Here is a 57,671-nt window from a genome sequence, read left to right on the forward strand (position 1 = left end):
GGCTGCGTTCGGTTCGGGCCGCGTTCGGACGCAGCAGTCGTAAATACACGCGCGGTTGAACTGACGCACCACAAATTTCGAACTGGCGACTGCTTCGTCCGAACGCGGCCCGAACCGAACGCAGGCTTCGCCAGCTGCTACAAAGTTCGTGCTCTGCAGCTAAGCCAACGCCGTATCCATCACCATCATCAAGCAAAACCCGATCAGCAACCCAAGACTTGCAAGCTTGTCGTGANNCCATTGCGGCGCGACTCAGGGATGACTTCATGAGTGACCACCAGCAACATTGCCCCGGCCGCCAGTGCCAACCCCAAGGGCAACAACAATTCGGCCAGGCTCACCAGCCAGGCACACAGCAACGCGAAGACCGGCTCGACCACCCCTGACGCAGCACCAATCAGGAACGCCTTGACCCGCGACATCCCTGCCCCGGCCAATACCAGCGCGATCACCAGACCTTCCGGCACATCCTGCAAGGCGATGCCCATGGCCAGGCTATCGGCGTCGGGCATGCCACCCCCCGCCGACACACCGACCGCCATGCCCTCGGGGATGTTGTGGGCAATGATCGCAAACACAAATAGCCAGATTCGCGGTGGAATCACCGGCCGTTCAAGAGTGCCAACCAACATTTCCGGGCTGGCTCCGGAGACCTTTCGATCCACCAGAAACAGCCCGAACGCCCCCAACATGATGCCGAAACTGATCAGCCCGCTGGCCGCCCAAGGCGTCAGCCCCAGGTTTTCAGCGGCAGAGATCCCCGGAACGATCAACGAAAACGCTGTCGCCGCGAGCATTACCCCGGCCCCGAAGCCAAGCAGCGTATCGCTGACCGCCTGGGGCATCCGTCGAATCACCAGCACGGGCACCGCGCCCAAGGCAGTGCCCAAAGCGCAGATCGCCCCACCTTGCAGCGCGCGCAGCAGTTTCGGCTCGAGGTCCAGCCACGCCAAGCCTTGGGCAACCAATAACGTCATGCCTGCCAGCAGTAACAGCGATCCGAATGCGTAACGAAACATTCGTCCACTTCCGATCGCCAGTGTTTCAGTGCCCATAGCCAGCCTTGGATTGTTTTTGCAGAAGTCTTAAACCAGTGCAGCCTGATAGCGCGCAGCGACTTCAAGCCAATTGATCACGTTGTAGAACGCGTTGATGTATTCCGGGCGACGGTTCTGGTACTGCAGGTAATAAGCGTGCTCCCAGACATCCAGGCCGAGGATTGGCGTATTGCCGTTCATCAATGGACTGTCCTGATTGCCGCTGCTTTCAACGACCAGTGTCTTTTGCGGCGTCACACTGAGCCACGCCCAGCCACTGCCGAAACGAGTCAGCGCGGCTTTGGTGAAGGCTTCCTTGAAACTGCTCAGGCCGCCCAGTTGCTCATCGATCGCCTCAGCCAACGAGCCTTCAGGATTGCCGCCGCCGTTGGGCGCCATCACTTCCCAGAACAGCGAATGGTTGGCATGCCCGCCGCCCTGATTAATCACCGCCGCGCGCAGCTTCTCCGGTAGTTGCTGGACAGCAGACACCAGTTTCTCCACCGGCCACTCGGCAAACTCGGTGCCTTCCACCGCAGCGTTGAGGTTGTTGATGTAGGTCTGGTGATGCTTGGTGTAGTGGATTTCCATGGTCTGCGCATCGATGTGCGGTTCCAGGGCATCGTAGGCGTAGGGCAAGGCAGGCAAGGTAAAAGCCATTTCAATGAACTCCATGATGTAGGGGCGCAGGCGAGGCGGCATCGATGTGCAGCAATCGATGCGTACGCGGGTATTCGCCGTGTTCGCTGATGAAATTCAGCAGCTCGACGTAGGTTTTACTGCTCTGGCGCAACGCTGCTTCACGCAGGGCCGGCGCCAGTCGTGGGTCCTGCATGGTCTGCAACAATCGCTGATGGATGGCGCACAGGTACTCGGCGCTCTCCTCCGGCTGGTTCAGACGCAAATGCAGGTCCGCCAGGTTGTGGTGGGAAATCACGCAGGCCGCGACCGCCTCGTCGGCATCTGCCCAGCGCTCGAACAACACCTGGGCCAGGGCCAATGCCTGCAAGTAAGCCTCGCGGGCATCGACGTATTCGCCCAGCATGAAACAACGATTTGCCCGTTCGATCGTGCGTTTCCAGTGTTCCATAGTGAGCCTCCAAAGCGGTTGCGGTGGTTACACCCCACCTGCGGTGAGTTTTTCCGGGCCCAGCAAAACCTCAAGCTGGCTGCGCGTCAGATCGGTGTGTTCCAGAGCGACATCGATCACCGGCCGGCCCTGTTGATAGGCCTTCTTGGCGAGCTCCGCGGCTTTTTGGTAACCAATGATCGGGTTGAGTGCGGTAACCAGGATCGGGTTACGCGACAGCGCTTCCTTCAGCCTGGCTTCGTTGACCTTGAAGCTGGCGATGGCCTTTTCACCCAGCAGATGGCTGGAGTTGGTCAGCAACTCGATGCTGCTCAGCAGGTTCTGGGCGATGATCGGCAGCATCACATTCAGCTCGAAATTGCCCGACTGACCGGCGATGGTAATGACCGTGTCATTGCCGATGACCTGAGCGGCGACCATGGCGGTCGCTTCCGGGATCACCGGGTTGACCTTGCCAGGCATGATCGAAGAACCCGGCTGCAAGGCTTCGAGCTCGATTTCACCAAGACCGGCCAGCGGGCCGGAGTTCATCCAGCGCAGGTCGTTGGCGATTTTCATCAGCGAAACGGCCGTGACTTTGAGCTGACCGGAAACACTGACCGCCGTGTCCTGAGAACCAATCAGCGCAAACAGATCCTCGCCCGGTTTGAATTGCACTCGGGTCAGCTTGCTCAGTTGCTCACTGAAACGCGCCGCGAATTGCGGATGAGCGTTGATTCCGGTGCCCACTGCCGTGCCGCCCTGAGCCAAGGATTGCAGACTCGGCAGCAGATCCTGCAGATGACCGATGTTGGCCTTGAGCTGCTGCGCCCAACCGTTGAGCACCTGGCTCATGCGCACTGGCATCGCGTCCATCAAGTGAGTGCGGCCGGTTTTGACGTGGTGATGAACCTCTTCGGCCTTGCGCTCGATCACCTGAACCAGACGCACCAGCGCCGGCAACAATTGCTCGTGCAACGCCAACGCAGCACTGACGTGGATGGTGGTCGGGATGATGTCGTTGCTGCTTTGGCCGCAATTGACGTGATCGTTGGGGTTCACCGGCTCGCCGAGCAGGCGGCTGGCCAGGGTGGCGATCACTTCGTTGGCGTTCATGTTCGAACTGGTGCCGGAACCGGTCTGGAAGATATCCACCGGAAAATGCTGCATGAAGTCGCTTTGGAGCAGACCCAGCGCCGCATCGACGATGGCTGTGCCCTGGGATTCGCTGATTTGTTCGAGCTCGACGTTGGCTCGGGCAGCGGCGGCCTTGGCCAGGATCAGCGCGCGAATGAACTGCACGGGCATTGGTTTGCCGCTGATGGGAAAGTTATCCACCGCGCGCTGGGTCTGCGCGCCATAGAGCGCATCCACTGGGACCTGAAGTTCGCCCATGCTGTCGCGTTCAATGCGTGTCTGAGGGTCTGTCATCAGTTATTTCCTATGCCGCGTTGTGTATGAAAGCGGGCCAGGCAAGGCGCAGTCCGCTGGTAATGTTTTTCCCTTGCCAAGGACTGCAACGCAGTCTGGCCCGCTTTCAGACACAACCCGGAGGGCCGGGCCTGCTGTGGCGCAGGGCTGCGTTGCTCGGAGCTTATTTGGAATGACCAAACCACGCTCCTCGCGCCTTGCCCTGCACCACAGCAGGCCCGGCGCGGCATAGGAAATAACTGATGACAGACCCTACTCATCAGAAAATCCTTGCACCTGTTCTATGAGAGGAATCGAGGGCTGCAACTCGCAGGTCGCCAGTTGCCAGGTGTAGCTCTGCCAGCGCTTGAGGCGGCACTTGCACAGAGAGAGGCGTTCCAGATCGCGCAACGGCCGCCAGGCCTGGTCCAGACAAAAGGTGCGCCAGTGCCAGGGCAGCGCGACATCGGCGGCGGTGTCGAGTAACAGGCGCAAAGAAGTTTCGGCGATGGTCCAGGGAGAGGTTGCCGTGCAACAGGCGAGATAACGACCTTCGGCCAGGTAATGTTCGATCAGGCGGGGCTCGTCAGGGTCCATCGCGCAACGGATCTGGCGACTCATCCAGCGCCAGCTTTCGAGGTAAGGCTGCTCGTGCAAGGCAGAACTCATGATCCGGGCCCATTCGGTAATGAGATTTATTATTAGATGATAATGAGAACCAAAACAACCCCGGCGAAATACATGCTGTTCAATGTGGGAGCAAGCTCGCTCCCACAGGGGACTGCGCAAGGCGCATAAAAAAAGGCGCGCCACCCAATGGGTGGCGCGCCTCTTTTGTATCGGTTGGGTTTAGCTACCCGCCACCGTCATGCGTTCTATCAGCACAGAACCTGTACGGATGTTGCTGCGCAGTTCCAGGTCATTACCCACCGCAACGATCTGTTTGAACATGTCACGCATGTTGCCGGCGATGGTCACTTCCTGGACCGCAAACTGGATTTCGCCGTTCTCGACCCAGTAACCCGCCGCGCCACGGGAGTAATCGCCAGTGACCATGTTCAGACCCTGACCCATCAATTCAGTCACCAGCAGGCCGCGACCCATACGGCGCAGCAAGGCTGCCTGGTCTTCGTCGCCATGGGTGACGAACAGGTTGTGCACGCCGCCGGCGTTGGCGGTGCTCGGCATGCCGAGTTTGCGGCCGGAGTACGTGCCAAGGATGTACGACACCAACTCGCCTTTTTCGACGAACGGTTTGGCGTAAGTTGCCAGACCATCACCATCGAACGCCGAACTGCCCATGGCCCGCATCAAGTGCGGACGCTCATCGATGGTCAGCCATTCCGGGAACAGTTTCTGCCCCAGCGTGCCTTCAAGGAACGAGGATTTGCGATACAGGCTGCCGCCGGAGATCGCCGAGAGGAAACTGCCGAACAAACCACCGGCCAGCTCCGCGGAAAACAGCACCGGCACTTCGCAGGTCGGCACCGGGCGCGCGCCCAGACGGCTCGCCGCTCGTTGCGCGGCACGCTGGCCGATGCTCACCGGGTCGGCCAGCAAGTTGCCCTGACGGTTCACGTCGTACCAGTAATCGCGCTGCATCTGGCCGTCGGCCTCGGCGATCATCACGCAGCTCAGGCTGTGCCGGGTCGACGCGTAACCGCCGATAAAACCATGGCTGTTGCCATAAACACGGCAGCCCTGATGGGTGCTGAGAGTGGTGCCGTCGGCGTTCTTGATCCGGCTGTCGGTGGCAAACGCCGCCGCTTCACAGGCCAGGGCTTGCTCGATGGCTTGCTCCGGGGTGATGTCCCATTCGTGGAACAGATCGAAATCCTGCAGATCCTTGGCCATCAGCGCGGCGTCTGCCAGGCCCGAAGCTTCGTCTTCCGACGTGTGCTTGGCGATGGCCAGCGCGGCGGCGACGGTTTCGCGAATCGCCTCCGGGCCGCTGGCGGATGTGCTGGCCGAGCCCTTGCGCTGGCCAACGTACAAGGTGATGCCGAAACCCTGATCGCGGTTGAATTCGACGGTTTCGACTTCACGCTGACGCACCGAGGTCGACAGGCCCTGCTCCAGGGACACCGCCACTTCACAGGCACTGGCACCCTGGCGCTTGGCTTCAGCGATGATCTGCTCGACTTGTTCTTGCAGTGCCGGCAACGCTTGTGGGCCGACGCTTTCAACTGCACTCATGCTGTTCTCCACTCAAATTCTGCTTTCGGCTGGGGCCTTCGAGCGACCGGGCCGGACAAGCGGCCCCCGACTGGTTATCATGGCGGCGTTTCTTTGCGGACGGCCACCATGGTTGATTCTTACGACGACTCCCTCGATACGGGAGAAAAAAGCAAATCCCAGGTTAAACGCGAGCTTCATGCTCTGGTTGACCTCGGCGAGCGCCTTACAACGCTCAAGCCTGACTTGCTGGCAAAACTGCCGTTGACCGACGCTATGCGCCGGGCACTGGCCGATGCGCCCAAGCACACCGCGAATATCGCGCGTAAACGGCACCTTATGTTCATCGGTAAACTGATGCGCGATCAGGACACTGACGCCATTCTGACTCTGCTCGATCAACTCGATGCCTCCACTCGGCAGTACAACGAACGTTTCCATGGCCTGGAACGCTGGCGTGATCGCTTGATCGCTGGCGACGATGCGGTCCTGGAGAAGTTCGTGGTCGACTACCCGGAGGCTGATCGTCAGCAATTGCGCTCCCTGATCCGTCAGGCCCAGCACGAACTGGCGACCAACAAGCCACCGGCATCGAGCCGTAAAATCTTCAAGTACATCCGTGAGCTGGACGAGACTCAACGCGGTCTGCGTTAAGTCCCTTCTCGGGTGAGCCGCTACGCGGTTCACCCAAAGCTTCACTTTTTCAAGAGCCCCTCAAGATCCTGTGCCACCCACAGTGATCGCATCGATTTTCAGCGTTGGCTGGCCGACACCCACCGGCACCGACTGCCCATCCTTGCCACAAGTCCCCACACCGCTGTCCAGCGCCAGATCGTTACCGACCATCGACACCTTGCTCATGGCTTCCGGGCCGTTGCCGATCAACGTCGCGCCTTTGACCGGGGCCGTAATCTTGCCGTCTTCGATCAGGTACGCCTCGCTGGTGGAGAACACGAACTTGCCGCTGGTGATGTCCACCTGACCGCCGCCGAGGTTGGCGCAGTAGATGCCGCGCTTCACCGAGGCGATGATTTCTGCAGGGTCGCTTTCGCCAGCCAGCATGTAGGTGTTGGTCATGCGCGGCATCGGCAGGTGCGCGTATGATTCACGGCGACCGTTACCGGTACGGGCCACACCCATCAGACGGGCGTTGAGCTTGTCCTGCATATAGCCTTTGAGTACGCCGTTTTCGATCAGTGTCGTGCACTCGGTCGGGGTGCCTTCATCATCGACGCTCAGGGAACCGCGACGCCCGGCCAGCGTGCCGTCATCGACGATGGTGCAAAGCTTGGACGCAACCATCTCGCCCATGCGCCCGCTGTAGGCGGAACTGCCCTTGCGGTTGAAGTCGCCTTCCAGACCGTGGCCGACTGCTTCGTGCAGCAACACGCCGGACCAACCCGAACCCAGCACCACCGGTAACGTACCGGCCGGCGCAGGGATGGCTTCCAGATTCACCAACGCCTGACGCAACGCTTCACGGGCGTAGCTCATGGCGCGGTCATCGCTGAGGAAATAACGGTAATCGGTACGACCGCCACCGCCATGACCGCCGCGCTCACGGCGACCGTTCTGCTCGACGATCACGCTGACGTTAAAGCGCACCAACGGCCGTACATCGGCAGCCAGGCCGCCATCGGTGGAAGCCACGAGGATTCGTTCCCAGACACCGGCCATGCTCACGGTGACTTGCTGGATACGCGGGTCGAGGGCGCGAGTCGCGACGTCGATACGCTTGAGCAGTTCGACCTTCTCGGCACGGGTCATCACTTCCAACGGGTTGTCCGGCCCGTACAACTGGGCGACATCCTGGGTCGTGAACGCTTGCACCGTGCCGTTCTGACCGGCGCGGGAGATCGAACGCGCCGCACGGGCCGCGGCGCCGAGGGCTTCGAGAGTAATGGCATTGCTGTAGGCAAAACCGGTTTTCTCACCCGATTGCGCGCGCACGCCGACACCTTGGTCGAGATTGAAGCTGCCTTCCTTGACGATCCCGTCTTCCAGCGCCCAGGACTCGGAAATCTGCCCCTGGAAATACAGGTCGGCAGCATCGATGCCCGGGCCGGCCAGATCGCCGAGCACCCCTTGCAGGCTCTCGATTGTTACGCCGCCGGGCGCCAGGAGGTGTTCACTGACTGAGGACAACAACTCGCTCATATGCTTTACGCCTTAAATTCATCGTTCTGAGGCAGGTCGCCGGGCGCCCTGCGAGAAAAAGCGCCGGTGACTGGACACCGGCATCCGCGCCCTAATGGACGCCTGTTCGCTGCTATCGCGTTCGGCCAGCAGCACGGCCTCGCCTTGATCCTGTTGCGCCAGCACACGTCCCCACGGGTCGACAATCGCGGCATGGCCAAAGGTTTCTCGCGGCCCCGGATGCGTCCCACCCTGGGCAGCCGCGAGCACATAACATTGAGTTTCGATGGCCCGCGCGCGAATCAACACCTCCCAATGCGCCGCGCCGGTCACCGCGGTAAAGGCCGACGGCGCGGTAATCAACTCCGCACCGGCCGCGCGTAACTCACTGTACAGCTCCGGGAAGCGCAGGTCGTAACACACTGTCAGCCCGACTCGACCGACAGGCGTGTCCGCCACGACAACCCCACTGCCATAAGCATAGTCATCGGATTCGCGATAACGCCCGCGATTGTCCGCCACATCGACGTCGAAAAGGTGCAACTTGTCATACCGTGCAACGGTTTCGCCGTGGTCATCCACCAGCAGCGAGCAGGCATGCACTTTGGCCGTCGGTTGATCCACCGGCGGCAACGGCAATGTGCCGGCCACTATCCATAACTTGAGGTCGCGGGCGGTCTGTTTCAACCATGGCAGGATCGGGCCTTCGCCCAATGCCTCGGCGCGGCCAATGTCGGCGATGTCGCGACGGCCCATGGCGGCGAAGTTTTCCGGCAGTACGGCAAGCTGCGCACCACTGGTCGCCGCTTGCTCGAGCAGCCGACGGGCCTGGGCCAGATTGGCCAGCACATCGCTCTGGCTGACCATTTGAATCACCGCTACAGACATGGCCTTTTCCTGATCTGGAATCAACACATACCTGTAGGAGCTGACGAGTGAAACGAGGCTGCGATTTTTTGATCTTGATCTTAAAAGGAAAAATCAAAAGATCGCAGCCTCGTTTCACTCGTCAGCTCCTACAGGGACTTACGGCCATGCTACTCCATCGGCCTTAGGCGTGGCGTTGTCAAAAAGGCTTGTCGAAGGTGATTTTCGGCTCTTTCCACGGCCCCTTGACGGTGTATTGGACGCTGGCGAAACGCGCCACACGGTCACCGATCAGCTTATCGATCAGGAACAGCGCGCCGCCGATAGCCGGTGCACCGACGATCAGCGCGGCAATCGGCAGGTTGTTGGTCACAGGTAACGTCACCAGCAACTTGGCATCGACCTTATCGCCCACCAGGTCCAGCGTCCCGTTGAGTTCGATGTTGCTCGACGGACCGGTCAACAGGATCGGCTCACGCGTCACGTATACGCCGTTGTTCGCGACCAGCAGACCTTTGACCCGGTCGTAACTCAAGCCTTTGCCGAACAAGTCGGAGAAGTCCAGGCGCAGCCGGCGGCCGATGGAGTTGAAGTTCAGCAAGCCAAACACGCGCAATGCCTGGGCGCTGCCCTCAACTTCAACGAACTGGCCTTTATTCAGCGAAGCATCGAGGGTTCCAGAGAAGCGCTTGGTGGCCAGCCAGGCCGGCGAACCGGGCCAGCGACCATCGACATTCATATGAAAATCTTCACTGGTGACACTCGGCGCAAATCCCCAGCCCTTCAGCACATCGGCGAGATTCTTGCCGCTGATCCGGCCTTTGTACCAGCTGCTGCTGGAACCGTGCATACCTTCCCAACCGCCGCTGCCCTGCAGGAGAATGCCCTTGAGGCCCAGATCCAGCGTGGTAAACGCAATGCCCTTGGCGCTCGGACGAACTTTCAGATACCAGGCCCCGACGAGGTCGTTGCCCTGGAACAGCTGATTGATGGTGATATCCAGTGCCGGGATCTTCGTCGGATCCACCGAGGCCAGCGGATCTGGCGAGTTTTCGTCGGCCAGGACCGTCGGGTCTGGCGCCGGCAAACGCACGTATTGCAGATTGATCGCAATCGGCGTGGCTTTCGCATCGGGGATGCTGGCGCTGCCCTTGACCTGCTGACTGTCGAGTTGCAAGGCCCATGTGGCAGGTTTGCGGTTCAACTGCACCGACGCCTGATCGAGCGTAGTGCCGACACCGCTGAGCTTGCCAATCTTGAAATCCGCGCTGCTGAGCAACTGTTTGGCGTTGCCGCCCGGATTCTGGCCTGCGTACTTGTCTACCAGGTCCTTCCAGGGGCCGACGTCCAGTTCCGACAGCACACCGCGCACCCGCAGGCCTTTGGCGCCGGGTAGCACGGCATTGCCGCCCCCCAGGAACAACTCACCGCGACCGTCGGCAAAGTTGCCGGCCGGCGCCGCAAACGTGAAGTTCGCCAGCTCACCGTAGTTGACCCAGTAGCGTCGCTCCGGCCCCTGCAGCGTCATGCGGAACGTGGTGTCGCGACCGACGTTGGCTGCCATGCCGAACGGCGCCGGCAAATCGATTGCTACGCCCTTGAGGTTGGAGCTGACCATCAATTGACTGTCGGCCCCATCAAGGTTCAGTTGCAGCTGATAAGGGATCACACCGGACACTGGCAACGGCTGAGTAACACTCAGCCAGTCCGTCAGTTTCTTGACCTCGACCTGGCCCGAGGCAGCGACGCGAGTCTTGAGGTTGCCGGGGCCGCCATCGGCGAAAATCTGTGCGGTGACAGGTTTATCAAAAGCGCGCGCGGTGATGTTTTGCCCACTCAAACCCTTGGTGCTGTCGAAACGGAAATCGCCCTTGAGCTGAGTCAGCTCCAGGGTTGGCTCGGCCAGTTTCAGACGGGCCTTGGCGGTCTTGAAGTCGACGAGGATCTTCGGCTGCTCGCCTTTGACCAGCGGAATATCCAGTTTCAGTTTGCCTTGCAGATCGCCTTCACCTTCCCAACCGGCAAAGGTGGCTGCGGTGCCGATCGGCGCTTCCTGGAGAATCTTCAGGCCATCGCCCAACCCGCCCGCGAATCCGCCGTCGAGGAACAGATGGACGTTTTGCCCTGCTGGCACATGGGGAATATTGACGTAAATGTCGCTGACCTCGGTATTGAGCAATTGACCCTTGCTGGCCAGTATCCGCACACCGCTGTCTTCAACAAACACGTCACCCGTGACCTTGCTGACATGTGGCCAGCCTGGCTGGAAGGCCAGTTCCGCATCGTGAACCTTGAAGAACAGACTGATGCTGCGGGCAGTCTCGGCGGCCCCGTGGTTCAGCGAACCCTGGTACTGGAAGAAGCCTTCGTCCACCGCACCTTTGAGAATCGCCGTACGCAGCCATTCGTCCAGCCCCGGGCTGAGCATTGTCGGCAAGTACTTGGCGGTGTAACGACCGTCGCCGTCCACCAGACCGACCCGCAGGTCCATGTAGTCTTCCTGGGAGTGGTCGAAATGCAGGCGGATCAGAAAGTCGCCAGCAATCTTGCCTTCTTCGCCCAGCACCTTCAGGTAGGGCGCGATCAAAGTGAAGGCTTCTTTATCGAGTTTCCAGGTCAGTCGGGCATTGGCCTGAATGTACTGCCATGGCTTGGCGAAGATCGGGTCCAGGTGCAGGGAAAAATCCTTGCTGTCCATGCGCAGCTCGCCACCACCCAGATCACCGCTGATGCTGCCACTGACATTTCGCGCCGCCGGAGCGCCGTGATAGGCATCGAAGCCGACCCGATCCAGGTTGGCGGCAAAGCTGAATTTGCTGTCGTCGGTGGCATTGGGCCGGAAGTCGATCAGCACGTTGCGCAGGCCACCCGTCACTTTGAGTCGCTCGACGGCGGTGGCGATGCCTTCGGGCAGCGGCCCCAAAGCATTCAGTATCGGGGTGATCGGGGTGAGGTCGAGGCGGTCGGCTTGCAGATGCCAAAGCTCTTCAGTCTTGTCGGTCGCCGCATTTTGTTTGAGTTGCAGATGCGATTCCCAACGGGTCTCGCCAAGGTTCATAGCTAGCGAATCCAGGGTAACCAGCACGCCTTCGGAGCTGCGCTGAAAATAGCCATTGAGCGCTAGATTGTTGATCTGGATCGGCTTGCGCTCGCCGTACGCGCCCTTGAGTTGCGGCGCGTTCAAGCGAATCGCAGCACTTTGCAGGGCGCCCCTGTTCCAGTTCACCCAAAGCTCGCCGCCGGCCTTGAACTCGGAAAAATTCCATTGTTGGGTCAGGCGCTCAGGCAACCATTTCGACCAGTCGCTTTGCGGCAGGCTCAAATAAGCTTCGGCCTCGCCGTCTTTCCATTCGCTGGCGCGCAGACGGGTACGCAGATTGATGGCCACCGGTTGTCCGTCGGGCAGGGTCAAACGGGCGTCGAGTCGCTGGCGGGAGACGCCAGTTTTCAGATTCAACCCGACGTAAGTCAGGGTCAGCGGCTGCTCTTGCAGTGGCTGCAAAGTGACCTGGCTATCGAGTACCGACAGTTGCTGAACCCTCTGCATGCGATTGAGCATTTGTTCAGGATCCAGCGGCTGATCCTGCTGTACCGGCAAACCTTCCAGCGCCCAAGTCCCGTCCTCGCTTTCCTTGAGGCTGATCTTCAGGCCGCTGAGTTCCAGGTGAGCGATGCGCACTTCACGAGCCAGCAGACTGGCCCACAGATCCGGCACCGCGCGCACCTGATCCAGCCGCAGGGCATTGGCGCCCTCGCCGACCATCACATCGTGAGCCAGCATGATCGGCGCAAAGCCGCTCCAGTTGCCTTCCAATTCGCCGATAGTCAGCGGCATGCCCAAGGCAGCGCTGGCTTTGGCTTCGACTTCGGCACGGTACTCGGCCACCAGCGGCGTCAGCTCTCGGCCGAGGCTGACGTATAACGCCATCAACACCAATGCCAACGCACACAGCCCCAGCCCCCAGCGGGTCAGTGCGGCCAAAATGCGTGTCAGACGTTCCATGTCAGTTGGCTCCCATGGCAAAAATACTGCAAAAAGCTGAGGCCAGCCGTTCTAGCAGGGTTGAAATACAGCGATTCAGAGCAGCACCACGTCGTATTGTTCCTGGGAATACATGGTTTCCACCTGGAACCTGATGGTGCGCCCGATAAAACCTTCGAGCTCGGCGACATTGCCCGATTCTTCATCGAGCAAACGGTCGACCACTTTCTGGTTTGCCAATACACGATAGCCTTCCGCCTGATAGGCGCGAGCCTCACGGAGGATTTCGCGGAAAATCTCGTAGCAAACGGTTTCCGGCGTCTTGAGCTTGCCGCGACCCTGACAGCTGCTGCACGGCTCGCACAGCACTTGTTCAAGACTTTCGCGGGTACGCTTGCGGGTCATCTGCACCAGGCCCAACTCGGTGATGCCGATGATGTTGGTCTTGGCGTGATCGCGCTCCAGTTGCTTCTCGAGGGTGCGCAGCACCTGACGCTGGTGCTCTTCATCTTCCATGTCGATGAAGTCGATGATGATGATCCCGCCCAGGTTGCGCAGGCGCAGCTGGCGAGCAATGGCGGTCGCGGCTTCGAGGTTGGTCTTGAAAATGGTTTCTTCGAGGTTGCGATGACCGACGAACGCCCCGGTGTTGACGTCGATGGTGCTCATGGCTTCCGCCGGATCGACCACCAGGTAACCGCCGGACTTCAGCGGGACTTTGCGCTCCAGGGCCTTCTGGATTTCGTCTTCGACGCCATACAGGTCGAAGATCGGCCGCTCACCCGGGTAATGCTCAAGACGATCGGCGATTTCCGGCATAAGCTCGGCGACGAACTGTGTGGTTTTCTGGAAGGTTTCCCGGGAGTCGATCCGGATCTTCTCGATCTTCGGGCTCACCAGATCACGCAAGGTGCGCAGCGCCAGGCCGAGGTCTTCGTAGATCACACTCGGTGCGCTGATGGTTTTGATCTGCTCGTTGATCTGATCCCAGAGCCGACGCAGGTAGCGGATGTCCATGAGGATTTCATCGGCACCGGCACCTTCGGCAGCGGTACGCAGGATGAAGCCACCGGCCTCTTGGATGCCTTCTTTGGCCACGCAATCAGTGACCACTTGTTTGAGACGTTCACGCTCGGCTTCGTCTTCAATCTTCAACGAAATGCCAACGTGTGCAGTGCGCGGCATGTACACCAGATAACGCGATGGAATCGACAACTGAGTCGTCAGGCGTGCGCCTTTGGAGCCGATCGGGTCCTTGGTCACTTGCACCACCAGGCTCTGACCCTCATGAACCAGAGCGCTGATGCTCTCGACCGCCGGGCCTTCGCGCAGGGAGATTTCCGAGGCGTGAATGAACGCGGCGCGGTCCAGTCCGATGTCGACGAATGCCGCCTGCATGCCGGGTAATACCCGCACGACCTTGCCTTTATAGATGTTGCCGACGATCCCGCGCTTTTGCGTGCGCTCGACGTGGACCTCTTGCAGAACACCGTTTTCAACCACCGCCACGCGCGATTCCATCGGCGTGATGTTGATCAGGATCTCTTCACTCATGGCAGGGTCTCGTTCAGGCATGTTCACGATAATGGCCGCATCTTGTCAGTACGACGCTCAACGCGCGTTAAGGGTTTGCCAACAGGGTATGCCGAAATGGCCAAGCAGCTCAGCGGTTTCGCACAGAGGTAGTCCGACCACCGCCGAGTAACTGCCATTGAGCCCGGCGACAAACACCGCGCCGAGCCCTTGAATGCCGTAGCCGCCGGCCTTGTCCTGCGGCTCGCCGCTGGCCCAGTAGGTCACCGCTTCATCACGACTGATGTTGCGAAAACGCACCAGACTGCTCACCACCCGAGACTCGCAACGCTCACCATCGAGCACCGCAATCGCCGTCAGGACTTCATGCTCACACCCGGACAACATCATAAGCATGGCGCACGCCTCGGCTTCATCAACCGGCTTGCCGAGAATTTTTCCGTCCAGCACCACGGCGGTGTCGGCGCCCAGCACGCAAAAATCTGTGGCGGACACGACGGTCCTGCGCCCAGCCTCGGCTTTGCCGCACGCCAGGCGCTCGACATAGGCCGACGGGGATTCATTTTCTAAAGGAGTTTCATCGATGTCCGCACTAACGGCGGTGAACGGCACGCCGATCTGCGTGAGCAGTTCACGCCGACGCGGCGAGCCTGAGGCGAGGTACAACAACTTCATCAAGACATCTCCCTTGTCGAGGTGCGGGCAAATGCCTGACCGAATTAATTGATTTTGTAGCGTCGACGCAAACCGCGCAAACCGTAGCTGATCCACGGCCAGAGCAATGCGCTGACCAGTGCCGGCAAGACCAGCGCCAGCGTCGGCTGACGATTGCCGGTCAGGGCGCTGAGCCATAGTTGAACAAGCTGCGCGAGGCCGAAGATCACCAGGATCACCAGGCTCTGTTGCCACATCGGGAACATGCGCAGACGCTGTTGCAGCGCCAGCACCAGGTACGTGATCAGCGTCAGGATCAATGCGTTCTGGCCCAGCAGCGTGCCATAAAGCACGTCTTCGGCCAGGCCCAGGCACCACGCGGTGACCATCCCGACTTTCTGCGGCATGGCTAACGCCCAGAATGCCAGCAGCAAGGCCAGCCACAGTGGACGGAGGATTTCCATGAATTGTGGCAGCGGCGAAACGCTGAGCAGCATACCTATGGCGAATGTCAGCCAGACCATCCAGCCGTTTCGGGAGGCAGTAGCACCAACCATTATTCTCGTCCCCCAGTGGTAGCCGGCGCAGAGACAGGCGGTTTGGCTGCAGGCTTCACGGCAGCGGGTGGCGTGGCCGGCGGTTTAGCAGCCGCAGGCTGCGTCGCGGGAGGCTTGCTGGCGGCAGGTTTCGCAGGAGCAGGATGAGTTGCCGCAGGTTTGGGCGGGGTTGTAGCCGCTGGGGTAGCCGTCGGCGCAACCGGAGTCACGGGTGCAGCGACAGCAGCCGGGACGATGGCAGGTTTCGGCACTGTCGCTGGAATGATTGGTCCACCACCGTGCTGGTCCAAGGCTTCTTGAGCCTGGGCAGCTTCGTTGGCGCGCTCTTCGGCCGTGCGGCCGTCGGTGAACACCAGCAACAGGTAACGGCTGCGGTTCAAGGCGGCGGTCGGCACGGCACGCACAATAGCGAACGGCTGACCGGAATCGTGAATCACTTCCTTGACCGTCGCTACCGGATAACCCGCCGGGAACCGCTGACCCAGACCAGAGCTGACCAGCAGATCGCCTTCTTTAATGTCGGCGGTATCGGCCACGTGACGCAGCTCCAGGCGTTCCGGGTTACCGGTGCCGCTGGCAATCGCCCGCAGACCGTTGCGGTTCACCTGCACCGGAATGCTGTGAGTGGTGTCGGTCAGCAACAGCACACGAGAGGTGTATGGCATCAACTCGACCACCTGGCCCATCAAGCCACGGGCATCGAGCACCGGCTGACCGAGGACCACACCGTCACGCTCACCTTTATTGATGATGATGCGATGGGTGAAGGGATTGGGGTCCATGCCGATCAGCTCGGCCACTTCGACCTTCTCGTTGACCAGCGCGGAGGAGTTGAGCAACTCGCGCAGCCGAACGTTCTGCTCGGTGAGGGCGGCAAGCTTTTGCATGCGGCCTTGCAACAGCAGGTTTTCGGTTTTGAGTTTTTCGTTTTCGGCGACGAGTTCGGTACGGCTGCCAAACTGGCTGGCCACACCCTGCCATAACCGCTGTGGCAGGTCGGTGATCCAGTAAGACTGCATCAGCACCAGCGACATTTGGCTACGCACTGGCTTGAGCAGTGTGAAGCGGGCATCGACCACCATCAGCGCGACCGATAGCACGACCAGCACCAACAAGCGCACGCCCAGTGAAGGCCCTTTGGTGAAAAGCGGTTTAATAAGCCGCTCCTCCCAGGCAAATGTTCTCTTTATTCATACGGCATCAAACCGGCCTGGATGCAGACTGACAGAAGATAAACGCCAACAGGCAGCACTGCAAAGTGCTGCCTGCGCGCCAACAGCATAGATGCGTCGGGCGAGATCACTCGCTCGACAGCAGGTCCATGGTGTGTTTATCCATCATTTCCAATGCACGGCCACCGCCGCGAGCAACGCAGGTCAGCGGATCTTCCGCGACGATTACCGGCAGACCGGTTTCCTGGGCCAGCAACTTGTCGAGGTCACGCAGCAAGGCGCCACCACCGGTCAGTACCAGACCACGCTCGGCGATATCGGAAGCCAGTTCCGGAGGCGATTGCTCCAGTGCACTTTTCACAGCCTGAACGATGGTGGCCAGGGACTCTTGCAGAGCTTCCAGCACTTCATTGGAGTTCAGGGTGAATGCGCGTGGAACGCCTTCGGCCAGGTTACGGCCACGAACGTCGACTTCGCGAACTTCGCCGCCCGGGTAGGCAGTACCGATTTCCTGCTTGATGCGCTCGGCAGTGGATTCGCCGATCAGGCTACCGTAGTTGCGACGCACGTAAGTGATGATCGCTTCGTCGAAGCGGTCGCCGCCAACCCGTACGGACTCGGCGTAAACCACACCGTTCAGGGAGATCAGCGCGATTTCAGTGGTACCGCCACCGATATCGACAACCATCGAGCCGCGAGCTTCTTCAACCGGCAGGCCGGCACCGATCGCAGCAGCCATTGGCTCTTCGATCAGGAACACTTCACGGGCACCGGCACCGAGGGCCGATTCACGGATGGCACGACGCTCAACCTGGGTGGATTTGCACGGAACGCAGATCAACACACGAGGGCTAGGCTGCAGGAAGCTGTTTTCGTGAACCTTGTTGATAAAGTATTGCAGCATCTTTTCGCAGACGCTGAAGTCGGCAATCACGCCGTCCTTCATCGGACGAATGGCAGCAATGTTGCCCGGCGTACGGCCGAGCATGCGCTTGGCCTCGGTGCCGACAGCAACGACACTTTTCTGGTTACCGTGTGTCCGAATAGCCACAACCGAGGGCTCATTCAGGACGATACCGCGCTCGCGCACGTAAATAAGGGTGTTGGCAGTGCCCAGGTCAATGGAAAGATCGCTGGAAAACATGCCACGCAGTTTCTTGAACATGGGAAAGGGACCCTAGGCAACGCGTGGGTAAAAAAGTGCGGCAAACTCTAACAACGACAGGGATTTTGGGCAAGGCGCCAATATGTTAAATTGGCCGCTTTTCTGTGCACCAACCCCCACAATCGCGGCCTTATGACCGTAGAAATGCGGTAGTGTTCCGACAATCTAACACACGGATAGCATCCGTTCTGTTTTCCTTCCACTGGAGAATCCCATGACGCTTGAACGCTCCGACGTGGAAAAAATCGCTCATCTGGCCTGTCTTGGCCTTAATGATGCCGATCTTCCACACATCACTTCGGCCCTGAACAGCATTCTGGGACTGGTCGACGAAATGCAGGCGGTCAATACCGACGGTATCGAGCCGCTCGCCCACCCACTGGAAGCCAGCCAGCGCCTGCGTGCAGACGTCGTGACCGAGACCAATCATCGCGAGGCCTATCAGTCCATCGCACCAGCGGTCGAAAACGGCCTGTACCTGGTTCCGAAAGTCATCGACTAAAGGGAAAGAGCCTGCAATGCATCAATTGACTCTGGCCGAGATCGCCCGCGGACTCGCCGATAAAAAGTTTTCTTCCGAAGAGCTGACCAAAACCCTGCTGGCGCGTATCGCCCAGCTCGACCCTCAGCTCAACAGTTTCATCAGCCTCACCGAAGACCTGGCGCTCCAGCAGGCGAAAGCCGCTGACGCACGCCGGGCCAATGGTGAGAGCGGCGCCCTGCTCGGTGCGCCGATCGCCCATAAAGACCTGTTCTGCACCCAGGGCATCCGCACCAGCTGCGGATCGAAGATGCTCGACAACTTTAAAGCACCGTACGACGCCACCGTGGTCGCCAAGCTGGCCGCCGCGGGTGCCGTGACCCTGGGCAAGACCAACATGGACGAATTCGCCATGGGTTCGGCCAACGAGTCGAGCTACTACGGCGCAGTGAAAAACCCGTGGAACCTGGAACACGTGCCCGGCGGTTCGTCCGGTGGTTCGGCCGCAGCCGTTGCCGCTCGTCTGTTACCGGCCGCCACTGCCACCGACACCGGCGGTTCGATCCGCCAGCCGGCCGCGTTTACCAACCTGACCGGCCTGAAACCGACGTACGGTCGCGTTTCGCGCTGGGGCATGATCGCTTACGCCTCCAGTCTCGATCAGGGCGGCCCATTGGCGCGCACTGCCGAAGACTGCGCCATCCTGCTGCAAGGCATGGCCGGTTTCGACCCGCAAGACTCCACCAGCATCGACGAGCCCGTGCCTGATTACAGCGCCGGCCTCAACGGTTCGCTGCAAGGCCTGCGCATTGGCGTTCCTAAAGAGTATTTCAGCGCCGGTCTCGACCCGCGCATTGCCGAGCTGATCCACAACAGCGTCAAGGAGCTGGAAAAGCTCGGTGCCGTGGTCAAGGAAATCAGCCTGCCGAACATGCAACACGCGATCCCTGCGTATTACGTGATCGCCCCGGCAGAAGCCTCTTCCAACCTGTCGCGTTTCGACGGCGTACGTTTCGGCTACCGCTGCGAAGACCCGAAAAACCTGGAAGACCTGTACAAGCGTTCCCGTGGCGAAGGTTTTGGCCCGGAAGTGCAGCGCCGGATCATGGTCGGCGCCTACGCGTTGTCCGCCGGTTACTACGACGCTTACTACCTGAAGGCGCAGAAGATTCGCCGTTTGGTGAAGAACGACTTCATGGCTGCCTTCAATGAGGTCGACATCATCCTCGGCCCAACCACGCCAAACCCGGCCTGGAAGCTTGGCGCCAAGAGCAGCGACCCGGTTGCTGCGTACCTGGAAGACGTCTACACCATCACCGCCAACCTCGCCGGTCTGCCGGGCTTGTCCATGCCAGCCGGTTTTGTCGACGGCCTGCCGGTCGGCGTGCAATTGCTCGCCCCGTATTTCCAGGAAGGTCGCCTGTTGAACGTTGCCCACCAGTATCAGCTCAACACTGACTGGCACACCCGCACCCCAACCGGCTTCTGAGGAGAAACACATGCAATGGGAAGTCGTGATCGGGCTGGAGATTCACACCCAGCTCACCACCCGGTCGAAAATCTTTTCCGGTAGCTCCACCACTTTCGGTTCCGAGCCGAACACCCAGGCCAGCCTGGTTGACCTCGGTATGCCCGGCGTATTGCCGGTACTGAACCAGGAAGCGGTGCGCATGGCGGTGATGTTCGGTCTGGCCATCGATGCCGAGATCGGCCAGCACAACGTGTTCGCCCGTAAAAACTATTTCTACCCGGACCTGCCCAAGGGCTACCAGATCAGCCAGATGGAATTGCCGATCGTTGGCAAAGGCCACCTGGACATCGCACTGGAAGACGGCACGGTCAAACGCGTCGGCATCACCCGCGCGCACCTGGAAGAAGACGCCGGTAAAAGCCTGCACGAAGAATTCAGCGGTGCCACCGGTATCGACCTGAACCGTGCCGGCACGCCGCTGCTGGAAATCGTTTCCGAGCCGGACATGCGCAGCGCCAAGGAAGCCGTGGCTTACGTCAAGGCTGTCCACGCGATGGTCCGTTACCTGGGCATTTGCGACGGCAACATGGCCGAAGGCTCGCTGCGTTGCGACTGCAACGTGTCGATCCGTCCAAAAGGCCAGGTTGAATTCGGCACGCGCTGCGAGATCAAGAACGTCAACTCGTTCCGTTTCATCGAGAAGGCAATCAACACCGAAGTGCAGCGTCAGATCGAACTGATCGAAGACGGCGGCAGGGTGATCCAGCAGACCCGCCTGTACGATCCGAACAAGGACGAAACCCGTCCGATGCGCAGCAAAGAGGAAGCCAACGACTACCGTTACTTCCCCGATCCGGACCTGCTGCCGGTGGTCATCGAAGACTCGTTCCTCGACGACGTGCGCGCCACCCTGCCGGAATTGCCACCGCAGAAACGCGAGCGCTTCCAGGCGCAGTTCGGTCTGTCGGTCTATGACGCCAGCGTCCTGGCCACCAGCCGCGAGCAAGCCGATTACTTCGAGAAAGTCGTGAGCATCGGCGGCGACGCCAAGCTGGCGGCCAACTGGGTGATGGTTGAACTGGGCAGCCTGTTGAACAAACAGGGCCTGGACATCGACCAGTCGCCGGTCTCGGCCGAGCAACTGGGCGGCATGCTGCTGCGCATCACCGACAACACCATCTCCGGCAAGATCGCCAAGGTTGTGTTTGAAGCCATGGCCAACGGCGAAGGCAGCGCGGGCGAGATCATCGACAAGCGCGGCTTGAAGCAAGTGACCGACACGGGCGCGATCTCGGCAGTATTGGACGAGATGCTCGCGGCCAACGCCGAACAGGTTGAACAATACCGCGCGGCAGACGAAGCCAAACGCGGCAAAATGTTCGGCTTCTTCGTCGGCCAGGCCATGAAAGCCTCCAAAGGCAAGGCCAACCCGCAACAGGTCAACGAACTGCTGAAAAGCAAGCTCGAAGGCTGATGAGAATGGAGCCAGATTTAACGCCTGGCTCAAATCCCTGTGGGAGCGGGCTTGCTCGCGAAAGCGGTGTATCAGTCAACATTGATGTTGGATGTGATGCCCCCTTCGCGAGCAAGCCCGCTCCCACATTTGTATGTGGAAACCTTCGAATGAAACGCTTCCTCAGTACCTGTGCCCTGCTCTCTCTGCTGGCCGGTTGCGCCAGTACCGACACCATCGATCCACACGGCTATGACAAGACCGGCGTTGCCTCGTATTACGGCGCCAAACACCAAGGTAAACGCACCGCCAGTGGCGAGCGTTTCAACAAGAATTCCCTGACCGCCGCCCATCGCCAGTTGCCCTTTGGCACGCGAGTGAAGGTCACCAATCTGAACAACGACAAGTCCTGCGTGGTTCGCATCAACGATCGCGGGCCGCACACCCGTGGGCGTCTGATCGATGTTTCACATGAAGCGGCCGAACAACTGGGTATGCTCAGTAGCGGCACCGCGAAGGTTCGCGTGCAAGCCCTCGACGACTGATAGACGGAGCGCTGACCATTTTCGGACTTGCCGATTTACCCCTGATCAGCGTGATTGAATTGCTCAGCGGCTTGCTGTTGCTGATCGCCGGCGCCGAGTTGATGGTGCGCGCCGCCGTGCGCCTCGCCGCGCGCCTGCATGTACGGCCGCTGATTATCGGCCTGACCATCGTCGCCCTCGGCAGCAGCGCACCGCAGATGGCAGTCAGCCTGCAAGCCACCCTGGCGCAGAACGCCGACATCGCCGTCGGCAGCGTGATCGGCAGTAGCATCTTTAACATTCTCGTCACCCTCGGACTCTCGGCGCTGATCATCCCGCTACGGGTTTCACGGCAACTGGTGCGCCTGGATATTCCGCTGATGATCGGCGCCAGCCTGCTGGTGTTCGTATTGGCGTGGAACGAAGAACTGACCCGCGTCGATGGCGTGATGCTGCTCTCGGCACTGGTGCTGTATCTGGGCCTGCTGCTGCGCCAGTCGCGACACTCGACCCGTCCGCAATCGACGACCCACGAAGTCCCGCAAGCGCCATGGCTCAGCAGTCTGCTGATGATCTTCGTGGGTTTGGCGATGCTGGTCTACGCCGGGCACTTGCTGTTGGGCGCGGCGGTTTCGGTCGCGACCGATCTGGGATTGTCGGAGCGGATCATCGGCCTGACCATCGTCGCCGTCAGCACCTCCCTGCCGGAACTGGCCACCTCGTTGATCGCCGCGTTGCGCGGTCAGCGCGACATCGCCGTGGGCAACGTGATCGGCAGCAACCTGTTCAACCTCTTGGGCGTGCTGGGCTTCACCGCGTTGATCGCGCCATCGCCGCTGTCGGTGTCGCCCAACGCCCTGGATTTTGACTTGCCGGTGATGCTCGGCGTCGCGGTGGTGTGCCTGCCGGTGTTCTATTCCGGTTACCGGGTGACCCGCGCCGAAGGTCTGATGTTTTTGGGTTTGTATCTGGCTTACGGTCTGCACGTGGTGTCGTTCACCACCGGCATGCCGCTGGCCGGCAAGCTTGAACACCTGATGCTGTTTTTTGCACTGCCGGCGCTGGTGGCGTTCTTACTGTTCACGTCGCTGCGCGCCTGGCGTCGCCAACACCACAATAAGGAATTGCCATGACCGATGATAAAAAGCCTGGGGTTGAAGTCCGCCGCCAAGTGATGGGCGACGCCTTCGTCGACCGCGCGCTGGGCAATGCCACCGAGTTTACTCAACCGCTGCAGGATTTCGTCAACGAGCACGCCTGGGGCAGCGTCTGGAACCGCGAAGGTTTGCCATTGAAAACCCGCAGCCTGATCACCCTCGCCGCGCTAACCGCCTTGAAGTGCCCGCACGAATTGAAAGGCCACGTGCGCGGCGCGCTGAACAATGGCTGCACCGTGGAAGAGATTCGTGAAGCACTGCTGCATTGCGCGGTGTATGCCGGTGTACCGGCGGCCATCGATGCGTTTCGCGCGGCGCAGGAAGTGATTGATACCTACCAAAAACCTGAATAATTTGTAGGAGCTGCCGAAGGCTGCGATCTTTTGATCTTCAACACTTTCGAACACCCCGAAAAATAAGATCAAAAGATCGCAGCCTTCGGCAGCTCCTACATCCATCCGCCCAATTGCAATACGAAGATCCCGAGGTTGGTGGTAACCGCCGCCATCAACGTGGTGATCACGATGATCGCTGCCGCCAGTTCATGATTGCCATTGGCCTGACGGGCCATGACAAAACTGGCCGCGGCGGTCGGGCTGCCGAAGTACAGAAACAGAATCCCCAACTCCGCACCACGAAAGCCCCAGAGCCACGCCCCCAGTGTCGCCAGCACCGGCAGGCCGATCATCTTCACCAGGCTTGAACTCAGCGCCATGTTGCCGCTTTTGCGCAGGGCCGCCAGCGACAGCGTGCCGCCAATGCAGATCAGCGCCAATGGCAGGGTGGTTTGCGCCAGGTATTGACCGGACGTCTCCAGCCATCCCGGCAAGCTGATCTTGAAGTAGGCAAACGGCGCCGCCGCAAACACGCTGATGATCAGCGGATTGACCATCACACTTTTGCAGATACTCCAGGGGTCGGACTTGATCACCGGGCTGTACACCGCCAGCACAATGGTCGAGAACGTGTTGTAAAACAGGATGACCAACGCCGCGAGAATCGCACCGAGGGAAATCCCGTAGTCGCCGTACATGCTCGCCGCCAATGCGAGGCCGATCACCCCGTTGTTGCCGCGAAAGGCGCCTTGGGTATAAATCCCCCGATCTTCCCGCGGGCACTTCCAGATCGCCCAGCCCCAGGCGATGGCAAAACACACCAGCGTCGCCAGCGAGAAATAGATCAGCAGCGCCGGTTGCAACGCGGCGTGCAGGTCGGCATGCAGGATGCCCAGAAACAGCAACGCCGGCATGGTGACGTTAAACACCAGGGCCGACGCGGTGTGGATGAAGTTGTCGTTGATCCAGTCGATGCGCTTGAGCAGCGCACCCAGAAACAGCATGGCAAACACCGGCGCGGTGATGTTCAGGGTTTCGAGGAAGATAGCCAGCATGCCGGGGATAACCTTGGGTGAGCGTCGTTAGGGGGCTAATGATAAGCCACTAGGGACTCCGCCGTCTGATAGACCGCTTTCGCGAGCAAGCCCGCTCCCACAGGGGAATGCATTTCAAATGTGTGGGGCTTGCTCGCGAAGAACGATAACGCGGTTTCAGGTGATTGGCGCCGGGTTAAACAGGGTGATGTCGTTATGCAGCTTGTGCTTCTCCGCCCAGGTTTGCTTCTTGCCGCTGGCCACATCCAGGTAGTAGTGAAACAACTCCCAGCCGAGGTCTTCAATCGAAGCCCGCCCGGTCGCAATCCGTCCGGCATCGATGTCGATCAAGTCCGGCCAGCGCTGCGCCAGCTCGGTCCGGGTCGACACCTTCACCACCGGCGCCATCGCCAACCCATACGGCGTGCCACGTCCGGTGGTGAACACGTGCAGATTCATCCCCGCCGCCAGTTGCAACGTCCCGCAGACAAAATCACTGGCCGGGGTCGCACAGAAAATCAGGCCTTTGCGCTTGAAGCGCTCACCAGGACCCAGCACCCCGTTGATCGCGCTGCTGCCGGATTTGACGATCGAGCCCAGGGACTTCTCGACAATGTTCGACAACCCGCCCTTCTTGTTGCCCGGTGTGGTGTTGGCACTGCGATCCGCCTCACCCTTGGCCAAATAGCGGTCGTACCAGTCCATTTCCCGCACCAGTTCCAGGGCAACCTCCTCGGTCTCCGCGCGAGAAGTCAGCAGGTAAATCGCATCGCGCACTTCGGTCACTTCGGAAAACATCACCGTCGCACCGGCCCGCAACAGCAAGTCCGAGGCAAAACCCAGCGCCGGGTTCGCAGTGATGCCGGAAAACGCATCGCTGCCACCGCACTGCATACCGAGAATCAGCTCGGACGCCGGCACGGTTTCCCGGCGACGCTGATCGAGCTTCTTCAAACGTGTTTCGGCCAACGCCATGATCTGCTCGATCATCTCGGTGAAACCGTGACTGGAATCCTGCAAGCGATACAGCCACGGATCGCTCAAATCCACCGAGCTGTCGTTCTCGTGCATCACCTGCCCGGCCTGCAATTTCTCGCAGCCCAGGCTGATCACCAGCGCTTCGCCACCCAGGTTCGGGTTGCGCGCCAGGTTGCGCACGGTACGAATCGGGATGTACGCGTCAGTCGCGGTAATCGCCACGCCACAGCCGTAGCTGTGGGTCAGCGCGACCACGTCATCAACGTGCGGATACTTGGGCAGCAACTCGTCCTTGATGCGCTTGACCGCATGGTCCAGCACGCCGGTGACGCACTGAACAGTCGTGGTAATCCCGAGAATGTTGCGTGTGCCGACGGTGCCGTCGGCGTTGCGATAACCTTCGAACGTGAAGCCTTCCAGCGGTGCCTGCGCCGCCGGCACTTCGGTGGACAGCGGCAAGCTGGCCAGCGGTGGCGCGGTGGGCATGCGCAGTTGATCTTCCTTGACCCAGCTGCCGCGCGGAATCGGCTGCAACGCGTAGCCGATGGTCTGACCGTAACGAATCACCTGGCCACCCTCGGGAATATCCTCAAGGGTGACCTTGTGGCTCTGTGGCACGAAATCCACGGTGACCAGGCCGTCCGGAAACTCGGTACCGGCCGGCACGCCTTGGTCATTGACCACGATCACTACGTTGTCCCGCTCGTGCAGGCGGATGTAGCGCGGCGAGTCGGAATGTTCAATCAACTGCATGACGCCGCTCCTCAGGAATGCGCTTGAGACAATTTGTTATGGGTTTCAGGACCGCTGACTGGCGGTTCCTTGAGTACCACACGTTTGATCGGACCGACGATTACCAGGTAGCTGAACACCGCGACCAGGGCGTTGCAACCAACAAACACCAGTGCCCATTTGAACGAACCGGTGGAGCTGATGATGTAGCCGATCACGATTGGCGTGGTGATGGAGGCGATGTTGCCGAACATGTTGAACAGGCCGCCACTCAAACCGGCGATCTGTTTCGGCGAGGTGTCGGACACCACCGCCCAGCCCAGTGCGCCAACGCCTTTACCGAAGAATGCCAGGGCCATGAAGCCGACGACCATCCATTCGATGTCCACGTAGTTGCAGGCCACGATGCTGCTGGAGACCAGCAAGCCAGCAATTATCGGCGCCTTGCGGGCGAAGGTCAGGGAATGGCCCTTGCGCAGCAGGTAGTCGGAAATCACGCCGCCGAGCACGCCACCAATGAAGCCGCAGATCGCCGGCAACGAGGCAATGAAACCGGCCTTGAGGATGGTCATGCCGCGTTCTTGCACCAGGTACACCGGGAACCAGGTCAGGAAGAAGTAGGTGATGCCGTTGATGCAGTACTGCCCCAGATACACGCCGAGCATCATGCGGTTGGTCAGCAACTGGCGGATGTAGTCCCACTTCGGACCGTCGACCTTTTTGCCTTTGTCCTGGTCCATGTCGACCATGCCGCCGTTGTCGGCGATGTGTTTGAACTCGGCGTCATTGATCATCGGATGCTGACGCGGGCTGTGGATAACCTTCAGCCAGATCCCCGAGAAGATGATGCCGATCACGCCCATGACGATAAACACGTGCTGCCAGCCGAAGCTGTAAACGATCCACCCCATCAGCGGCGCAAACAGCACCGTGGCGAAGTATTGCGCCGAGTTGAAAATCGCAGACGCCGTACCGCGTTCGGCGGTCGGGAACCAGGCCGCAACGATGCGCGCGTTACCGGGGAAGGATGGCGCTTCGGCCAGGCCCACCAGGAAGCGCAGCATGAACAGCGCAACCACCGCCGTGGACATGCCGAACTCACCGACATAGCCCTGCAACACGGTGAACAGCGACCAGGTGAAGATGCTGAGCGCGTAGATTTTTTTCGAGCCGAAACGGTCCAGCAGCCAGCCACCGGGAATTTGCCCGGCCACGTAGGCCCAACCGAATGCAGAGAAGATGTAACCGAGGGTGACCGCGTCGATGCCGAGGTCTTTTTGCAGGCTGGAGCCCGCGATGGCGATGGTAGCCCGGTCGGCATAGTTGATCGTGGTCACCAGAAAAAGCATGAGCAAAATCAAATAGCGGACGTGGGTCGGCTTGGTCGCTTGCATGTAGATGTACTCCCACTGATTATTTTTATGCGCGGGTGAAACGGGTGCATTCCCTGTAGGAGCTGTCGAGTGCAACGAGGCTGCGATCTTTTGATCTTTAAAAGCAAAGATCGCAGCCTCGTTGCACTCGACAGCTCCTACAGGGGGTTGCGGTGTTCGGTTGAGCCGGACACCGCGATGTATCAGGAGCCGATGTAGCTGGTCTTCACCACGGTGTAGAACTCTTGCGCATAGCGACCTTGCTCGCGGGAGCCATAGGATGAACCTTTACGCCCACCGAATGGAACGTGGTAATCCACGCCCGCCGTCGGCAGGTTGACCATCACCATCCCGGCCTGGGAGTGGCGCTTGAAGTGGTTGGCGTACTTCAACGACGTGGTGGCAATGCCCGCCGACAGACCGAATTCGGTGTCGTTGGCCATGGCCAGCGCAGCCTCGTAATCCGCGACGCGAACCACGTTGGCCACCGGGCCGAAGATCTCTTCGCGGCTGATACGCATGGCGGCTTCGCTGTCGGCAAACAGGGTTGGCGCGAGGTAATAGCCTTCGGTATCGCAGGTCACCAGACCGCCGCCGCTGACCAGACGTGCACCTTCGGACTGACCGATGTCGATGTACTTCATGTCCTGTTCAAGCTGTGCTTGCGAGACGACCGGACCGATGTCGGTGCCAGCTTTCAGCGCGTGACCGACCTTGATCGACTTCATGCGCTCAGCCACGGCTTCGACGAACTTGTCGTGAATCCCGGCGGTGACGATGAAGCGGCTCGAGGCAGTGCAACGCTGGCCGGTGGAGTAGAACGCGCTCTGCACCGACAGCTCGACCGCTTGCTTGAGGTCGGCGTCGTCGAGAATGATCTGCGGGTTCTTGCCACCCATTTCTAACTGAACCTTGGCCTGGCGCGACACGCAGCTGACCGCGATCTGACGACCGACACCCACGGAACCGGTGAAGCTGATGCCGTCGACTTTCGGGCTCTGAACCAGCGCATCGCCAACCACTCGACCGCTGCCCATCACCAGGTTGAACACGCCGGCGGGGAAGCCTGCGCGGGAGATGATTTCGGACAGCGCCCAGGCGCAACCCGGCACCAGATCGGCCGGTTTCAGCACGACGCAGTTGCCGTAGGCCAGGGCCGGGGCGACTTTCCACGCAGGGATCGCGATCGGGAAGTTCCATGGCGTGATCAGACCGACCACGCCCAGCGCTTCGCGAGTCACTTCGACGTTCACACCCGGACGCACCGACGGCAGATAGTCGCCGGACAGACGCAGGCATTCACCGGCGAAGAACTTGAAGATGTTACCGGCGCGAGTCACTTCGCCGATGGCTTCGGGCAGGGTCTTGCCCTCTTCCCGAGCCAGCAAGGTGCCGAGCTCTTCGCGGCGAGCGAGGATTTCGCTGCCGACTTTATCCAGCGAATCGTGGCGGGCCTGAATGCCCGACGTGGACCAGGCCGGGAACGCGGCGCGAGCGGCGTCGATGGCGGCGTGGACCTGCGCCAGATCGGCTTTGGCGTATTCGCCAATGGTGTCGGTCAACTCCGACGGGTTGATGTTGGTGGAGTAGTCGGCGCCGGCAACCCATTGGCCACCGATGTAGTTGTCGAAACGCTTTGAATCAGCCACAGGCTTTCCCCTTAAAAGAAGTCCTCACACAAAAAGCCGCTGATCACTCAGCGGCCTTGTTAATCAGGTGTGTTACTGCGCACCTTGCTTGTCGATCAGTGCGGCGAGCATTTCGTACTCTTCGCCCGTCAGATCGGTCAGCGGCGCACGCACAGGACCTGCGTCATAGCCGACAATTTTTGCCCCGGCCTTGACGATGCTCACCGCGTAACCGGCTTTGCGGTTACGGATGTCCAGGTACGGCAGGAAGAAGTCGTCGATGATCTTGCCGACAGTGGCGTGATCTTCGCGGGCAATCGCGTGGTAGAAATCCATCGCGGTTTTCGGGATGAAGTTGAACACCGCCGAGGAGTAAACCGGTACGCCCAATGCCTTGTAGGCTGCGGCGTAGACTTCGGCGGTCGGCAAACCGCCCAGGTAGCTGAAGCGATCACCGAGGCGACGACGGATCGACACCATCAACTCGATATCGCCCAGGCCATCCTTGTAGCCGATCAGGTTCGGGCAGCGCTCAGCCAGACGCTCCAGCAGCGGCGCGGTCAGGCGGCAGACGTTGCGGTTGTAAACCACCACGCCGATTTTTACCGATTTGCACACGGCTTCAACGTGGGCGGCAACGCCGTCCTGGCTGGCTTCGGTCAGGTAGTGCGGCAGCAGCAACAGGCCTTTGGCGCCCAGACGCTCGGCTTCTTGTGCGTATTCGATGGCTTGACGAGTCGAACCGCCAACGCCGGCCAGAATCGGCACGCTGGTTTCGCAGGTGTCGACAGCAGTCTTGATGATTTCCGAATATTCGCTGGCCGCCAGAGAGAAGAACTCACCGGTGCCGCCCGCGGCGAACAATGCCGAGGCGCCGTATGGGGCCAGCCATTCGAGACGTTTGATGTAGCCCGCGCGATGGAAGTCGCCCTGAGCATTGAAATCGGTAACCGGGAAAGACAGCAGACCGGAAGAGAGGATGGACTTCAGTTCTTGTGGATTCATTATTCGAACACCCTGGATAGCGACGTATGTGTGTGAGAAAACCGTTCAGCCTTCGCCGAAGTTGTAGGTCATCGTACAACTTAAATAATAACCGTCAACTGCATTTCATCGCCAACCGCAGAATTTGAGTCGGAAAGGTATTTTCTTGACGTAGGAAATTTCTCATCTATGATCCAGATAACTGTATATGCATACAGTTATTTTTTGATCGTACCGACGACATATCAAGGAGATAGAAATGTCAGGTCTACACGCACAATCGAAGGAAAAACCGAAACAGGTTATTGCCGAACTGGATGATCTTTTTACCGAGCATGGCATCCCTCTCATCGGGAATAACCCACATGTGATCTTGCAGATTGCTGATCATCACAGCTCTACGCCTCCCCCTCCCGCGCCTCTGCCCACAGCCTCCGGCAATGCCCTGAAAGGCAAGCCACAGCTGAGGTTCGAGGGTGGCGAACACACCGCCATCGGCGACAGCACACTGCTGCGCTTCATCAAGGACGCACCGGCTATCCCCGCTTCGCAGGTGGAACTGCATCTACCCAATGGGCTGGCGCTAACCTATGGCCAGGTCATTGCGCTGGGGGGTGATTTCTATGGAATTCCCGATCAACCGATCAGCGAAGGCGCGACAGGCGCTGACCGAATCCAGCGTTTTACCAACGCCTTCAACTCGCTGGCCGTGCTGCCTGCTGCTAACGCTGAAGCCAAGCTGATCCTCGGCGTGATGCAAAAGGAAATCGCCGCGATCAAGCAGGCGATCAAGGACGGTAAACAACCTCACGAAGCCTATGACGCCCTCGGTGATACGTTGTCAGAAGAGTGGAACAAGATCACCGGCGGCGGCAGTGTCGTCTCGGCGCTGTTCCCATTTGGCCGCTACCTGAAACTGGCCGCCAACAATGCCGATCACTTCGCCGAATGGGCGCTGCTGGCCTATATCGCCGGGCACACCGCAGCGGTGCAACAAGCGGTGCTGGCCCACACCAGCGGCGATGAAAAGCAGCTGGAGCTGGCCTATGCGATGAACGCTTTTGCCGATCACTACCTGACCGACCTGTTTTCCACCGGCCACCTGCGAGTGCCGCGCAAACAATTGGCAGCGGTGGTCACGCCCAGTGATCTGGGTTCGTTAATCACGCGCTTCATGCACGACGAAGACAGCAAGTTCGGCCTCAATGTGCGCAATGGCAACGGCGATCAATGGCACGCGTATGGGGACAAGCGCTACTTCGACGACCTCTCCAGCGCCAATCGCATCCAGGTGAATCAGGCGGTTCAGGTGTCTGCGGATGAAGTGTTCGCGGCTTATCTCAGCGGAATCGCCCCATCGGCCGGCCAATTCGGCGCCTTGAAAAAGATGCCTGATCTGCAAGCCGTACTGAACCTGGCGACCAACTTCTCGCCGCTGTTCAGGGTCGAGGGCAACAAGGTGCTGCGACGCAAGGACGTCAACAACCTGAACGACACCGCCACCGTCGATGACTGGTGGGGCTGGAGCACTTATTTGCTGCTCAAGGATTACAAACCCACTGGCAACGTTGCCTGATAAGGAGATCGATGATGACTATCAAATTGAAGCTGGAACTGGCCTCGGGCCAATCACTGAAGGGTGCGCCGTTGGAGTTGTTGGCCAAGGGAGTGCCGATTGCTCGGGCGGTGCTGGGTGAACAAGGCGAGGTGATGTTCGATGCCAGGCCCGGAACCGCACAACTGGCGGTGCGGGTGGATCGGACGATACTGAAGACTCGCTGATGTTATAGCGAGAAGGCTGCCGGCCCCATCGTCGGAACGCCGCCCGGACCAAGCTCGCTCCCACAGGAATCTGTGTGCGACGCAAAACACTGTGGGAGCGAGCTTGGTCCGGGCGGCGTTCCGACGATAGCGTCCTGTCAGGCAATGCATTACTCGACAGCAGAAACTACCCCCGCTGAGCTTCTGCCTCTTCATGGGCATGGCGCAACCGCTCACGGCTATTCGTCAAATGCAACCGCATCGCCGCTCGGGCCGCATCCGAATCCTGACGGGCAATCGCATCGTAAATTTCTTCGTGCTCTCGGCTCAGACGATTCATGTAGTGCTGTTGGTCGTCATGGGCCAGGCGCGCGGAGTTAAGCCGTGTACGCGGAATGATGCTAGTGCCCAGGTGGGTCATGATGTCGGTGAAATAGCGGTTGCCCGTCGCCAGGGCGATTTGCAGGTGGAACTGGAAGTCGGACGCCACAGCATCGCTGGCATGGGAAACACTTTCATTCAACGCATCCAGCGCCGCGCGCATCAATGCCAGCTGCTCGGGGCTGCGGCGTTGCGCAGCAAGGCCGGCGGATTCCACTTCGAGGCTGATGCGCAGTTCCAGAATCGCCAGCACGTCACGCAGCGTGACCACGGTCGCCGGGTCGATACGGAAACCGCTCGGGCTTGGGGTGTCGAGCACAAAAGTACCGATGCCGTGGCGGGTTTCAACCTGCCCGGCCGCCTGCAAACGGGAAATCGCTTCGCGCACCACGGTGCGGCTGACGCCATGGGCATCCATGATCGCCGACTCGGTGGGCAACTTGTCGCCACGCTTGAGGTGACCGTCGCGGATCTGCTCGGACAGCACCGTCACCAGTTCCTGAGCGAGGCTGCGGCGCTTGCGAGGGAGGCGTGGTGCGTCGATCGGGTTTTCCATGGTGAACGTCTTTCTCGAAAGTTGCGGCTGAAACCGCATCATAGCTCAACGCGGTTGTACGATCACCGTCGGCGAACGCCGGCCCCTGTGGGAGCGAGCTTGCTCGCGATGGCGGAGTGTCAGACACCTTCATTCTGAATGTCAGACCGCCATCGCGAGCAAGCTCGCTCCCACAGGGGTTGTGGTGTTTATGCGGTCACGGTCTGGTCCACCAGATGCCCATTCTCGATACGAACATGCCGTGGATGGAAGCGCTTCAGGCTGCTGCGATGCCCGACGCTGACAATGCTCAACCCCGGAATCTCATCGATCAAGGCCTGATACAGCGACGCTTCGTCCTCCTCGTCCATCGCCGAGGTCGCTTCGTCCATGTACAGCCATTGCGGTGCATACAGCAGCGCACGAGCGAAGGCCAGGCGTTGCTGCTCACCCGGCGACAACATGCGCTGCCAGTGATTGGCTTCGTCCAGACGGGCAACGATATGCGGTAAACGGCAGGCTTCCAGCACATGAACGTAGCGTTCGTGCGGATATGTATCGCCAGACTGTGGATAACTCAGCGCTTCACGCAACGTGCCAATCGGCAGATAGGGTTTTTGCGGCAGGAACAAATAACGCGCCGCCGGCAGACGAATGCTGCCGTGGCCAGCCGGCCACAGATGCCCCATCGCCCGCAGCAAGGTCGACTTGCCGCTGCCGGAACGGCCGCTGAGCATGACGCGCTCGCCCTCTTCCACAGTCATGTCGGCGCTGGTCAGCAGATGACGGCCATCCGCCAGGTCGAGGCCGAGGTTGTGCATCTTCAACGCTGAACCTGAATTCTGCACGTCGATGGCCGGCGCCCGCTCTTCGTTGTCGGTCATGGCCTGGCGGAAACTCAGCAGTCGATCACAGGTGGCGCGCCACGCGGCGAGATTCTGATACGCACTGATAAACCAGCTGAAACTCTCCTGCACGTTGCCGAACGCCGAACTGATTTGCATCAGATCGCCGAGTTCGATCTTGCCAGCGAAGTAACGCGGTGCCGCGACCATGAACGGAAAGATGATAGCGGCCTGGCTATAACCGGCGGTGAAGAACGTCAGACGCTTGGACACCTTCATGATGTCCCAGAAGTTGTGCCAGACCATCCCGAAACGGTAGCTCAAGCGACGGTTTTCATTGGGCTCGCCGTTGTACAGCGCAATGCTTTCGGCGTTTTCGCGAATCCGCACCATGGAAAAACGCAGGTCGGCTTCGAAACGTTGTTGTTGGTTGTTCAAACCGATCAAGCGACGACCAATCAAATGCGTCAGCCAGCTGCCGATCACGGCATAGACCAGCACACACCAGAACATGTAGCCGGGAACGGTGAAACCGAACACTTCGATACTGCCCGACACGCCCCACAGAATGATCGAGAACGACACCAGGCTGACAATGTTGCGAAGCAAACCAATGCCCAGTTCCAGGGTGTTCGAGGTGAAGTTGTTGAGGTCTTCGGAAATCCGCTGGTCCGGGTTATCGGTGTAACCGCCCTGTTCCAGCTGGTAGTAATTCTTGTTGCCGAGCCAGCGGGCAAAATGCTTTTCGGTGAGCCAGGCTCGCCAGCGGATGGTCAGCATCTGGGTCAGATAGAGCCGGTAGACGGCACCGATGATTGCCACCGCCGCAATCCCGCAGAAATACAGGATCAGCCGCCAGAAGGCCGCCTCGTCCTTTTGTTGCAGGGCGTTGTAAAAATCCTTGTACCAGGTGTTGAACCACACCGAGATCCCCACGCTGACCAGCGACAGCGCGATCACAGCGATCAGCAACGTCCAGGCCTTGCCCTTCTCTTCACTGCGCCAGTAAGGCGTGATCATCGCCCAGACTTTGCGAAAAAACTGCCCGCGCACAGCATCGTTGACCGCGGAATATTCAGCGTTCTGATTCATGGATAAGGCTCGATAAAGAAAAGAACACACACGAACCGATCATAGATGATCGGTTCGGTTTGTCGCGAGGAGCGGCCCGCATTCGTTCAGCGCAGGTTCAGCGACGAACGGGACGCTTCTGCAGTTTGCGCTGCAGCGTGCGGCGGTGCATGCCCAGGGCGCGGGCAGTCGCGGAGATGTTGCCTTCGTGCTCGGTCAGCACACGCTGGATGTGTTCCCACTGCAGGCGATCCACCGACATCGGGTTTTCCGGCACCAGCGTGTCGAGGTCGGCGTGCTCGGAGAGCAGCGCAGCCAGCACGTCATCGGCGTCCGCCGGTTTGCACAGGTAATTGCAGGCACCGCGCTTGATCGCCTCGACGGCGGTGGCAATGCTCGAATAACCGGTGAGGATTACCACGCGCATTTCCGGGTCCAGTTCAAGGAGCTTGGGCAACAGCACCAGGCCGGAATCGCCGTCCATTTTCAGGTCCAGCGCGGCGTAGTCTGGCAGGTCAGCCTGAGCGATGGTCAGGCCTTCTTCGGCGGAACCGGCGGTGCTGACGCGAAAGCCGCGGCGGGCCATGGCACGGGCCATCACCCGGGTAAACGTTGTGTCGTCGTCGACCAGCAGCAAATGCGGCAGTTCTTCGCCTTCGCCTTCGACTTGGATCTCGTCACTCATGTTCGTCTCCTCGGGCGACACGGGGCAGGCGCAGCTCGGTGAGCGTGCCGCCTTCCTCATGACTGTAGAGTTTCACTGAGCCGCCGGCGCGTGTCACGCTGGCCTTGCTCAAAAACAGGCCCAGGCCGAAACCTTTGCCCTTGGTGGTAAAAAACGGCTTGCCGATCTGCTCGGCGATGGCCAGCGGCACACCGGCGCCGTGGTCGCGAATGCTGATGGTCAAATCCTCGGCATTCCAGTCCAGCGTCACTTGCAGCCCTTCGGGGCAAGCGTCGGCGGCGTTGTTGAGCAAATTCAGCAGCGCCTGGGTCAGATCCGGTGGCGGCGCCATGCGCGGCACGGTGCCTTGGCCCAGTCGCTGGAAGCGATAACTGGCTTCCGGGCGCATCAGGTGCCAGCGGTTCAGCGCTTCGTCGAGCCAATCAGTGACGTCCTGCATCTCCACTGCCAAGCGGCGATTGGCCTCGGCGGCGCGCACCAGTTGCTGCAAGGTTTCCTTGCAGAGTTTGACCTGATCCTGCAGCACGCTCAGGTCGTCCTGCAACATCGGGTCGTGATGGTCCTGACGCATTTCCTTGAGCAACACGCTCATGGTCGCCAGCGGCGTGCCCAGTTCATGGGCCGCACCGGCGGCCTGGGTGGCGACGGCCAGCAGTTGCTGATCACGCAGGCCCTCTTCGCGACGGATGGCGCGCAGTTCTTCCTGACGGCGCAGCTCTTCGGCCATGCGTGCGGCGAAGAAGGTGATGACCGCCGCGGCCAGGGCGAAACTCAGCCACATCCCGTAAACCTGCAGGTTTTCCCGAGCGATCGGGAAGGTTTGCAGCGGATAGAAGCGGGCCAGCAGCAGGGTGTACATCGTCAACGCGATACCGGACAGAATCACCGAATAACGCCACGGCAAGGTCACGGCGGCGATGGTCAGCGGCACCAGGTAATAAGAGACGAAAGGGTTGGTCGAGCCGCCGGAGAAATACAGCAAGGCACTGTGGATAAACAGGTCGCAAGCCAGTTGCACGGCGTATTCGAGTTCGGTAACCGGCCATGAGGTGCGCAAGCGAATCGCCGTGAACGCGCACAGCAACATCGAGCAACCCAGGGTCGCGGCCAGTTGGAACCAAGGCAGCGGCAGCAAGTTGAGCCAGTAGGCCAGGCCCACGGAACCGGCCTGAGCGGCCAACACCAATGTACGGATGAACGTCAGCCGCCAGAGATTCTGGCGAGTTGCGGAAGTGATTTGAACGGGGGCGAGCATGAGCTCTCCTGATGAGCGCTCCAGGCGGATCGCACGGAGTATAACCAAGCACGGGGGCTGGCAGGCAAAAGTGCGGCAAACGGCCACAGCCTATTGGCCGACACGCATCCCTTGTAGCAGCTGCCGAAGGCTGCGTTCGGCCGCGAAGCGGTCGTAAAACCTGAGACCTCATTCCTTCATGCAAAACGCGTCAGCCCAATGGCGACCGCTTCGCGCTCGAACGCAGCCTTCGGCAGCTGCTACAAGAGATCGCGTTGATCTGTATAGAAGTTGTAACTGTGCGAACCGGATCATAAAAGCTAGAGTCTGATGGTTTCACGCAGGCTCGGACCCTAACCCCTGCGCATCGTCCAAGGAGTTTTCATGCACAGTTTCCGCCGCAGCGCCGCCCTTCTTGCCCTTAGCGTTGGTACCGTCGCCAGCCTCCCGGCCCTGGCCGCCGACGAACTTCATTACAACCAGATCGCCCTGCGCGCCGAAGTCAGTCAGGAAGTGGCCCGCGACCTGATGATCGTGACCCTCTACACCGAAGAACAAAACACCGACCCGGCCAAACTCGCCGCCGACGTCAGCACCACCATGAACAAAGCGCTGGCCCAGGCCAAACAGGTCAAAGACATCACCCTGCGCCAGGGCAGCCGCAACAGCTACCCGATCTACGACACCAAGGGCCAGAAAATCACCGGCTGGCGCGAACGCGCCGAACTGCGCCTGGAAAGCTCCGACTTCGCGGCACTGTCGAAGTTGACCGGCGAACTGCTCACCGACCTGAAAATGGGCGGCATGGACTTCGCCATCGCCACACCAACCCGCAAGGCCAGCGAAGATGCGCTGCTTAAAGAAGCCGTGACAGCCTTCAAGGCCCGTGCTCAATTGGCGACCGACGCGTTGGGTGGCAAGGGTTATAAGATCGTTAACCTGAACTTGAACAGCAACGGTTATCCACAGCCGTACATGCGTGGGCCGATGATGATGAAAGCCGCCGCCATGGACTCCGCACCAGTGACCCCGGAAGTTGAAGCCGGCACCAGCCAGGTCAGCATGACGGCGGATGGAGCGATTGAAGTGTTGATGCAGTGATTCGATAACACGGACACAGAAACGGCGATCACCGAAGTGATCGCCGTTTTTTATTGCCTGGCGGAAGCTGGGGTGGGTCTGATGACTTTGTGGTGATTGATCCGCCGTCATCGCGAGCAGGCTCGCTCCCACATTTGATCTGTATCGTGCACACAATCCATGTACACACTCGATCCCTGTGGGGGCGAGCCTGCTTCGGGCGGCGTTGCGACGATGAACGCTAACGCGGTCTATACCGGATCGATGGTGTCCAGCACACGGTTCACCGACTACCCCGTGATTGTTAGTGAATGGCTACGCTGATTGAGCATCAGCCCTGGTTAGATTTACGGGAAGCTCTGATGGTATCAATCGCATCTTGAGTGAGCGCCATAACTGTCTTTGTACTGACTTCAATTCGGCTGATGATGCCTGCTCTCGGACCTTGCTTCCACTCAGTACTTGAGTAAAAAAGATCTTGAGAAGCTTGGCGATGGCTCTCGCTCTCATAGGAGCGAATCAAATGATAGCTATCATCGTCATGCAAAGAGCCGCCATAAGAAACGACATCCACACCCGCCTTTAAATGAAGCGGAACGCTTACTTCCTGCATTATTCGATGGAAATCCAGTCCTGATCCCGGTTTCAAGGTGTACATCAGGATTTCAACAACTCGAGTCATTCCAAATCTTCCATGTGGGATTTCAAGCTCCTGCCTTACGAGCATGCATCCCTCGCCTATATCTAACGAGGGATTTGTGCTCACTTACCTGCCGCCGACATGGACCTGAACAAAACGATCAAGAGCGTAGACAAAATCGACGACCATAGATGGCTGGACGGGCGACAACGGCGACCCGGATAACTGGCTCGGCGTGCTCTACAGCTGCGCCGCGGTGAAAGGTAGCAACTACGCCAAGTGGTGCGACCCGGCGTACGACAAATTGATTCAGCAAGCCAAAGTGTCCACTGACAAACAGCAACGGGTCAATTTGTACCAACAGGCACAACAAATCCTTAAACAACAAGTACCTATCACACCGATTGCGAACTCGACGGTGTTCCAGCCGCTGCGCAAGGAAGTCACCGACTTCAAGATCAGCCCGTTCGGCCTCACACCCTTCTATGGCGTGGGTATAAATAAGTAACACCTCGCTCCAACCGGGTGCGCCAGGCGCCCCGGCCGCCCTCTGTAGGTGCGCGATTTGCACTGAAAAAAACCTGCGCAAACGGTCAAATGCTCCTGAATTTATACATATGCGACATTAAGGTACGTTCGTGCCACTGTTTAAGACTTGTGGCCGCTCCGGATCTTGCAATGGGTATGGCCCCTGCATAAGTATCCGCAGGCACGACTCACGAGGTCGTCCTCTAATTCCAAAAATGACAACAAATCATGAGGCCACCATGCTTAAACACGCGGTCATTCCGTTTTTAGTCGGCGCAGGCTTGTTAGCCTCCGCACCTTTCGCCCAAGCGGCGACTAACCTGGTGTTTTGCTCCGAAGGGAGCCCGGCCGGTTTTGATCCTGGTCAGTACACCACCGGAACCGACTTCGACGCCTCTGCAGAAACCATGTTCAACCGCCTGACTCAGTTCGAGCGCGGCGGCACCGCCGTTATTCCTGGTTTGGCGACCAAATGGGACATCTCCGATGATGGCCTGACTTACACCTTCCACCTGCGTGAAGGCGTCAAGTTCCATACCACCCCGTACTTCAAGCCGACTCGTGAGTTCAACGCCGACGACGTGCTGTTCACCTTTAATCGCATGATTAACAAGGATGATCCGTTCCGTAAGGCGTACCCAACCGAATTCCCGTACTTCACCGACATGGGGATGGATACCAACATCACCAAGATCGATAAAGTCGACGACAAAACTGTCAAGTTCACCCTGAAAGACGTCGACGCCGCGTTCATCCAGAACATGGCCATGAGTTTCGCTTCCGTCCAGTCCGCCGAGTACGCCGCCCAGCTGCTCAAAGAAGGCAAAGCCGCCGACATCAACCAGAAGCCGGTCGGCACTGGCCCGTTCGTGTTCAAGAGCTACCAGAAAGACTCCAACATCCGTTACACCGGCAACAAGGACTACTGGAAGCCTGACGACGTCAAGATCGACAACCTGATCTTCGCCATCACCACCGACCCGTCGGTACGTATCCAGAAGCTGAAGAAGAACGAGTGCCAGATCACTCTGTTCCCACGTCCGGCCGACCTGAAGGCTCTTCAGGAAGACAAGACTCTGAAAGTGCCTAACCAGGCTGGTTTCAACCTGGGTTACATCGCCTACAACGTGATGGACAAGATCAAGGGCAGCGATCAGCCAAACCCGATGGCCCAACTGAAAGTGCGTCAGGCACTGGACATGGCCGTCAACAAGCAGCAGATCATCGACTCGGTTTACCAGGGTGCAGGTCAACTGGCGGTCAACGCCATGCCGCCAACCCAGTGGTCTTACGACACCACCATCAAGGATGCGCCGTACAACCCTGAGAAAGCCAAGGAGCTGCTCAAGGAAGCCGGCGTCAAGGAAGGCACCGAGATCAACCTGTGGGCGATGCCGGTGCAGCGTCCGTACAACCCGAACGCCAAGCTGATGGCTGAAATGCTGCAGTCCGACTGGGCCAAGGTTGGTATCAAGGCCAAGATCGTGACCTACGAGTGGGGCGAGTACATCAAGCGCTCCAAAGGCGGTGAAAACGGCGCGATGCTGATTGGCTGGAGCGGCGACAACGGTGACCCGGACAACTGGCTGAACGTGCTGTTCGGCTGCGATTCTCTGGAAGGCAACAACTTCTCCAAGTGGTGCGACAAGAAGTTCGACGGCATCGTGAAAGAAGCCAAGCACACGACCGATCAGTCCAAGCGCACCGAACTGTACAAACAGGCGCAACACGTCCTCAAAGACGCCGTTCCAATGACACCTATCGCTCACTCGACGGTGTTCCAACCCATGCGCGACAACGTGCAGGACTTCAAGATCAGCCCGTTTGGCTTGAACTCCTTCTACGGCGTCAGCGTCAGCAAATAAGGTTTTGCAGCGGCGACGTTTTTGACGTCGCCGTTGTTTTATCTGCCGAGAAAGTAGGAAACCACCTACATCCAATTCCGCTGAGTATTACAGCAGCGGCGTCGGACGCGTTGCCATTTCCTACGAGTCTTTAGGACTCTACGCATTTACTGCCAGGTCCGCGGCTCATACCGTCGGGATCTGACCCGTTCGTGCGTGGGCTCTCGGTTATTGCTGCCTGTCATGGCTTGTGATCAGTGATGCCTCCACGTCCCCGGACGGGACGGCAGTTCATTGAAAACACTTAGAGAAAGAGAAAAGGGAGCGTCATGCGCCATACCTTGGTTTTATCCGCATTGCTGGGCACCGGCCTGTTGGCCGCCACTTCCATCAGCCAGGCCGCCAATAACAGCCTGGTGTTCTGCTCCGAAGGCAGCCCTGCTGGCTTCGACACCGCGCAGTACACGACCGCGACCGACAATGACGCCGCCGAGCCGTTGTACAACCGACTGGCAGAGTTCGAAAAAGGCGCCACCAACGTCGTACCAGGCCTGGCCACTCGCTGGGATATTTCCGAGGACGGCCTCAAGTACACTTTTCACCTGCGCGAAGGGGTGAAATTTCACACAACCAAATACTTCACGCCCACCCGTGATTTCAACGCCGATGACGTGTTGTTCACGTTCAATCGCATGCTCGATCCACAGCAACCTTTCCGTAAGGCTTATCCGACCGAGTTCCCGTATTTCAACGGGATGAGCCTGAACAAGAACATCGCCAAGGTCGAGAAGACCGGGCCTTTGACCGTGGTCATGACGCTCAACAGCGTAGACGCCGCGTTCATCCAGAACATCGCCATGAGTTTCGCCGCCATCCTGTCCGCCGAATACGCCGACAAACTGCTGGCGGTCGGCAAACCAAGCGATATTAATCAGAAGCCGATCGGCACCGGGCCGTTCGTGTTCAAGAGCTACCAGAAAGATTCCAACATCCGTTACACCGGCAACAAGCAGTACTGGGACCCGAGCCGGGTCAAGCTTGAGAACCTTATTTTCGCCATCAACACCGATGCCTCGGTGCGCGTGCAGAAGCTCAAGGCCAACGAGTGCCAGATCACCTTGCACCCGCGGCCTGCCGACGTGACCGCACTGAAGAACGACCCGACACTCAAGCTCATCGAGAAGCCCGGTTTCAACCTCGGTTACATCGCCTACAACGTGCGCCACAAGCCTTTCGACCAGCTCGAAGTGCGCCAGGCGCTGGACATGGCGGTGAACAAGCAAGGGATTCTCAACGCGGTCTATCAAGGGGCCGGTCAACTGGCGGTCAACGCCATGCCGCCGACCCAATGGTCCTACGACGAGACCATTAAAGACGCCGCCTACAACCCGGAAAAAGCCAAGGAACTGCTCAAGGCTGCCGGCGTGAAGGAAGGCACTGAAATTACCCTCTGGGCCATGCCGGTCCAGCGCCCGTACAACCCCAACGCCAAATTGATGGCCGAAATGCTCCAGGCTGACTGGGCGAAAATCGGCCTCAAAGTGAAGATCGTCAGCTACGAATGGGGCGAGTACATCAAGCGCACCAAGAACGGCGAGCACGACGTCAGCCTGATTGGCTGGACCGGTGACAACGGGGACCCGGACAACTGGCTCGGCACGCTTTATAGCTGCGACGCCATTGGCGGCAACAACTACTCCATGTGGTGTGATCCGGCTTACGACAAGCTGATCAAACAGGCCAAGGTCGTCACCGACCGCGACCAGCGCACCGTGCTTTACAAACAGGCGCAACAGTACCTCAAGCAGCAGGTGCCGATTACGCCAGTCGCCCACTCGACGGTTAACCAGCCGTTGAGCGCCAAAATCGAAGGATTCAAGGTGAGTCCTTTCGGTCGTAACGTGTTCTCGGGCGTCAGCATAGAAAAATAACCGATTAGCCAAAAACGCTGGGGGCGGATTCCGCCCTCACGCAAGCGTATTGCCGTAATTCGTCAATCCGGCCTACAGCAAACGTTTGCGATGCCTTGAATGAGTTCTAAACCAAATAGCCGGACCACCAAAAAAGACCGGCATTAAAAAAAAGAAAGAAAGGAGCTTCACCCCATGAAACTGAGTAGCACCGCGTTACTGGCCTTGGCCATCAGCAGCGTAACCGCCTCGGCGTACGCAGAAACCCAGAGCCAGGCGTACACCCCGGTTACCGTGAAAGAGAAAAGTGCTCAGAGTGAAGCCACTGGCTTTGTCGAAGGCCAGTCGCTCACTGGCACCACACGTAACTGGTATGCCAACGAGCAACTGAAGCGCGAAGGCAAGTTCCGCTACAACAAAGACGGTGCGTTGCAGACGACTGACCGTCGTATCAACTGGGTTCAAGGCACCATCCTGAAGTACAACTCGGGCTTCACCGAGGGTACCGTCGGCTTCAGCACTGAAGTCGCGGCATACAACGCTATTGCCCTGGAACGTGATCGCAAGAGTCTGGCCTCTGCCGATGGCGGTGTACCCTTCGATAGGGAGCGGCCTGGCAATAACCGTACCTTGACCAAAGAAGGCGGCGACGCCCAAGGCCAATGGAGCAAACTGGGTCTGGCCAACGTCAAGGCACGTTTCTCCAACACCACCCTGACCGCCGGCCGCATGAACTTCAGCAGCCCGCAGGTCGATGTAATCGGCAACCGTGCACTGCCTTCGAGCTTCGAAGGTGTGGCGATCCACAGCGAAGAGCTGGAGAACCTGTCGTTCGACCTGGCCACCTTCGATCGCAACTCACCGCGTACCGAAGAAAGCCAGCGTAAATTCCGCGCGGAATACGCCGACCACCTCGTTGAAATCGATCACGTATACACCGGTGGCATCACCTACCAGCCGTTCGCCAGCCTGACCACCAGCCTGTGGGGCACCCAGGCCGAAGACATGTGGAACCAGTACTACTTCGGCGCCACTCACGTATTGGGTGACAGCTCGGTACTGAGCCTGACCACTGGCCTGAACTACTACAAAACCGTCGACGAAGGCAAAGCCGTACTGGGCGAGATCGACAACGACACCTACTCCCTGTCGCTCGGCCTGACCCACCAGGCCCACAGCCTGACTTTCTCCTACCAGGAAGTGAACGGTAACGAGTACTTCGACTATCTGCACGAAACCAACGGCATTTACCTGGCCAACTCCCTGCTGTCGGACTTCAACGGCCCGAACGAGAAATCCTTCCAGATCGCCTACGGCTTGAACATGGCCGAATACGGCGTGCCAGGCCTGAAGTTCAATATCTACCAGGCTCGCGGCTGGGGCATCGACGGTACTCATAACAAAGGCGGCGAGTACGCCAGCGTGCAGACGATGGACGGCGAACACCATTACGAATACGGCATCGGTACTTCGTACGCCGTGCAGAGCGGCCCACTCAAGGCCACCACTGTTCGCGCGACCTACACCACGCACCGCGCCAGTGAAAACCAGTCGGACGGCAACATCAACGAGTTCCGTCTCGTGACCACCATCCCGTTCAACATTCTGTAAAAACGCACGCCTGCGGCTGACTCATGACGAGTCGGCCGTTTGGTTTTCTTCAGTTCAACCGATTGCAGAGGGTTCTTTGATGAAAATGCTTCCCCTACGTGCGGCCATCGCGGCCGCGTTGCTGAGTGTCGCTGTTGGCGTCTCGGCCAAACCCCTGGTGGTCTGCACCGAAGCCAGTCCGGAAGGCTTCGACATGGTCCAGTACACGACTGCAGTCACCGCCGATGCGGTGGCCGAAACCATCTTCAATCGTCTGGCGGACTTCAAGCCCGGCACCACTGAAGTGATTCCGGCACTGGCCGATTCCTGGGACATCAGCGAGGACGGTCTGACCTACACGTTCCACCTGCGCAAAGGTGTCAAGTTTCACACCACCGAATACTTCAAGCCGACCCGCGACATGAACGCCGACGACGTGGTCTGGAGCTTCCAGCGTCAGCTGGACCCGAATCACCCGTGGCACAAACTGTCGAGCGTGGGCTTCCCGTACTTTGAAAGCATGGGCTTCAAGGAACTGCTCAAAAGTGTCGAGAAGATCGACGACAACACGGTCACCTTCACCCTGACCCGCCGCGAAGCGCCGTTCCTGGCCGACATCGCCATGGCCTTCTCCTCGATCTACTCCGCCGAGTATGCCGACCAACTGCTCAAGGCCGACAAGACCGGCGACCTGAATAACAAACCGGTCGGTACCGGCCCGTTCATCTTCCAGCGTTATGCCAAGGATGCTCAGGTCCGCTTCAAGGCCAACCCGGATTACTTCCGTGGCAAGCCACCGGCTGATTCGTTGATTCTGGCCATCGCCACCGACAACAACGTACGCCTGCAAAAACTGAAAGCCAACGAATGCCAGATTGCGCTGTATCCCAAGCCAGATGACATTCCGAGCATCAAGAAAGACGCCAAACTGAGTGTCGATGAACTGAACGCGATGACCGTCTCGTACATCGCCATGAACACCTCGCACAAGTACATGAGCGATGTTCGCGTACGTAAAGCCATCGATATCGCCTTCGACAAGGCCGCATACGTCAACGCGCTGTTCGGCAAAGGCAATGCGACCGTGGCAGTCAATCCGTACCCGGACACCTTGCTGGGCTACAACCACGACCTGAAGAATCCGCCACGTGATCTGGACAAGGCTCGCGCCCTGCTCAAGGAAGCCGGCGTACCAGAAGGCACCACATTCACCCTGTTCACCCGAAACGGCGGCGGTCCAACCAACCCGAACCCGATGCTCGGCGCGCAGATGATGCAGGCGGACCTGGCCAAAGTCGGGATCAAGGTCGATATTCGCGTCATGGAATGGGGCGAAATGCTCAAACGCGCGAAAAACGGCGAGCACGACATGGTGTCTGCCGGATGGGCCGGCGATAACGGCGACCCGGATAACTTCCTGACGCCTATGCTCAGTTGCGAGGCCGCCAAAAACGGCGAAAACTACGCACGCTGGTGCAATGAAAAGTTCCAGGCGCTGATCGACGAAGCAAGGGCTAAAGTAAACCCGGCGGAACGTGCAGCGCTCTATGAGCAAGCCCAAGAAGTCTTTAACCAGGACCAACCTTGGATCAGCATGGCCCACACCCGTATGTTCACCGCAATGCGCAACAACGTAGAGGGCTATCACATTAGCCCGCTCACCACTAATAACTTCGCCACCACCCAGGTGAAGTAGATAAGAAACTACCGGCATTCCTGACCCAGGAATGCCGGGCACGCCTAACCGGCTGATGAGGTACACCACAAGATGTTTAGTTTTATTGCCCGCCGATTGGGGTTATTGATCCCCACGTTCTTCGGCATTACCTTGCTGACTTTCGCGTTGATTCGCATGATTCCAGGCGACCCCGTGGAAGTGATGATGGGCGAACGTCGAGTCGACCCCGAAATGCACGCTCAGGCAATGGAACGCCTAGGTCTGAACAAACCCCTGTATGCCCAATACCTGGATTACGTTGGCAAACTGGCCCACGGCGATCTCGGCGAATCCCTGCGTACCCGTGAAAGCGTCTGGACCGAATTCACGTCTCTATTCCCCGCGACCCTGGAACTGTCCATGGCCGCCCTGTTGTTCGCTGGCGTCCTGGGCCTGCTGGCCGGGGTGATTGCGGCACTCAAGCGAGGATCCCTGTTCGACCACGGGGTGATGGGCATCTCCCTGGCGGGATACTCGATGCCGATCTTCTGGTGGGGCCTGATCCTGATCATGTTCTTCTCGGTGTCCCTGGGCTGGACACCAGTGTCCGGGCGGATCGACCTGCTCTACGACATCGAGCCGCGGACCGGTTTCATGCTCATCGACACGCTGCTGGCCGATGACGTCGGTGCGTTCTTCGATGCCCTGCATCACCTGATCCTGCCGGCCATTGTGCTCGGCACCATTCCGCTGGCGGTAATCGCGCGGATGACCCGATCTTCGATGCTCGAAGTGCTGCGTGAAGACTACATCCGTACCGCCCGCGCCAAAGGCCTGTCGCCGTCGCGCGTGGTGTTCGTTCACGGCCTGCGTAACGCGCTGATTCCGGTACTGACCGTGGTCGGCCTGCAAGTCGGCACATTGCTGGCCGGTGCGGTCCTGACCGAAACCATCTTCTCCTGGCCCGGCATCGGCAAATGGCTGATCGAAGCCATTGGCGCACGGGATTATCCCGTGGTGCAGAACGGCATCCTGTTAATCGCCTGCCTGGTGATTCTGGTCAACTTCGTGGTGGACATCCTCTACGGCTTTGCCAACCCACGCATTCGTCACCAGCGCTGAGATCATTATGACCATGACCACTTCAATTCCAGCGGTAGCAGTCGATCAAAGCCTGCTGTATCCGTCTCCATACAAAGAATTCTGGCAAGCGTTCTCCAAGAACAAAGGCGCCGTCGCCGGCCTGCTGTTCATGCTGCTGGTGATTTTCTGCGCACTGTTCGCCCCTTGGGTAGCACCGCACAACCCGAGCGAGCAGTACCGCGACTTCCTGCTGACCCCGCCGTCCTGGCTGGAAGGTGGGCAAATCCAGTTCCTGCTCGGCACCGATGAGCTGGGTCGCGACCTGCTGTCACGACTGATCCACGGTTCGCGCCTGTCCCTGCTGATCGGCTTGTCGTCGGTGGTGATGTCGCTGATTCCGGGCATCCTTTTGGGTCTGTTCGCCGGGTTCTTCCCGCGCTTGCTCGGCCCGACCATCATGCGTCTGATGGACATCATGCTGGCCCTGCCGTCCCTGCTGCTGGCGGTGGCGATTGTCGCCATCCTCGGCCCTGGCCTGATCAACACCATTATTGCCATCGCCGTGGTTTCGTTGCCGTCCTATGTTCGTCTGACCCGCGCCGCGGTGATGGGCGAACTGAACCGCGACTACGTGACCGCCGCGCGCCTGGCCGGTGCCAATCTGCCACGCCTGATGTTCGTCACCGTGCTGCCCAACTGCATGGCGCCGCTGATCGTTCAGGCCACCCTGAGTTTCTCCTCGGCGATTCTCGATGCTGCGGCACTGGGCTTCCTCGGCCTTGGCGTACAACCGCCAACCCCTGAGTGGGGCACCATGCTGGCTTCGGCTCGCGACTATATCGAACGCGCCTGGTGGGTGGTAAGTCTGCCTGGTTTGACCATTTTGCTCAGCGTGCTGGCAATCAACTTGATGGGCGACGGCCTGCGCGATGCGCTGGACCCGAAACTCAAGAACGCCGCCTGAGGAGATTCAAATGTCACTGTTAGAAATCAAGAATCTCAACGTTCGCTTCGGCGACAAGAACGCCGTTCCGGTGGTCGACGGTCTCGACATTACCGTGGACAAGGGCGAAGTGCTGGCCATCGTTGGCGAATCGGGTTCCGGCAAGTCCGTGACCATGATGGCGCTGATGGGCCTGATCGAACATCCGGGGATCGTCACCGCTGACGCCCTGAATTTCGACGGCAAGAACATGCTCAAACTGAGCAACCGTCAGCGTCGGCAGATTGTCGGCAAAGACCTGGCCATGGTCTTCCAGGACCCGATGACCGCGCTGAATCCGAGCTACACCGTCGGTTTCCAGATCGAAGAAGTGCTGCGCCTGCACCTGAAAATGTCCGGCAAGCAAGCCCGCGCACGCGCCATCGAACTGCTGGAAAAAGTTGAAATCCCGGGTGCCGCCAGCCGTATGGATGCTTACCCGCATCAACTGTCCGGTGGTATGAGCCAGCGTGTTGCAATCGCCATGGCGATTGCCGGCGAACCGAAATTGCTGATCGCCGACGAACCGACCACGGCACTGGACGTAACGATTCAGGCGCAGATCATGGACCTGCTGTTGGCACTGCAGAAAGAACAGAACATGGGCCTGGTGCTGATCACTCACGACCTTGCGGTCGTGGCCGAAACCGCACAACGCGTGTGCGTGATGTACGCCGGCCAAGCGGTCGAAGTGGGTCAGGTGCCTCAGCTGTTCGACATTCCGGCGCACCCGTACAGCGAAGCGCTGCTCAAGGCGATTCCGGAACACAGCCTGGGCGCCACGCGCCTGGCGACGCTGCCGGGCATCGTTCCCGGTCGTTATGACCGTCCGCAGGGTTGCCTGCTGTCGCCGCGTTGCCCGTACGTGCAGGATACCTGCCGTCAGCAACGTCCAACCCTTGACCCGAAAAGCAACAGCCTCGCCCGCTGCTTCTACCCGCTGAATCAGGAGGTGGCGTAATGGCCGTCGTACTTACCGCCCGCGACCTGACCCGTCACTACGAAGTGTCCCGTGGCCTGTTCAAGGGCCATGCGACCGTACGCGCGCTTAACGGTGTGTCGTTCGAACTGGAAGCCGGCAAGACCCTCGCTGTCGTCGGCGAATCGGGCTGCGGCAAATCCACCCTGGCCCGTGCCCTGACGCTGATCGAGGAGCCGTCCTCCGGCTCCTTGAAAATCGCCGGGCAGGAAGTCACCGGCGCGAACAAGGCTGAACGCAAGCAACTGCGCAAAGACGTGCAGATGGTGTTCCAGAGCCCGTACGCATCGTTGAACCCACGGCAAAAAGTCGGTGATCAACTGGCTGAGCCGCTGCTGATCAACACCAACCTGTCGGCTGCTGAACGTCGCGAGAAAGTCCAGGCGATGATGAAGCAGGTGGGCTTGCGTCCTGAGCACTACCAGCGTTATCCGCACATGTTCTCCGGTGGTCAGCGCCAGCGGATCGCCCTGGCTCGCGCGATGATGTTGCAGCCTAAAGTGCTGGTAGCGGATGAACCGACCTCGGCGCTGGACGTGTCCATTCAGGCGCAGGTGCTGAACCTGTTCATGGACTTGCAGCAAGAGTTCAACACCGCTTACGTGTTCATCTCCCACAACCTGGCGGTGGTGCAACACGTCGCCGATGACGTGATGGTGATGTACCTCGGTCGCCCGGTGGAAATGGGCCCGAAGAACGACATCTACGAGCGTCCTCTGCACCCGTACACCCAGGCGTTGCTGTCGGCCACCCCGACCATTCACCCGGACCCGAACAAGCCGAAAATCAAGATCGTCGGCGAATTGCCTAATCCGTTGAACCCGCCGTCCGGCTGCGCGTTCCACAAGCGCTGCCCGTACGCGACCGAGCGCTGCAGCACTGAAGAGCCGGCCCTGCGCCTGCTCGACAGCCGCCAGGTGGCTTGCCACTACGCGGAGCAGTTTGTGGTCTGACCTGCAAAAAAAACGCTCTGGAGGGTGAGTCCAGAGCATTGCGTGTGTTCTACAGCCCTTCTCGTTGGATAGCGCATCTGTCCGGCGAGAGGGGCTTTATATGTTTTATAGGAGGTCGCCCCCCTAAAGGTGAAAGCCTCAACTTCAGCACCTCTCACGTCAACCAACCAGTTCACTGTACCAAACGGCCCCTACACTACCACCCAACCACCTTGAATGTGACATCAACTTTATACTGTCGCTGCCCTCTGACCTGAGTGACAAAACTAAGCTCGCCCTCTAAAGTAGTGACACTCTCAAAATTCAACAACGTCAACTTTCCCGACTCCGCAGATAAATATTCCTCGTCAGGCCAGCGAGAATACGAACATCCTTTCCAATTATCACCACCCACTGTGTAGGTTCCGGAAGGAGGGTCGTCCTCAAGAAAGTGCATGTTAATTTCGTAACTGTTCCCGACTCCCTCAGGGTCGGCCCCCCATATAGTTACTCTAGGATAATTCCCAATAGATCGCTGAAAACCTCCAGCCGTCGCCTCATACTTTACGCCAGTGATAAGATTTGTGATTTCGCCTGTCAGTGTTCCGCTACTCTTGCTTGAATTATCCTTGGTGCCCGACAAAATATGGCCTCTCAGCTTGTCATGTGATGAAATGATGTTGCTCCTGCATAATTAGTAAATACTGCTCACGGGCAATACCTGACCGCTAACTGATAAAACACTAAAAACACAGGCGCGTAACCTGTAAAAAATGACAGTTCAGTAGTTGATTTTGCTATATAAATCACAAGCTCTATATTCTTATATAAGTAGCCGCATAATCTCTGCCCGCCGTTTTGCCCGCCCTGAACTTGTTGCACCTGAGTGTGACTCATATCAAGAACCAGGAACTGACCGACATGGGCGAAGCGATCGTAAAGGATGCCATTGCTGCGCAAGTTGAAGCGGTGCGCGTGGGAGCAGAACTTTCATTGAAGCAACTACGGGTAGGCCCGAACAGCCTTTAATTCAATAGTTATCAGCCATAAAAAAGGGCGAAGCCATCACAGCTTCGCCCTTTCTATTACCGCCGGACCTTAATGATGCTCACGGGTCGCGCGGAATTTCACATACGCGGAGCAATTCCTTATCGGCGCTTTGGGTAGAAAGGGCGGGACGAGAAGTCTCCCACGGTCTGTACTGGTCAGAGTCAGAATCGAGCTTTTAGTCCCGCCCACCCCTTCAAGTCTAAACATACAAGCGAGCTTGCTCGCGAAAGCGGTGTGTCAGTCGACGGTAATGTTGGCTGGCATGACGCCTTCGTCGGAACGCCGCCCGGAGCAAGCTCGCTCCCACAGGGATATACGACCTGTTCACTAACCTCTTCTGCTTCGGCTGCGCATCAGTCGGGCAGGAGGGGTTTTCTTTTGCCTATCACTTAAGCCCCTTCATCCTCGTCAGTGTCCGGATCGTCAGTGGTCGAGTCGTCATCGTCTGCGCTGCCACCCTGCCCCTGATCGCCCGGCTCCGATTCGGACTTGGCGAGCATCAACTCACCATGCCCGACCTGCCCGTTCGAAGCCTGGGTATCGTGATTCTCGCACTCGGCCCAGACCGCAGAACTGCCGAGGGCCAGCATTACCAATACTTTCAACATCAATAAAACGCGTAGCAACCTGTTCATAGCCGATTCCATCCATTTGTAGGTGAAACAGCGGTGCCTCTCTGGCGCTGAATAAAATCTAGTTCCGATTGATTCGGTTCTCCAGATAGGACGCTAACGAATGGACGGAATGCAGTTGGCAGGAAGATTGGTTTGGAATAAATATTAGGGCGAAACGTTATTTCGAGACTGACGAAGCCCCTGTGGGAGCGAGCTTGCTCGCGATGGCATTCTTTCATTCAATGAATGTGTTGAATGCCAGTCCACTATCGCGAGCAAGCTCGCTCCCACAGGGGATTGCGTCGGGCACAAAAAAGCCCCGGTGCTTTCGCAACGGGGCTTTTGGGTTTCAGCTCAGAGCTTAGTGATGCTCACGCGTCGCACGGAATTTCACGTCCGGCCAGCGCTCTTCCATCAGTGCCAGGTTGACCCGCGTCGGGGCCAGGTAGGTCAGGTGACCACCGCCGTCGATGGCGAGGTTTTCCACAGCCTTGATCTGGAATTCTTCGAGCTTCTTCTTATCGCTGCAATCGATCCAGCGCGCGGAATAGACCGTAATCGGCTCATAAGAGCACTCGACCTTGTATTCCTCTTTCAAACGGCTGGCGACCACATCGAACTGCAGCACACCGACGGCGCCGAGGATGATGTCGTTGCTGCGCGTCGGGAAGAACACTTGGGTCGCGCCCTCTTCCGCCAATTGCTGCAGACCCTGGCGCAGTTGCTTGGATTTCAGCGGATCGCGCAGGCGCACGCGACGGAACAGTTCCGGGGCGAAGTGCGGGATACCGGTGAAGCCCAGGACTTCGCCTTCGGTGAAGGTGTCGCCGATCTGGATGGTGCCGTGGTTATGCAAACCGATGATGTCGCCGGCAAACGCTTCTTCCAGTTGCTCGCGCTCGGAGGAGAAGAAGGTCAGCGCATCGCCGATCCGCACGTCTTTGCCGGTGCGCACGTGGCGCATCTTCATGCCTTTTTCGTACTTGCCGGAGCAGATACGCATGAAGGCGATACGGTCGCGGTGTTTCGGGTCCATGTTCGCCTGGATCTTGAACACGAAGCCGGCGAACTTCTCTTCAACCGGCTCCACGGTGCGCTCGTTGGCGACACGGGCCAACGGTTTCGGCGCCCAGTTGACCACGGCGTCGAGCACGTGATCGACACCGAAGTTGCCCAGTGCAGTACCGAAGAACACCGGGGTCAGTTGGCCGTCGAGGAATTCCTGTTGATTGAATTCGTGACAGGCGCCCTGCACCAGTTCCAGCTGATCGACGAAGCGATCGTACTCGTCGCCCAAGTGTGCGCGAGCTTCATCGGAGTCGAGCTTCTCGATGATTTTCACATCGGTGCGCTCGTGGCCGTGGCCCGCGGTGTACACGATGATGTAGTCGTCGGCGAGGTGATAAACGCCCTTGAAGTCGCGGTAGCAACCGATCGGCCAGGTGATCGGCGCTGCCTTGATCTTCAGGACCGCTTCGATTTCGTCGAGCAGTTCAATCGGGTCGCGGATGTCACGGTCGAGTTTGTTGATGAAGCTGACAATCGGCGTGTCACGCAGACGGCAGACGTCCATCAGCGCGATGGTGCGTGGCTCTACACCCTTACCGCCGTCGAGGACCATCAAGGCCGAGTCCACCGCCGTCAGGGTGCGGTAGGTATCTTCGGAGAAGTCTTCGTGGCCCGGGGTGTCGAGCAGGTTGATCATGTGGTCGCGATACGGGAACTGCATGACCGACGTGGTAATGGAAATACCCCGTTGTTTTTCCATTTCCATCCAGTCGGAGGTGGCATGGCGGTCAGACTTGCGAGATTTCACCGTGCCAGCAATCGCAATCGCCTTGCCCATCAGCAAGAGCTTCTCGGTGATGGTGGTTTTACCGGCATCGGGGTGGGAAATAATGGCGAAAGTGCGGCGTTTCGCGACTTCGGCGGCCTGTTTGGTCATGGGAAATCGCCTGGCAGGTGATTCAAAAAAGGGCGGCGAGTATAGCTTAAAAAGTGACCTACGGACCACCGTCCGTAGGGCTTCCCGAACACCGCATGCCCTGTAGGAGCTGCCGAAGGTTGCGATCTTTTGATCTTGTTTTTTTTAAGACCACCGAAGTTCAAAATCAAAAGATCGCAGCCTTCGGCAGCTCCTACGGTGGCTATTTGCTGTTAATTATGGAACCTTTTAAAAGGTGCAGACGTCCACTCCCCTGTTACGGCACTCGTATCAGGGGCTGAAAAATCAGCAAGTTGGCCTGACGAGGCTGCGCTTATGGCTCGATCTCATGCGGTTTCATCAGCATGAAGAGCTGCTTCTCGCGAACGTTGTTATCCCGGCAGCCAGGAATGGCATTGCCACACGGGACTGCGTTCGCCGACAAAGAAAAAGGAGTCCGCCTGTGGCTATTCGCTATGGCAAGGGGCTGATAGGAGGTGCGGTTGTCGTCGCCCTTCTGGCCCTGCTGGTCCACTGGATTGGCATCAACACGATCGAACATTACCGCGACGATTTGTTGTTTTACCTGCAAGCCCATTTGATTCTTGTCCTTGTTTCCATGCTGGCCGCCCTCATTGTGGGCATTCCCGCCGGCATCTTCCTCAGCCGCCCGACCATGGTGGGCCGCGCTGAACGCTTCATGCAGATCTTCAACATCGGCAACACCGTGCCGCCTCTCGCCGTACTGGCCATCGCCCTGGGCATCCTCGGCATCGGCAGCGGCCCCGCGATCTTCGCCCTGTTCCTCGCCTCGCTGTTGCCGATCGTGCGCAACACCTACGAAGGCCTGAAAAACGTTCAGGGTTCGCTCAAGGAAGCGGCCGTCGGCATCGGCATGACACCGACTCAGGTGCTGTGGCGGGTCGAACTGCCAAACGCGGTGCCGATCATCATCGGTGGCGTGCGCGTGGCGCTGGCGATCAACGTCGGTACCGCACCGCTGGCGTTCCTGATTGGCGCCAACAGTCTGGGCAGCCTGATTTTCCCTGGCATCGCCCTGAACAATCAGCCGCAACTGCTGCTCGGCGCGGCTTGCACCGCGTTGCTGGCCTTGCTGCTCGACGGCCTGGTGACACTCGCCAGCCGCCTCTGGCTCGAACGCGGCTTGCGCCCGTCTTAAGCCTCGGCAAAGGAATCTCTATGAAAGCTCTTTTTTTAAAAGGCAGTAGCTTAATTTTAGGCTGCGCCCTGCTGTTCGCAGGATTTGCCCAAGCCGCTGAAAAACCCGTGATCCGCATCGGCGCCCGGGTGTTCACCGAACAAACCCTGCTGGCGGAAATCACCTCCCAATACCTGCGCACCAAGGGTTACGACACTCAGGTGACCGGCGGTCTGGGCAGCAACCTGGCCCGCAGCGCTCACGAAAGTGGTCAGCTTGATTTGATGTGGGAATACACCGGCGTTTCGCTGGTGGCTTACAACCACATCACTGACAAGCTCGACAGCGCTCAGTCCTACGCCAAGGTGAAAGAACTCGACGCGAAAAAAGGCCTGATCTGGCTCACCCCGTCGAAATTCAGCAACACCTACGCCCTCGCCCTGCCAGAAAACACCGCGAAGGCGTATCCGCAGATCAACACCGTCAGCGAGCTGAACACGGTGATGCAGGCTGAGGCGAAGACCAATCACCTCGTCGCCCTGGACACCGAGTTCGCCAACCGCTCCGACGGTCTGGACGGCATGGTCGACCTCTACGGCATGAACCTGACCCGCAAAAACATCCGCCAGATGGACGCCGGGCTGGTCTACACCGCCCTGCGCAATGGTCAGGTGTTTGCCGGTCTGGTCTACACCACGGACGGTCGTTTGAACGCCTTCAAGCTGAAACTGCTGGAAGACGACAAGCACTACTTCCCGGACTACACCGCTGCGCCGGTGGTGCGTCAGGTTTACCTCGACACTCACCCGAAACTCGCCGAAGAACTCAAGCCGCTGGCCGAACTGTTCGACGACGTCACCATGCGCCAGCTCAACGCGCGGGTCGATGTCGATCACGAAAGCCCTTCATCCGTTGCCGCCGATTTCCTGCGCCAGCACCCCATCAAATAAGGAGGAAAAGACATGGAATTTCTGAACGCCTTTTCCCATCTAGACTGGCCGCTGGTCCTGCAACTGACCGGGCAGCACATCACCCTCGTCGGTATTGCCGTGACCCTGGCGATTCTGGTCGGCGTGCCGCTGGGCATCCTGATGACGCGCTTCCCGACCCTCGCCGGCCCCTTGCAAGCCAGCGCCACGGTACTGCTGACCGTGCCGTCGATTGCGCTGTTCGGCCTGCTGCTGCCGTTCTACTCCAAGTTCGGCCAGGGCCTGGGCCCGATGCCGGCGATCACCGCGGTGTTTTTGTACTCGCTGCTGCCGATCATGCGTAACACCTACCTCGCTCTGACCGGCGTCGATCCCGGCATTCGCGAAGCCGCCCGTGGCATCGGCATGACCTTCGGCCAGCGCCTGCGCATGGTCGAGCTGCCGATCGCGGTGCCGGTGATCCTCGCCGGTGTGCGCACCGCCGTGGTCATGAACATTGGTGTCATGACCATCGCCGCGACCATCGGTGCCGGTGGCCTCGGTGTACTCATTCTCGCTTCCATCAGCCGCAGCGACATGTCGATGCTGATCGTCGGCGCCGTGCTGGTCAGTCTCCTGGCCATCTTCGCCGACCTGCTTCTGCAATGGCTGCAACGCACGCTGACTCCAAAAGGACTCCTGAAATGATCGAACTTCAAAACCTCAGCAAGACCTTCCAAAGCAACGGCAAAGATGTGAAAGCCGTGGACTCGGTAAGCCTGACCGTCAATGAAGGCGAGATCTGTGTGTTCCTCGGGCCATCGGGTTGCGGCAAAAGCACCACGCTGAAAATGATCAATCGCCTGATCAAGCCGACCTCCGGCAAGATTCTGATCAACGGCGAAGACACCACTGATCTCGACGCGGTGACCCTGCGTCGCAACATCGGTTATGTGATCCAGCAGATCGGTCTGTTCCCGAACATGACCATCGAGGAAAACATCACCATCGTTCCGCGTCTGCTGGGCTGGGACAAACAGAAATGCCACGACCGCGCCCGCGAGTTGATGAGCATGATCAAGCTGGAACCCAAGCAGTACCTGAATCGCTACCCGCGTGAATTGTCCGGTGGCCAGCAGCAACGGATCGGCGTGATTCGTGCCTTGGCGGCGGATGCGCCGCTGTTGTTGATGGACGAACCGTTCGGCGCGGTCGACCCGATCAACCGCGAAATGATCCAGAACGAATTCTTCGAAATGCAGCGCGCGCTGAACAAGACCGTGATCATGGTCAGCCACGACATCGATGAAGCGATCAAGCTGGGCGACAAGATTGCGATCTTCCGCGCCGGCAAGCTGCTGCAGATCGATCATCCGGACACGTTGCTGGCACACCCGGCGGATGATTTCGTCAGCAACTTCGTGGGTCAGGACAGCACGCTCAAGCGTTTGTTGCTGGTGAAAGCCGAGGACGCGGCGGACAACGCACCGTCGGTGAGCCCGGAAACCCCGGTGGCTGAAGCGCTTGAGTTGATGGATGAACTCGACCGTCGTTATGTCGTAGTCACCTGTGCTGACAACAAGGCACTGGGTTATGTGCGTCGTCGCGATCTGCACCGTCAGACCGGGACTTGCGCGCAGTATCTGCGTGAGTTCAACGCCACCGCGGCGTACGACGAGCATTTGCGCATCCTGCTGTCGCGCATGTACGAGTTCAACCGCTCGTGGCTGCCGGTGATGGATGCCGAGCGGGTGTTCCTCGGGGAAGTGACCCAGGAATCGATTGCCGAGTACTTGAGCTCCGGCAAGTCCCGTGGTGGCAAGACCAGCATTGTGTCGCCGGCTGAGACTGCGGTGGCCTGACCGACGCCTTCGCGAGCAAGCCCGATCCCACATTGGACCTGTGATGTGCATGCAATCCATGCATCAACACAAATCCCCTGTGGGAGCGGGCTTGCTCGCGAATGGCAGCACCACATATCCCGCCTGAAACACCTCAAATATCCCCTCTACGGGAACATCACACTGTCATGCAGGTCGGTTACATCAGTAGCTGTCCGGGACCGCACGACGGATGCGTGTAAAAACGCGACATTTTTTGTTGATCTCAAGCCCCTCACGCCCTAAAGTTCGCGCCGAACGTCCGTGCTGGAAACGATCCATCCGGCTCAAGTACTGACGACGAGACAGCAAGGCCAAGGGAAAGCACCGCTTCCCATGGCCTTTTTGCTTTCGGCGACATGCCTTGGGAAGTAGGCGAACCAAAGTGGGGATACGGAGGACGTTCAGGAGGGTGTGTCATCAATGAAATCACGAGTGATTTCATTGATGACACACCCTCGCACCCATTGATTAATCTAGTTTGCCAGTAGG

Annotated in this window: 47 protein-coding genes and 2 pseudogenes; 23 read left to right on the forward strand and 26 right to left on the reverse strand. The window is 59.0% G+C overall.

What is annotated here, in order from left to right; genetic code table 11:
* Positions 1–159 precede the first annotated feature (159 nt).
* The 6 genes and pseudogenes from E3W21_RS23330 to pmbA all read right to left on the reverse strand — a co-directional run bounded on the left by E3W21_RS23330 (position 160) and on the right by pmbA (position 5,712).
* Positions 160–1,055 (reverse strand): annotated as a pseudogene (locus E3W21_RS23330) (ZIP family metal transporter).
* 30 nt (positions 1,056–1,085) lie between these two features.
* Positions 1,086–1,697 (reverse strand): superoxide dismutase, encoded by a 612-nt coding sequence (locus E3W21_RS23335; protein ID WP_134422006.1) that lies wholly within the window; start codon positions 1,695–1,697, stop codon positions 1,086–1,088.
* Between the two features lies 1 nt (position 1,698).
* The gene (locus E3W21_RS23340; RefSeq protein WP_056742946.1) at positions 1,699–2,127 is read right to left on the reverse strand and encodes a hypothetical protein; all 429 of its coding nucleotides are present in this window, start codon (positions 2,125–2,127) and stop codon (positions 1,699–1,701) included.
* A 27-nt stretch (positions 2,128–2,154) separates the two neighbouring features.
* Positions 2,155–3,537 (reverse strand): aspartate ammonia-lyase, encoded by a 1,383-nt coding sequence (locus E3W21_RS23345; protein WP_134422007.1) that lies wholly within the window; start codon positions 3,535–3,537, stop codon positions 2,155–2,157.
* A 252-nt stretch (positions 3,538–3,789) separates the two neighbouring features.
* On the reverse strand, positions 3,790–4,185 hold the full coding sequence (locus tag E3W21_RS23350) for a FagA protein (protein WP_129438490.1): 396 nt from the start codon (positions 4,183–4,185) through the stop codon (positions 3,790–3,792).
* A 180-nt stretch (positions 4,186–4,365) separates the two neighbouring features.
* On the reverse strand, positions 4,366–5,712 hold the full coding sequence (gene pmbA, locus E3W21_RS23355) for a metalloprotease PmbA (RefSeq protein WP_134422008.1): 1,347 nt from the start codon (positions 5,710–5,712) through the stop codon (positions 4,366–4,368).
* Positions 5,713–5,820: 108 nt separating this feature from the next.
* Between pmbA and yjgA the strand changes: the two genes are divergently transcribed.
* Positions 5,821–6,345, forward strand: coding sequence for a ribosome biogenesis factor YjgA (gene yjgA, locus E3W21_RS23360; protein ID WP_033058015.1), 525 nt, complete (start codon positions 5,821–5,823; stop codon positions 6,343–6,345).
* Between the two features lie 60 nt (positions 6,346–6,405).
* Here the strand turns inward: yjgA and tldD are convergent, their stop codons facing one another.
* The 8 genes from tldD to mreB form a co-directional block, all read right to left on the reverse strand.
* A complete protein-coding gene (gene tldD, locus E3W21_RS23365) occupies positions 6,406–7,848 on the reverse strand; it encodes a metalloprotease TldD (RefSeq protein WP_008148876.1) in 1,443 nt (480 codons plus the stop codon).
* 18 nt (positions 7,849–7,866) lie between these two features.
* Positions 7,867–8,715, reverse strand: coding sequence for a carbon-nitrogen hydrolase family protein (locus E3W21_RS23370; RefSeq protein ID WP_129438496.1), 849 nt, complete (start codon positions 8,713–8,715; stop codon positions 7,867–7,869).
* A 178-nt stretch (positions 8,716–8,893) separates the two neighbouring features.
* On the reverse strand, positions 8,894–12,697 hold the full coding sequence (locus E3W21_RS23375) for a YhdP family protein (protein WP_134422009.1): 3,804 nt from the start codon (positions 12,695–12,697) through the stop codon (positions 8,894–8,896).
* A 75-nt stretch (positions 12,698–12,772) separates the two neighbouring features.
* Positions 12,773–14,230 (reverse strand): ribonuclease G, encoded by a 1,458-nt coding sequence (gene rng, locus E3W21_RS23380; RefSeq protein ID WP_033058026.1) that lies wholly within the window; start codon positions 14,228–14,230, stop codon positions 12,773–12,775.
* Between the two features lie 57 nt (positions 14,231–14,287).
* Complete coding sequence (locus E3W21_RS23385; RefSeq protein WP_134422010.1) at positions 14,288–14,884, reverse strand: nucleoside triphosphate pyrophosphatase; 597 nt, start codon at positions 14,882–14,884, stop codon at positions 14,288–14,290.
* 44 nt (positions 14,885–14,928) lie between these two features.
* Positions 14,929–15,420: a rod shape-determining protein MreD gene (gene mreD / locus E3W21_RS23390; RefSeq protein ID WP_008148886.1), complete on the reverse strand. Its 492-nt coding sequence runs from the start codon at positions 15,418–15,420 to the stop codon at positions 14,929–14,931.
* On the reverse strand, positions 15,420–16,577 hold the full coding sequence (gene mreC, locus E3W21_RS23395; protein WP_134422011.1) for a rod shape-determining protein MreC: 1,158 nt from the start codon (positions 16,575–16,577) through the stop codon (positions 15,420–15,422). The genes mreD and mreC overlap by 1 nt, the downstream gene beginning before the upstream one ends.
* Before the next feature lie 142 nt (positions 16,578–16,719).
* A complete protein-coding gene (gene mreB, locus E3W21_RS23400) occupies positions 16,720–17,757 on the reverse strand; it encodes a rod shape-determining protein MreB (protein WP_002555108.1) in 1,038 nt (345 codons plus the stop codon).
* A 214-nt stretch (positions 17,758–17,971) separates the two neighbouring features.
* Here mreB and gatC point away from each other — a divergent pair, with 214 nt between their 5' ends.
* The 6 genes from gatC to E3W21_RS23430 all read left to right on the forward strand — a co-directional run bounded on the left by gatC (position 17,972) and on the right by E3W21_RS23430 (position 23,196).
* Positions 17,972–18,259, forward strand: a complete 288-nt coding sequence (gene gatC / locus E3W21_RS23405; protein ID WP_008026876.1) for an Asp-tRNA(Asn)/Glu-tRNA(Gln) amidotransferase subunit GatC — start codon at positions 17,972–17,974, stop codon at positions 18,257–18,259.
* A 16-nt stretch (positions 18,260–18,275) separates the two neighbouring features.
* Positions 18,276–19,727 carry an Asp-tRNA(Asn)/Glu-tRNA(Gln) amidotransferase subunit GatA gene (gene gatA / locus E3W21_RS23410; protein WP_129438508.1) on the forward strand — a complete coding sequence of 484 codons (1,452 nt, stop codon included), beginning with the start codon at positions 18,276–18,278 and terminating at the stop codon, positions 19,725–19,727.
* Between the two features lie 10 nt (positions 19,728–19,737).
* Positions 19,738–21,183 (forward strand): Asp-tRNA(Asn)/Glu-tRNA(Gln) amidotransferase subunit GatB, encoded by a 1,446-nt coding sequence (gatB, locus tag E3W21_RS23415; RefSeq protein WP_134422012.1) that lies wholly within the window; start codon positions 19,738–19,740, stop codon positions 21,181–21,183.
* A gap of 149 nt (positions 21,184–21,332) precedes the next feature.
* A complete protein-coding gene (locus E3W21_RS23420; RefSeq protein WP_134422013.1) occupies positions 21,333–21,707 on the forward strand; it encodes a septal ring lytic transglycosylase RlpA family protein in 375 nt (124 codons plus the stop codon).
* Positions 21,708–21,757: 50 nt separating this feature from the next.
* The gene (locus tag E3W21_RS23425) at positions 21,758–22,819 is read left to right on the forward strand and encodes a calcium/sodium antiporter (protein WP_134422014.1); all 1,062 of its coding nucleotides are present in this window, start codon (positions 21,758–21,760) and stop codon (positions 22,817–22,819) included.
* Positions 22,816–23,196, forward strand: a complete 381-nt coding sequence (locus E3W21_RS23430) for a carboxymuconolactone decarboxylase family protein (protein WP_134422015.1) — start codon at positions 22,816–22,818, stop codon at positions 23,194–23,196. Before E3W21_RS23425 ends, E3W21_RS23430 begins: the two co-directional genes overlap by 4 nt.
* 95 nt (positions 23,197–23,291) lie before the next feature.
* Here E3W21_RS23430 and E3W21_RS23435 read toward each other — a convergent pair whose 3' ends face one another.
* The 5 genes from E3W21_RS23435 to kdgD all read right to left on the reverse strand — a co-directional run bounded on the left by E3W21_RS23435 (position 23,292) and on the right by kdgD (position 29,928).
* Positions 23,292–24,233, reverse strand: a complete 942-nt coding sequence (locus E3W21_RS23435; protein ID WP_134422016.1) for an AEC family transporter — start codon at positions 24,231–24,233, stop codon at positions 23,292–23,294.
* 156 nt (positions 24,234–24,389) lie between these two features.
* Complete coding sequence (garD, locus tag E3W21_RS23440) at positions 24,390–25,943, reverse strand: galactarate dehydratase (protein WP_134422017.1); 1,554 nt, start codon at positions 25,941–25,943, stop codon at positions 24,390–24,392.
* Between the two features lie 11 nt (positions 25,944–25,954).
* The gene (locus tag E3W21_RS23445; RefSeq protein WP_134422018.1) at positions 25,955–27,316 is read right to left on the reverse strand and encodes an MFS transporter; all 1,362 of its coding nucleotides are present in this window, start codon (positions 27,314–27,316) and stop codon (positions 25,955–25,957) included.
* 182 nt (positions 27,317–27,498) lie between these two features.
* Positions 27,499–28,944 (reverse strand): aldehyde dehydrogenase family protein, encoded by a 1,446-nt coding sequence (locus tag E3W21_RS23450; protein ID WP_134422019.1) that lies wholly within the window; start codon positions 28,942–28,944, stop codon positions 27,499–27,501.
* Positions 28,945–29,016: 72 nt separating this feature from the next.
* Entirely contained in the window at positions 29,017–29,928 is a 912-nt protein-coding gene (gene kdgD, locus E3W21_RS23455; protein WP_046045831.1) for a 5-dehydro-4-deoxyglucarate dehydratase, read from the reverse strand.
* 238 nt (positions 29,929–30,166) lie between these two features.
* Here kdgD and E3W21_RS23460 point away from each other — a divergent pair, with 238 nt between their 5' ends.
* Positions 30,167–31,483, forward strand: a complete 1,317-nt coding sequence (locus tag E3W21_RS23460) for a phospholipase (RefSeq protein ID WP_129438523.1) — start codon at positions 30,167–30,169, stop codon at positions 31,481–31,483.
* A gap of 14 nt (positions 31,484–31,497) precedes the next feature.
* Positions 31,498–31,689 carry a hypothetical protein gene (locus E3W21_RS23465; RefSeq protein WP_134422020.1) on the forward strand — a complete coding sequence of 64 codons (192 nt, stop codon included), beginning with the start codon at positions 31,498–31,500 and terminating at the stop codon, positions 31,687–31,689.
* Between the two features lie 166 nt (positions 31,690–31,855).
* Here E3W21_RS23465 and E3W21_RS23470 read toward each other — a convergent pair whose 3' ends face one another.
* The 4 genes from E3W21_RS23470 to E3W21_RS23485 form a co-directional block, all read right to left on the reverse strand.
* Complete coding sequence (locus E3W21_RS23470) at positions 31,856–32,605, reverse strand: FadR/GntR family transcriptional regulator (protein WP_046045828.1); 750 nt, start codon at positions 32,603–32,605, stop codon at positions 31,856–31,858.
* Positions 32,606–32,793: 188 nt separating this feature from the next.
* On the reverse strand, positions 32,794–34,521 hold the full coding sequence (locus E3W21_RS23475) for an ABC transporter ATP-binding protein/permease (protein WP_134422021.1): 1,728 nt from the start codon (positions 34,519–34,521) through the stop codon (positions 32,794–32,796).
* Positions 34,522–34,618: 97 nt separating this feature from the next.
* The gene (locus E3W21_RS23480) at positions 34,619–35,185 is read right to left on the reverse strand and encodes a response regulator transcription factor (protein WP_134422022.1); all 567 of its coding nucleotides are present in this window, start codon (positions 35,183–35,185) and stop codon (positions 34,619–34,621) included.
* Positions 35,178–36,440 (reverse strand): ATP-binding protein, encoded by a 1,263-nt coding sequence (locus tag E3W21_RS23485; RefSeq protein WP_046045825.1) that lies wholly within the window; start codon positions 36,438–36,440, stop codon positions 35,178–35,180. Before E3W21_RS23485 ends, E3W21_RS23480 begins: the two co-directional genes overlap by 8 nt.
* A 363-nt stretch (positions 36,441–36,803) precedes the next feature.
* Between E3W21_RS23485 and E3W21_RS23490 the strand changes: the two genes are divergently transcribed.
* On the forward strand, positions 36,804–37,520 hold the full coding sequence (locus tag E3W21_RS23490) for an SIMPL domain-containing protein (RefSeq protein ID WP_134422023.1): 717 nt from the start codon (positions 36,804–36,806) through the stop codon (positions 37,518–37,520).
* Positions 37,521–37,830: 310 nt separating this feature from the next.
* Here E3W21_RS23490 and E3W21_RS23495 read toward each other — a convergent pair whose 3' ends face one another.
* Positions 37,831–38,181 (reverse strand): NIPSNAP family protein, encoded by a 351-nt coding sequence (locus E3W21_RS23495; RefSeq protein ID WP_129438533.1) that lies wholly within the window; start codon positions 38,179–38,181, stop codon positions 37,831–37,833.
* Between the two features lie 145 nt (positions 38,182–38,326).
* Here E3W21_RS23495 and E3W21_RS23500 point away from each other — a divergent pair.
* The 9 genes and pseudogenes from E3W21_RS23500 to E3W21_RS23540 all read left to right on the forward strand — a co-directional run.
* Positions 38,327–38,647: pseudogene (locus tag E3W21_RS23500) on the forward strand (ABC transporter substrate-binding protein); the annotation flags it as partial.
* Positions 38,648–38,906: 259 nt separating this feature from the next.
* On the forward strand, positions 38,907–40,532 hold the full coding sequence (locus tag E3W21_RS23505; protein WP_134422024.1) for an ABC transporter substrate-binding protein: 1,626 nt from the start codon (positions 38,907–38,909) through the stop codon (positions 40,530–40,532).
* Between the two features lie 308 nt (positions 40,533–40,840).
* Positions 40,841–42,442, forward strand: a complete 1,602-nt coding sequence (locus tag E3W21_RS23510) for an ABC transporter substrate-binding protein (RefSeq protein ID WP_134422025.1) — start codon at positions 40,841–40,843, stop codon at positions 42,440–42,442.
* Positions 42,443–42,616: 174 nt separating this feature from the next.
* The gene (locus E3W21_RS23515) at positions 42,617–44,032 is read left to right on the forward strand and encodes an OprD family porin (protein WP_129438539.1); all 1,416 of its coding nucleotides are present in this window, start codon (positions 42,617–42,619) and stop codon (positions 44,030–44,032) included.
* A 79-nt stretch (positions 44,033–44,111) separates the two neighbouring features.
* A complete protein-coding gene (locus E3W21_RS23520) occupies positions 44,112–45,707 on the forward strand; it encodes an ABC transporter substrate-binding protein (RefSeq protein WP_129438541.1) in 1,596 nt (531 codons plus the stop codon).
* A gap of 72 nt (positions 45,708–45,779) precedes the next feature.
* Positions 45,780–46,790, forward strand: a complete 1,011-nt coding sequence (locus tag E3W21_RS23525) for an ABC transporter permease subunit (RefSeq protein ID WP_129438543.1) — start codon at positions 45,780–45,782, stop codon at positions 46,788–46,790.
* 13 nt (positions 46,791–46,803) lie between these two features.
* Positions 46,804–47,715 (forward strand): ABC transporter permease subunit, encoded by a 912-nt coding sequence (locus tag E3W21_RS23530; RefSeq protein WP_046046053.1) that lies wholly within the window; start codon positions 46,804–46,806, stop codon positions 47,713–47,715.
* A 10-nt stretch (positions 47,716–47,725) separates the two neighbouring features.
* The gene (locus tag E3W21_RS23535; protein WP_129438545.1) at positions 47,726–48,694 is read left to right on the forward strand and encodes an ABC transporter ATP-binding protein; all 969 of its coding nucleotides are present in this window, start codon (positions 47,726–47,728) and stop codon (positions 48,692–48,694) included.
* On the forward strand, positions 48,694–49,665 hold the full coding sequence (locus E3W21_RS23540; protein WP_134422026.1) for a peptide ABC transporter ATP-binding protein: 972 nt from the start codon (positions 48,694–48,696) through the stop codon (positions 49,663–49,665). Before E3W21_RS23535 ends, E3W21_RS23540 begins: the two co-directional genes overlap by 1 nt.
* 1,418 nt (positions 49,666–51,083) lie before the next feature.
* Here the strand turns inward: E3W21_RS23540 and E3W21_RS23550 are convergent.
* Both E3W21_RS23550 and E3W21_RS23555 read right to left on the reverse strand, forming a co-directional pair.
* Positions 51,084–51,329 (reverse strand): hypothetical protein, encoded by a 246-nt coding sequence (locus tag E3W21_RS23550; RefSeq protein WP_134422027.1) that lies wholly within the window; start codon positions 51,327–51,329, stop codon positions 51,084–51,086.
* Positions 51,330–51,669: 340 nt separating this feature from the next.
* Positions 51,670–53,253, reverse strand: coding sequence for a peptide chain release factor 3 (locus tag E3W21_RS23555; RefSeq protein WP_131062973.1), 1,584 nt, complete (start codon positions 53,251–53,253; stop codon positions 51,670–51,672).
* A 442-nt stretch (positions 53,254–53,695) separates the two neighbouring features.
* Between E3W21_RS23555 and E3W21_RS23565 the strand changes: the two genes are divergently transcribed.
* From E3W21_RS23565 to E3W21_RS23580, 4 genes are read left to right on the forward strand one after another with little or no spacing between them, the layout of a single operon-like run.
* Entirely contained in the window at positions 53,696–54,412 is a 717-nt protein-coding gene (locus E3W21_RS23565) for an ABC transporter permease (RefSeq protein ID WP_129438555.1), read from the forward strand.
* 20 nt (positions 54,413–54,432) lie between these two features.
* Positions 54,433–55,341: a glycine betaine ABC transporter substrate-binding protein gene (locus tag E3W21_RS23570; RefSeq protein ID WP_134422029.1), complete on the forward strand. Its 909-nt coding sequence runs from the start codon at positions 54,433–54,435 to the stop codon at positions 55,339–55,341.
* A 12-nt stretch (positions 55,342–55,353) separates the two neighbouring features.
* Positions 55,354–56,007 (forward strand): ABC transporter permease, encoded by a 654-nt coding sequence (locus E3W21_RS23575; RefSeq protein ID WP_008148960.1) that lies wholly within the window; start codon positions 55,354–55,356, stop codon positions 56,005–56,007.
* A complete protein-coding gene (locus E3W21_RS23580) occupies positions 56,004–57,161 on the forward strand; it encodes a betaine/proline/choline family ABC transporter ATP-binding protein (RefSeq protein ID WP_046045813.1) in 1,158 nt (385 codons plus the stop codon). The genes E3W21_RS23575 and E3W21_RS23580 overlap by 4 nt, the downstream gene beginning before the upstream one ends.
* Positions 57,162–57,671: the final 510 nt, after the last annotated feature.

Origin of the sequence: Pseudomonas sp. F01002, assembly GCF_004402115.1 — a bacterium.
In the GTDB taxonomy this organism is placed as follows: domain Bacteria; phylum Pseudomonadota; class Gammaproteobacteria; order Pseudomonadales; family Pseudomonadaceae; genus Aquipseudomonas; species Aquipseudomonas frigoris.

Excerpts from the sequence above, each read along its gene's own strand:
- E3W21_RS23335 (WP_134422006.1), bottom strand. The coding sequence starts at position 1,697 with ATGGCTTTTACCTTGCCTGCCTTGCCCTACGCCTACGATGCCCTGGAA.
- E3W21_RS23340 (WP_056742946.1), bottom strand. The coding sequence starts at position 2,127 with ATGGAACACTGGAAACGCACGATCGAACGGGCAAATCGTTGTTTCATG.
- E3W21_RS23345 (WP_134422007.1), bottom strand. The coding sequence starts at position 3,537 with ATGACAGACCCTCAGACACGCATTGAACGCGACAGCATGGGCGAACTT.
- E3W21_RS23350 (WP_129438490.1), bottom strand. The coding sequence starts at position 4,185 with ATGAGTTCTGCCTTGCACGAGCAGCCTTACCTCGAAAGCTGGCGCTGG.
- pmbA (WP_134422008.1), bottom strand. The coding sequence starts at position 5,712 with ATGAGTGCAGTTGAAAGCGTCGGCCCACAAGCGTTGCCGGCACTGCAA.
- yjgA (WP_033058015.1), top strand. The coding sequence starts at position 5,821 with ATGGTTGATTCTTACGACGACTCCCTCGATACGGGAGAAAAAAGCAAA.
- tldD (WP_008148876.1), bottom strand. The coding sequence starts at position 7,848 with ATGAGCGAGTTGTTGTCCTCAGTCAGTGAACACCTCCTGGCGCCCGGC.
- E3W21_RS23370 (WP_129438496.1), bottom strand. The coding sequence starts at position 8,715 with ATGTCTGTAGCGGTGATTCAAATGGTCAGCCAGAGCGATGTGCTGGCC.
- E3W21_RS23375 (WP_134422009.1), bottom strand. The coding sequence starts at position 12,697 with ATGGAACGTCTGACACGCATTTTGGCCGCACTGACCCGCTGGGGGCTG.
- rng (WP_033058026.1), bottom strand. The coding sequence starts at position 14,230 with ATGAGTGAAGAGATCCTGATCAACATCACGCCGATGGAATCGCGCGTG.
- E3W21_RS23385 (WP_134422010.1), bottom strand. The coding sequence starts at position 14,884 with ATGAAGTTGTTGTACCTCGCCTCAGGCTCGCCGCGTCGGCGTGAACTG.
- mreD (WP_008148886.1), bottom strand. The coding sequence starts at position 15,420 with ATGGTTGGTGCTACTGCCTCCCGAAACGGCTGGATGGTCTGGCTGACA.
- mreB (WP_002555108.1), bottom strand. The coding sequence starts at position 17,757 with ATGTTCAAGAAACTGCGTGGCATGTTTTCCAGCGATCTTTCCATTGAC.
- gatC (WP_008026876.1), top strand. The coding sequence starts at position 17,972 with ATGACGCTTGAACGCTCCGACGTGGAAAAAATCGCTCATCTGGCCTGT.
- gatA (WP_129438508.1), top strand. The coding sequence starts at position 18,276 with ATGCATCAATTGACTCTGGCCGAGATCGCCCGCGGACTCGCCGATAAA.
- gatB (WP_134422012.1), top strand. The coding sequence starts at position 19,738 with ATGCAATGGGAAGTCGTGATCGGGCTGGAGATTCACACCCAGCTCACC.
- E3W21_RS23420 (WP_134422013.1), top strand. The coding sequence starts at position 21,333 with ATGAAACGCTTCCTCAGTACCTGTGCCCTGCTCTCTCTGCTGGCCGGT.
- E3W21_RS23430 (WP_134422015.1), top strand. The coding sequence starts at position 22,816 with ATGACCGATGATAAAAAGCCTGGGGTTGAAGTCCGCCGCCAAGTGATG.
- E3W21_RS23435 (WP_134422016.1), bottom strand. The coding sequence starts at position 24,233 with ATGCTGGCTATCTTCCTCGAAACCCTGAACATCACCGCGCCGGTGTTT.
- garD (WP_134422017.1), bottom strand. The coding sequence starts at position 25,943 with ATGCAGTTGATTGAACATTCCGACTCGCCGCGCTACATCCGCCTGCAC.
- E3W21_RS23445 (WP_134422018.1), bottom strand. The coding sequence starts at position 27,316 with ATGCAAGCGACCAAGCCGACCCACGTCCGCTATTTGATTTTGCTCATG.
- kdgD (WP_046045831.1), bottom strand. The coding sequence starts at position 29,928 with ATGAATCCACAAGAACTGAAGTCCATCCTCTCTTCCGGTCTGCTGTCT.
- E3W21_RS23460 (WP_129438523.1), top strand. The coding sequence starts at position 30,167 with ATGTCAGGTCTACACGCACAATCGAAGGAAAAACCGAAACAGGTTATT.
- E3W21_RS23465 (WP_134422020.1), top strand. The coding sequence starts at position 31,498 with ATGACTATCAAATTGAAGCTGGAACTGGCCTCGGGCCAATCACTGAAG.
- E3W21_RS23470 (WP_046045828.1), bottom strand. The coding sequence starts at position 32,605 with ATGGAAAACCCGATCGACGCACCACGCCTCCCTCGCAAGCGCCGCAGC.
- E3W21_RS23475 (WP_134422021.1), bottom strand. The coding sequence starts at position 34,521 with ATGAATCAGAACGCTGAATATTCCGCGGTCAACGATGCTGTGCGCGGG.
- E3W21_RS23480 (WP_134422022.1), bottom strand. The coding sequence starts at position 35,185 with ATGAGTGACGAGATCCAAGTCGAAGGCGAAGGCGAAGAACTGCCGCAT.
- E3W21_RS23485 (WP_046045825.1), bottom strand. The coding sequence starts at position 36,440 with ATGCTCGCCCCCGTTCAAATCACTTCCGCAACTCGCCAGAATCTCTGG.
- E3W21_RS23490 (WP_134422023.1), top strand. The coding sequence starts at position 36,804 with ATGCACAGTTTCCGCCGCAGCGCCGCCCTTCTTGCCCTTAGCGTTGGT.
- E3W21_RS23495 (WP_129438533.1), bottom strand. The coding sequence starts at position 38,181 with ATGACTCGAGTTGTTGAAATCCTGATGTACACCTTGAAACCGGGATCA.
- E3W21_RS23505 (WP_134422024.1), top strand. The coding sequence starts at position 38,907 with ATGCTTAAACACGCGGTCATTCCGTTTTTAGTCGGCGCAGGCTTGTTA.
- E3W21_RS23510 (WP_134422025.1), top strand. The coding sequence starts at position 40,841 with ATGCGCCATACCTTGGTTTTATCCGCATTGCTGGGCACCGGCCTGTTG.
- E3W21_RS23515 (WP_129438539.1), top strand. The coding sequence starts at position 42,617 with ATGAAACTGAGTAGCACCGCGTTACTGGCCTTGGCCATCAGCAGCGTA.
- E3W21_RS23520 (WP_129438541.1), top strand. The coding sequence starts at position 44,112 with ATGAAAATGCTTCCCCTACGTGCGGCCATCGCGGCCGCGTTGCTGAGT.
- E3W21_RS23525 (WP_129438543.1), top strand. The coding sequence starts at position 45,780 with ATGTTTAGTTTTATTGCCCGCCGATTGGGGTTATTGATCCCCACGTTC.
- E3W21_RS23530 (WP_046046053.1), top strand. The coding sequence starts at position 46,804 with ATGACCACTTCAATTCCAGCGGTAGCAGTCGATCAAAGCCTGCTGTAT.
- E3W21_RS23535 (WP_129438545.1), top strand. The coding sequence starts at position 47,726 with ATGTCACTGTTAGAAATCAAGAATCTCAACGTTCGCTTCGGCGACAAG.
- E3W21_RS23540 (WP_134422026.1), top strand. The coding sequence starts at position 48,694 with ATGGCCGTCGTACTTACCGCCCGCGACCTGACCCGTCACTACGAAGTG.
- E3W21_RS23550 (WP_134422027.1), bottom strand. The coding sequence starts at position 51,329 with ATGAACAGGTTGCTACGCGTTTTATTGATGTTGAAAGTATTGGTAATG.
- E3W21_RS23555 (WP_131062973.1), bottom strand. The coding sequence starts at position 53,253 with ATGACCAAACAGGCCGCCGAAGTCGCGAAACGCCGCACTTTCGCCATT.
- E3W21_RS23570 (WP_134422029.1), top strand. The coding sequence starts at position 54,433 with ATGAAAGCTCTTTTTTTAAAAGGCAGTAGCTTAATTTTAGGCTGCGCC.
- E3W21_RS23575 (WP_008148960.1), top strand. The coding sequence starts at position 55,354 with ATGGAATTTCTGAACGCCTTTTCCCATCTAGACTGGCCGCTGGTCCTG.
- E3W21_RS23580 (WP_046045813.1), top strand. The coding sequence starts at position 56,004 with ATGATCGAACTTCAAAACCTCAGCAAGACCTTCCAAAGCAACGGCAAA.